The organism is Pseudomonas sp. HY13-MNA-CIBAN-0226, assembly GCF_040310305.1.
Taxonomy (GTDB): domain Bacteria; phylum Pseudomonadota; class Gammaproteobacteria; order Pseudomonadales; family Pseudomonadaceae; genus Aquipseudomonas; species Aquipseudomonas gregormendelii.
Genome location: NZ_JBEOPS010000026.1, coordinates 54,440 through 95,931, shown reverse-complemented (window position 1 = coordinate 95,931; position 41,492 = coordinate 54,440). Strand labels below are relative to the sequence as shown.

The window sequence follows — 41,492 nt, the reverse complement described above, 5'->3', positions numbered from 1 at the left end:
CATTTAGTCTCATGGTCACGCGCTTAATCTTTAAATTGGGGGTTGGCGCGGCCGCAGGCTGCGATCTTTTGATTTTGCTGTCAAAAGATCGCAGCCTGCGGCAGCTCCTACGGGAATTCGTGGTGAGTTGCCGATTTATTCGGCGTTACACAGCGCCAGGCAGTTATCCAGCATGCGGTTGGAGAAGCCCCATTCGTTGTCGTACCAGGCCAGCACCTTCAGCAGCTTGCCGCTGGATTTGGTGTGGTTGGCGTCAAAGATCGACGACAGCGGGTTGTGATTGAAGTCACTGGAGACCAGCGGCAAGGTGTTATAGCCGAGGATCTTCGAATGCTGGCTGGCTTCCTTGAGCAGCGCGTTCACTTCATCAGCCGAGGCTTCGCGTTTCAATTGCACGGTCAGGTCGACCAGCGACACATTGATCACCGGCACCCGTACCGCCATACCCGTCAGTTTGCCCGCCAGTTCCGGCAACACCAGCCCGACCGCTTCAGCCGCCCCGGTTTTGCTCGGGATCATGTTCTGGGTCGCCGAGCGGGCGCGGTACGGGTCGGTGTGGTAGACGTCGGTCAGGTTCTGGTCGTTGGTGTAGGCGTGAATGGTGGTCATCAGGCCACTTTCGATACCGAGCTCGCGGTGCAGCACTTGCGCAACGGGGGCCAGGCAGTTGGTGGTGCACGAAGCGTTGGAAATGATCTGGTGCGACTGGCGCAGAATGTCGTGGTTGACGCCATACACCACGGTGGCGTCGGCGCCTTTGGCCGGGGCCGAGATGATGACTTTGCGCGCACCGGCAGTAATATGCGCGGCGGCCTTGGCCCGGTCGGTGAACAGCCCGGTGCATTCGAACACCACGTCGATTTTTTCCGCAGCCCAGGGCAGTTCTGCCGGATTGCGAATTGCGCTGACGGCAATGCGGTCGCCGTTGACAGTCAGGCTTTCCTGATCGTGCTGCACATCGGCGTCGAACGTGCCGTGAACGGTGTCGTATTTGAGCAGATGAGCGTTGATCGAACTGTCGCCCAGGTCATTGATGGCAACGATCTGCAGGTCCTGGCGATAACCTTGGGTATACAGTGCGCGCAGGACGTTGCGGCCGATACGGCCAAAACCATTTATTGCAATTCGAAGAGTCATTTAACTGGGCCGCCGTCGTTTTGTTGTTGGAATTACAAGATTATTCGCATAAAAATAGAAAACAAGCCTTTTTAGTGGCAATATTTTGTTCAATCTACAACGAGTGACCTGAATCAACTGGTCCGACCGATCAAGAAAACCGTCTGTCATCCCAATCACAGCGGTGCTTGTTCAGCATAGACAATCAGGTCGCCACATCCGTTAGCCTGGAGTTCTAAACATGCATCCCCGCGTCCTTGAGGTCACCGAACGGCTTATCGCCCGCAGCCGCGCAACCCGCGAGGCTTACCTTGCGCTCATTCGCGGTGCTGCCAGCGACGGTCCGATGCGCGGCAAGCTGCAGTGCGCCAACTTCGCCCATGGCGTGGCGGGTTGCGGCACTGAAGACAAGCACAGCCTGCGGATGATGAACTCCGCCAACATCGCAATTGTTTCGTCATATAACGACATGCTCTCGGCGCATCAGCCGTACGAAGTCTTCCCTGAACAGATCAAGAAGGCGCTGCGCGAGATCGGGTCGGTCGGCCAGTTCGCCGGCGGCACCCCGGCCATGTGCGATGGCGTGACCCAGGGCGAGCCCGGCATGGAACTGAGCCTGCCGAGCCGCGAAGTGATCGCGCTATCGACCGCCGTGGCGCTGTCCCACAACATGTTCGACGGCGCATTGATGCTGGGCATCTGCGACAAGATCGTGCCGGGCCTGATGATGGGGGCGCTGCGCTTCGGTCATCTGCCGACCATCTTTGTCCCCGGCGGGCCGATGGTCTCGGGTATTTCCAACAAGCAGAAAGCCGATGTGCGCCAGCGCTATGCCGAAGGCAAGGCCAGCCGCGAAGAGCTGCTGGAATCGGAAATGAAGTCCTACCACAGCCCGGGTACGTGCACCTTCTACGGCACCGCCAACACCAACCAGTTGTTGATGGAAGTGATGGGCCTGCACTTGCCGGGTGCTTCCTTCGTCAACCCGAATACGCCGTTGCGCGAAGCCTTGACCCGCGAAGCGGCACATCAGGTGACCCGCCTGACCAAGCAGAATGGCGACTTCATGCCCATCGGCGAAATCGTCGACGAGCGTTCGCTGGTCAACTCGATCGTGGCGCTGCATGCCACCGGCGGCTCGACCAACCACACCCTGCACATGCCAGCCATCGCGATGGCGGCCGGTATCCAGCTGACCTGGCAGGACATGGCCGACCTCTCCGAGGTGGTGCCAACCCTGAGCCACGTGTACCCCAATGGCAAAGCCGACATCAACCACTTCCAGGCGGCGGGCGGCATGTCGTTCCTGATCCGCGAACTGTTGGCGGCCGGGTTGCTCCATGAAAACGTCAACACCGTGCTGGGTCATGGCCTGAGCCGCTACACCCTGGAGCCTTTCCTGGATAACGGCGAGCTGGTGTGGCGCGAAGGCCCGACCGACAGTCTCGACGAGAGCATCCTGCGTCCGGTGGCCCGGGCGTTTTCCCCCGAAGGCGGCCTGCGCGTGATGGAAGGCAACCTCGGGCGCGGCGTGATGAAAGTCTCGGCAGTGGCGTTGGAGAACCAGATAGTCGAGGCGCCAGCGATGGTGTTCCAGGACCAGCAGGACCTGGCCGATGCGTTCAAGGCCGGTCTGCTGGAGAAGGATTTCGTTGCCGTGATGCGCTTCCAGGGCCCGCGTTCCAACGGCATGCCGGAACTGCACAAGATGACGCCGTTCCTTGGCGTGTTGCAGGACCGTGGCTTCAAAGTGGCGCTGGTGACCGACGGGCGCATGTCCGGCGCCTCGGGGAAAATCCCGGCGGCCATTCACGTCAGCCCTGAAGCTTATGTCGGCGGCGCTTTGGCCCGGGTGCAAGAGGGCGATATCATCCGCGTCGATGGCGTCAAAGGCACCCTGGAGCTTAAGGTGGACGCCGACGAATTTGCAGCGCGCGAACCTGCCAAGGGCCTGTTGGGCAATAACATCGGCAGCGGTCGCGAACTGTTTGGTTTCATGCGCATGGCCTTCAGCTCGGCGGAGCAGGGCGCCAGCGCCTTCACTTCTGCCCTGGAGACGCTTAATTGAAACTGGCTTTGGTCGGTGACATCGGTGGCACCAACGCACGGTTTGCGTTGTGGAAAGACCAGCAACTGGAGGCCATCCAGGTGCTGGCGACGGCCGATCACGCCAGTCCGGAGGAGGCCATTGCCCTCTACCTGAGCGGGCTCGACCTGGCGCCGGGCTCCATCGGCTCGGTGTGCCTGTCGGTGGCTGGCCCGGTGAGCGGCGACGAATTCAAGTTCACCAACAATCACTGGCGACTCAGTCGCAAGGCGTTCTGCCAGATCCTGCAGGTGGATGAGCTGCTGCTGGTCAATGATTTCTCAGCCATGGCGCTGGGCATGACCCGGTTGCAGCCGGACCAGTTTCGGGTGGTGTGCCCAGGCACGCCGGAGCCGTTGCGCCCGGCGGTGGTCATCGGTCCGGGCACCGGCCTGGGAGTCGGCACCTTGCTTGACCTGGGCGCCGGGCGTTTTGCCGCCTTGCCCGGGGAGGGCGGTCACGTTGATCTGCCCCTGAGCAGCCTGCGGGAAACCCAGCTGTGGCAGCATATTTTTAATGAGATCGGGCATGTCAGCGCCGAGACGGCGTTGAGTGGCGGTGGCTTGCCGCGGGTGTACCGGGCAATTTGTGCGGTGGACGGGCACGAAGCGGTGCTCGATACCCCGGAGTCGATCACAGCCGCCGGCCTGGCCGGCGACCCGATTGCGCTGGAAGTGCTGGAGCAATTCTGCTGCTGGCTCGGCCGTGTGGCGGGCAACAACGTGCTCACCACTGGCGCACGGGGCGGCGTGTACATCGTCGGCGGGGTGATTCCGCGCTTTGCCGATTTCTTCATTGAAAGCGGGTTTGCCCGGTGTTTTGCCGACAAGGGGTGCATGAGCGATTACTTCAAGGGCATCCCGGTGTGGCTGGTGACGGCGCCGTATTCCGGGCTGATGGGTGCGGGTGTGGCGCTGGACCAGGCCTGAAACCGCGTCGCCTCCATCGCGGGCAAGCCACGCTCCCACAGGATTACCTGCATCTGAAAATGTGCGCAGGACCTTGTGGGAGCGGGCTTGCCCGCGATGGGGCCCGAACAGGCAATAAATTTCCAAGGTTCATCAGGCATAATCCGCCCCAACTCAAACAACAAGGACGCCGCCCCGTGAGCTCAGTCAACAAGTCGATTTTGTTGGTCGATGACGATCAGGAAATACGCGAGTTGCTGGATACCTACCTGACCCGCGCGGGTTTCCAAGTGCGTACCACACCGGACGGCGCCGGCTTCCGGCAGGCCATGAACGAGGCGCCGAGCGACCTGGTGATCCTCGACGTGATGCTGCCCGACGAAGACGGCTTCAGCCTGTGCCGCTGGATTCGCCAGCATCCGCGGCAGGCCCAGGTGCCCATCATCATGCTCACCGCCAGCTCCGATGAAGCTGACCGCGTCATCGGCCTGGAGCTCGGTGCCGACGACTACCTCGGCAAACCCTTCAGTCCCCGGGAACTGCAGGCGCGGATCAAGGCGCTGCTGCGGCGCGCACAATTTGCTCAGGAACGCTCCGGCGGTGAAGTGCTGGCCTTCGATGACTGGCGCCTGGACATGGTCAGCCACCGGCTGTTCCACACCGACGGCGAGGAAGTCATTCTCTCCGGCGCCGATTTCGCCTTGCTCAAACTGTTTCTCGATCACCCCCAGGAAATCCTCGACCGCGACACCATCGGCAACGCCACCCGTGGCCGCGACCTGATGCCCCTGGATCGTATCGTCGACATGGCGGTCAGCCGCCTGCGCCAACGCCTGCGCGACACGGAAAAACCGCCACGGCTGATCCGCACCGTGCGCGGCAGCGGCTATCAGCTGGCAGCCAATGTGGTTGCCAGCAATGGTCACTGAGTTCCTGCGCAAACTGGCGACCAGGGTGCCGGTGCCGCGTTCGCTGCTGGGGCGGATGTTGCTGCTGACACTGCTGGCGGTGTTGTTTGCGCAGGCGTTGTCGAGCGTGATCTGGGTATCGCAGCTGCGTGCTACCCAGCTCGAAGGCCTGGTCACCAGTGCCCGCAGCCTCGCGCACTCAATGACCGCCAGCGTCAGTTACTTTCGATCCCTGCCCGTCGCCTTCAGGCCGCTGGTCCTTGACCAGTTGCGCAGCATGGGCGGCACCCGTTTTGTCGTGACGCTCAACGACAAACCCCTGGGCATGGAAGTGCTGCCGATCACCCCGCGTAAAGCGGCGGTGCTCAAGGCGGTGGACGAAGTGTTGCGCCAGTCCTTGGGACAGGACGCGGACATCTCCGTGACCTTCGTCAGCCCCGAGGACCTGCGAATTTTCAACGGCGGCCTGAAACTCGACGAGTTGCCACGCTCCTGGGCGCATTACGCGCTGACCCTGGAGCCGGTGAATCCACCGGTGCTGGTCACGCAGATCCAGATGGCGCCCGGCGAATGGTTGTACATCGCCTCGCTCCTGCCCGAGCCCTACACCAGCCTGGAAGAGCAGGGCCTGCCTGCGCAGCAAGTGTGGTTCATCGTGCTCACCAGTGGCTTTTTGCTGTTGTTCATCGGCTTGCTGGTGCACTGGCAAAGCCGGCCGCTCAAGCGCCTGGCGCGAGCCGCGCGAGACATGTCCCTCGGCGCCGAGGTAGAGCCAGTGGCTGAAGGCGGTGGCAGTGAAGTGGTCGAAGTGGGCCGCGCTTTCAACGCCATGCGTGAACGCATCAGTCGCTACCTGACCGAGCGCAGCCAGTTGTTCAGTGCCATTTCCCACGACCTGCGCACGCCGATTACCCGGTTGCGCCTGCGCGTGGAATTGCTCGAGGACGAACAGTTGCAAGCCAAGTTCGGCCGCGATCTGGATGAGCTGGAATTGCTGGTCAAAGGTGCGCTGCAATGCGTGAAAGACACCGACATCCACGAGAACATCGAGGCGGTGGACCTCAATCACGTGCTCGATTGCCTGGTGGAGCCGTACCTGGCGCCCAACGGCAACGGTCGCGTCACCCAGCAGGGCCGGGCGCTGGCGGCCTACCCTGGCAAGCCGCTGGCACTGAAGCGGTGCATTGGCAACCTGATCGACAATGCCTTGAAGTACGGGCAGAACGCGCACTTGCATATCGATGACGATGAAAGCGCGTTCATCCTGCATGTCGATGATGAAGGCCCGGGTGTGCCGGAGCAGCGTTTGGAGCAGGTGTTCGAACCGCACTTCCGGCTGGCAGGGCAGCAGCAGGGGTATGGGTTGGGGTTGGGCATTGCGCGCAATATCGCCCACAGTCATGGCGGCGAAGTCAGCCTGCAGAACCTGCGTGAAGGTGGGTTGCGGGTGACGTTACAGTTGCCGCGTAGTGTTGAGTAGGTACACCGCGTAATCGTTCTTCTCGGGCGAGCCCGCTCCCACAGGATTACCTGCATTCTCAAATTATGTGCATAACCCTGTGGGAGCGGGCTTGCCCGCGAAGGCGTCAGTCGATCCAACCCATACCCAGATCAAATGTCACAAAGTGGTGACATAACCCGCCCCCTTCGTTACAAGCCCGCCACCCCCCGTTGTTTAGACTGCCCTCAGTCATAACAACAAAAAAGGCACACCATGCACACCTTCCAACCCGCCTTCAGCAGCTGGCTGAACGCCCCCGCGCATCAGCAATGGCTGGCCGCCGAAGGCTTGCGCCTGCTGGCGTTCGCTAAAGCCTCCAGACTGCCTGAAGGCTTCGGTAACCTTGATGAAAAGGGCCGCCTCCTGGCCAATGCCCGCGCCGAAACCATGAACACCGCACGCATGACCCACAGCTTTGCCATGGCTCACATCCAGGGCCTGCCGGGCTTTGCCGAGCTGGTAGACCATGGCGTCAAGGCCCTCAGCGGGCCAATGCGCGATGCCGAGCATGGTGGCTGGTTCGCCGTTGCCGATCATCAGGACGGCAACACCGGCAAGGCCGCCTACCTGCACGCCTTCGTCGCTTTGGCTGCCAGCTCCGCTGTCGTCGCGCAACGGCCTGGCGCGCACGCCTTGCTCGCTGACGCGATCAACATTATCGACACGCGTTTCTGGAGTGAAGAGGAGGGCGCCCTGCGCGAATCCTTCAATCGCGACTGGAGTGAAGAGGAGCGCTACCGCGGCGCCAACAGCAACATGCACGCCACCGAAACCTTCCTCGCCCTGGCCGATGTCACCATGGACAAACGCTGGCTGTGCCGCGCCCAGCGCATTGTCGAGCGGGTGATCCATGGTCACGCCGCCGCCAACGACTACCTGGTGGTCGAACACTTTGACCGCGATTGGCAGCCCCTGCGCGAGTACAACCACGACAACCCGGCGGACGGTTTTCGCCCCTACGGCACCACACCCGGCCACGGGTTCGAGTGGGCGCGGCTGTTGCTGCACCTCGAAGCGGCACGGGTCCAGGCTGGGATGCTTACGCCGGGCTGGCTGGTCACCGACGCGCAAAAACTCTTCGAGCACAACTGCCGTCACGGTTGGGAGGTCGATGGTGCACCCGGTCTTGTCTATACCCTCGACTGGGACAATCGCCCGGTGGTGCGGCACCGTCTGCACTGGACCCATTGCGAGGCCAGCGCCGCCGCCAGCGCATTGCTCAAGCGCACCGGCGACAGCCAGTACGAAGCCTGGTACCGGCTGTACTGGGAATTCTGTGACCGTTACTTCATCGATCGCGAAGCCGGCAGCTGGCATCACGAACTGGACCCGCAAAACCGTGGCAGTGCCGATATCTGGCCGGGCAAACCCGACCTGTATCACGCCTGGCAGGCCGTCCTCGTTCCCGGCCTGCCCCTGGCGCCGAGCCTGGCCACCGCTCTGGGGCGGGTGTCCCAGGGCGTTCCTGTGTAACCATGTGGTGACATTCCAGCGTCCCTTCGTTACCTGCGAGGGGCTGACTCCTGTTTAAAATCCATGCAGCGCAAGCACCAGACTTGCATGCATAACAACAAGAAAGGTACTTCCAGATGAATGCGATTTCTCGCCTCGCTACGCTCATTTCTCTTGCCTCCCTGTCTGCGCTCCCTCTCAGTGCTCTTGCCGCCGATGCCAAAGGCTCGGTGGAAGTGGTCCACTGGTGGACGTCGGGTGGTGAAAAAGCAGCGGTCGATGTACTCAAGGCTCAAGTTGAAAAAGACGGCTTCACCTGGAAAGACGGCGCCGTTGCCGGGGGTGGCGGTTCAACGGCCATGACCGTGTTGAAAAGCCGCGCCGTCGCCGGTAACCCGCCTGGCGTTGCCCAGATCAAGGGCCCCGACATCCAGGAATGGGGCAGCACCGGCCTGCTCAGTACCGACACCCTGACCGACGTCGCCAAGGCGGAAAACTGGGACGGCCTGCTGTCGAAGAAGGTCTCCGACACCGTCAAGTACGAAGGTGACTACGTTGCCGTGCCGGTGAACATCCACCGCGTCAACTGGCTGTGGATCAACCCGGAAGTCTTCAAGAAAGCCGGGATCGACAAGGCTCCCACCACCCTCGAAGAATTCTACGCCGCCGGCGACAAGCTCAAGGCCGCCGGCTTCATCGCCCTGGCCCACGGCGGTCAGCCTTGGCAGGACAGCACTGTATTCGAAGACGTGGTGCTCTCGACCATGGGCGCCGAAGGCTACAAGAAAGCCCTGGTAGACCTGGACCAGAAAACCCTGTCTGGCGCTGAAATGACCAAGGCTTTTACCGAACTGAAAAAGCTCACCGGCTACATGGACCAGAACCGCGCCGGTCGTGACTGGAACATCGCTGCCGCCGACGTTATCAACGGCAAGGCCGGCATGCAGATGATGGGCGACTGGGCGAAAAGCGAATGGACGGCGGCGAAGAAAGTCGCCGGCAAGGACTACCAGTGCGTGCCGTTCCCAGGCACCGAAAAAGCCTTCACCTACAACATCGATTCCCTGGCCGTGTTCAAGCTCAAGGCCGATCGCAAAGGCGACATCGCCGCTCAGCAAGACCTGGCCAAGGTCGCCTTGGGGACCGATTTCCAGAAAGTCTTCAGCATGAACAAAGGCTCGATTCCGGTGCGCACCGACATGCTCAACGACATGAGCGCCCTGGGCTTCGATTCCTGCGCCCAGACCGCAGCCAAGGACTTCCTGGCTGACGAGAAGACTGGCGGCCTGCAGCCGAGCATGGCGCACAACATGGCCACCTCCCTGGCCGTGCAGGGTGCGATCTTCGACGTGGTCACCAACTTCATGAACGACAAGGATGCTGACCCGGCCAAGGCCAGCGCCCAACTGGCATCGGCTGTCAAAGCGGCCCAGTAATCCCCGACAGCGAGTGAGCCCCTGGTAGGAGCTGCCGCAGGCTGCGATCTTTTGATCTTGATTGTAAAAAAACAAAATCAAAAGATCGCAGCCTGCGGCAGCTCCTACGAGGGATCGCACTTCGATCCTTTATATTTAAACCTGGATTATCCCGATGAGCTCTGTGGCGGTTTTCAGCAAAGCCTCACCGTTCGATGCGCTGCAACGCTGGTTACCCAAGTTGGTACTCGCGCCGAGCATGCTCATCGTGTTGGTTGGTTTCTACGGTTACATCATCTGGACATTCGTCCTGTCCTTCACCAATTCCAGCTTCATGCCGAGCTACAAATGGGTCGGCCTGCAGCAGTACACCCGGCTGCTGGACAACGACCGCTGGTGGGTCGCGAGCAAGAACCTCGCCCTGTTTGGCGGCATGTTCATCGGCATCAGCCTGGTGCTGGGGGTGTTCCTGGCGGTGCTGCTGGACCAGCGCATTCGCAAGGAAGGCTTCATTCGCACCGTCTACCTGTACCCGATGGCGCTGTCGATGATCGTCACCGGTACCGCCTGGAAATGGCTGCTCAATCCAGGCCTTGGCCTGGACAAGATGCTGCGTGACTGGGGCTGGGAAGGTTTTCGGCTTGACTGGCTGGTGGATCAGGATCGCGTCGTGTATTGCCTGGTGATCGCTGCCGTATGGCAAGCCTCCGGGTTTGTCATGGCGATGTTCCTGGCCGGCCTGCGCGGTGTCGATCAATCGATCATCCGTGCCGCGCAAGTCGACGGCGCGAGCTTGCCGACCATCTACCTGAAGATCGTGTTGCCGAGCCTGCGCCCGGTATTTTTCAGCGCCTTCATGATCCTCGCGCACATCGCGATCAAGAGCTTCGACCTGGTGGCTGCAATGACCGCAGGCGGCCCGGGCTACTCGTCCGACCTGCCAGCGATGTTCATGTATTCCTTCACCTTCAGCCGTGGCCAGATGGGCATTGGTTCGGCCAGCGCCATGATGATGCTCGGCGCGATCCTGGCGATCCTGGTGCCTTACCTGTACTCGGAACTGCGAGGCAAACGCCATGAGTAATCAACTGGGCAAACCGGCGCTCAGCTTCAGCCGCATCGCCATTTACGCCACGCTGTTGCTGGCCGCCGCGGTCTACCTGATCCCGCTGGTGGTGATGCTGCTGACCAGCTTCAAAACCCCCGAGGACATCCGCACCGGCAACCTGCTGAGCTGGCCAACCGTGATCGATGGCATTGGCTGGCTCAAGGCCTGGGACAGTGTCGGCAGTTACTTCTGGAACTCGGTGAAAATCACCGTGCCCGCAGTGCTGATCTCCACCTTCATCGGTGCAATGAATGGCTACGTGCTGTCGATGTGGCGCTTCCGTGGCTCGCAACTGTTCTTCGGCCTGTTGCTGTTCGGCTGCTTCCTGCCGTTCCAGACCGTCCTGCTGCCAGCCTCGTTCACCCTCGGCAAGCTCGGCCTTGCCAACACCACCACCGGCCTGGTGCTGGTGCACGTGGTCTACGGCCTGGCGTTCACCACGCTGTTCTTTCGCAACTACTACGTGAGCATCCCGGATGCGCTGGTCAAGGCGGCACGCCTGGATGGCGCGGGCTTCTTCACGATCTTCTGGAAGATCCTGCTGCCGATGTCGATCCCTATCGTCATGGTCTGCCTGATCTGGCAGTTCACGCAGATCTGGAATGACTTCCTGTTCGGCGTGGTATTCGCCAGCGGCGATGCACAACCGATCACCGTGGCCCTGAACAACCTGGTCAACACCAGCACCGGGGCCAAGGAATACAACGTTGATATGGCTGCCGCGATGATCGCCGGGCTGCCGACACTGCTGGTCTACATATTCGCTGGCAAGTATTTCCTGCGTGGGCTGACGTCCGGCGCGGTCAAGGGGTAGAACATGGCAACTCTCGAATTACGTAACGTCAACAAGACCTACGGTGCCGGCTTGCCGGATACCCTGAAGAACATCGAACTGAAGATCAATGACGGTGAGTTCCTGATCCTGGTCGGTCCGTCGGGCTGCGGTAAGTCCACGCTGATGAACTGCATCGCCGGCCTGGAGAACATCAGCGGCGGCGCGATCCTGGTGGACGACGCCGACATCAGCGGCATGAGCCCCAAGGATCGCGACATCGCCATGGTGTTCCAGTCCTACGCGCTGTACCCGACCATGAGCGTGCGCGACAACATCGCTTTCGGCTTGAAGATTCGCAAAATGCCGGCGGCCGAAATCGACGAAGAAGTTGCGCGCGTGGCTAAGCTGCTGCAAATCGAACATCTGCTCAACCGCAAACCGGGCCAACTCTCTGGCGGCCAGCAACAGCGTGTGGCCATGGGCCGGGCACTGGCGCGGCGGCCGAAGATTTACCTGTTCGATGAGCCGCTGTCCAACCTCGACGCCAAGCTGCGGGTCGAGATGCGCACCGAAATGAAATTGATGCACCAGCGTCTGAAAACTACCACGGTCTACGTGACCCACGACCAGATCGAAGCGATGACCCTGGGCGACAAAGTGGCGGTGATGAAAGACGGGATCATCCAGCAGTTCGGCACGCCGAAAGACATCTACAACAACCCGGCCAACCTGTTCGTGGCGAGCTTCATCGGCTCGCCGCCGATGAACTTCATCCCCCTGCGTTTGCAGCGCAAGGACGGTCGCCTGCTGGCATTGCTCGACAGCGGCCAGGCCCGTTGCGAGTTGCCACTGGGCATGCAGGACGCCGGTCTGGAAGATCGTGAAGTGATTCTGGGCCTGCGTCCGGAGCAGATCGTGCTGGCGGGCAACGAGCCGAACGGGCTGCCGACCATTCGCGCTGAGGTCCAGGTGACCGAACCGACCGGCCCCGACACCCTGGTGTTCGTCAACCTCAACGACACCAAGGTGTGCTGCCGCCTGGCGCCGGACGTCGCGCCGAATGTCGGCGAGACCCTGACCCTGCAATTTGATCCGTCGAAGGTTTTGTTATTCGACGCCAAGACCGGAGAGCGCCTGGGGGTTGCCGGTGTTCCGAAGGCAGAGGCTCACAACGCCAACGTGACCCAGTTCAAAGGCCGCTGATGTCCGAGCGAGCTTGCTCGCGATGGACAAGAACGGTCGCTCAGGCTGGCCGCAAGCGTTAGCCCTGTGGGAGCGAGCTTGCTCGCGATGGGCGTGAACGATAACGCGGGCAGTCTGATTCACCGCGTCGGCCTGAAGTTTTTCGCGAGCAAGCTCGCTCCTGCAGTGGGGATTTGTAAACCGCGTTAGATAAAAACAGTTAATAACAATAAAACGAGGATGTAGGGATGAAGAAGAAGAACAACGCTCAGCTGATCTGCCAATTGTCAGCGATTGCGGCGATGAGCCTGGCTGGCACCGTGCACGCTGCTGAAGCGTTCAGCCCCGAGTCGAAGTGGATGACGGGCGACTGGGGTGGTGAGCGGACCAAGCTGATCGAGGCGGGCTACGATTTCACCCTGGAGTACGTGGGCGAAGTCGGCTCCAACCTCAAGGGCGGCTACAACGATGACACCACTGCGCGCTACAGCGACCAGTTTGCCTTGGGGGCGCAACTGGACCTGGAAAAGATCTTCGGCTGGAAAGACGCCGAGTTCAAACTGGCGATCACCGAGCGTAGCGGCAAGAACATCTCCAATGATCGCATCGGCGATCCACGGGCTGGCACCTTCAGTTCTTCCCAGGAAGTCTGGGGCCGGGGCCAGACCTGGCGCCTGACGCAATTGTGGGTCAAGCAGAAGTATTTCGATGGCGCCCTGGACGTCAAGGCCGGTTACTTCGGCGAAGGCGAAGACTTCAACAGCTTCCCGTGCGACTTCCAGAACCTGGCGTTCTGCGGCTCGCAAGTGGGTAACTGGGTGGGCGGCATCTGGTACAACTGGCCGGTCAGCCAGGCGGCCATCCGCGTGAAGTACAACATCAACGACGAGCTCTACGCGCAGATCGGCGCGTACAACCAGAACCCGTCGCAACTGGAAACCGGCAACGGCTTCAAGCTCAGCGGCAGCGGCACCAAGGGCACCATCATTCCAGTCGAGCTGGTGTGGTCGCCAAACGTCAACAGCCTGCCGGGCGAGTACCGCGTCGGTTACTACAAAAGCACCGCCAAGGCCGACGACGTTCGTGAAGACGCCAACGGCAACGACGCGGCCGTCAGCGGTGATGCGTACCGCAGCCACAGCAGCAAGTCGGGCTACTGGTTCGTCGCCCAGCAACAGCTGACCGACCACAATGGCGACAAGAGCCGTGGCCTGAGCATCGCGGCCAACGCCACCTTCCACGACAAGGACACCAACGTCGTGGACAACTATCAGAACCTGATGCTGGTCTACAAAGGCCCGTTCAACGCGCGCCCCAAAGACGATGTGGGCATCGGTATCGCCCGTATCCACGTCAACGAAGACGCGCAGAAAAACCGCAAGCTGATCAATGGCGTCAACGGCATCGACGACTACGACAACCCGGCCTTCCTGCCTATCCAGGACACCGAGTACAACGCTGAAATCAACTACGGTTTCCACGTCACCAACTGGCTGACCGTGCGTCCCAACCTGCAGTACGTGAAGCACCCCGGTGGTGTGGATCAGGTGGACGACGCGATCGTGGCCGGCCTGAAAATTCAGTCGGTGTTCTAACGCTGTTGCGATAAGCTTCTCTCCATGTGCGCATTTTTGCGGACGGCCAAGGCTGTCCGCTTTTTTTTGGGGCGGGCACTTCCCGGTAACAGATGATTTTCAGGACTGCGGCACATGCATGAGCATCCGCTACAACGCTTCTTCAAATCCTTGCGCGAGCGTCCTGTGTTCGCGTGGGAGCGCTATCAACTGCGCGACGTGCTGGTGATCGATCATCCGCTCTGCCAGGCGGTGTTCAGTCGCCAGGGTGCGCAGTTGCTGCACTTCCAGCCCAAAGGCCAGAAACCCTGGCTGTGGTGCGCAGCGAAGTGGCCGCATGTCGGCGCGATTCGAGGCGGGGTGCCGGTGTGCTGGCCGTGGTATGGCCGCCATCCGAGCGAAAACGCCTGGCCGTCCCATGGCTGGGCGCGTCTGCTCGACTGGAAGTTACTCGACAGCAGCACGGACGACGACGGCGTGCGCCTGCACTGGCAACTGCAACTGTGCGACTGGCAAGTGGACCTGCATGCGCACCTTGGCGAGCGCCTGGACCTACGCCTGGCGACTGAGCATCAGGACAGCCTGCCGTGTCAGTTGAGTCAGGCTTTGCACGCCTACTGGCGTATTGGCGACGTGGGCGAGGTAGCGCTGTCTGGGCTCGATGGGGTGCAAGGTTACGACCAGTTGAAGCGCCAGGCATGCCAGCAGGAAGGAGAGCTGCGGGTGGATGGCGGCTGCCAGCGAGTGTTCCAGCACGAGGGCGAATTACAGCTCAAGGACCCTGTCTGGCAGCGGCAGTTGTGCATCGATACCGGGGATGACGCAAACACCGTGGTCTGGCACCCGGGGACGCGGCCGTTGCTGGGAGTGAGCTGGAACGAGATGTCTGAATTTGTCTGTGTCGAGGCGGCGAGTGGTGGTGGGCGGGGACTGGCGCCGGGGGAGCGGGCGAATTTGAGTTTGCAGGCGCGGGTGGGGGCTTAGCTCGGAATGGGTGGTATTGCGGCTGGCCTCATCGCGGGCAAGCCCGCTCCCACAGGGATCTGCGAAGCACACGAATCCATGCTCACTGAAGATCTCTGTGGGAGCGGGCTTGCCCGCGATGAGGCCCGACCAGGCAACACCGATGTTGGGCTTAGTTAAACTCATCCCCCACCGGATACCGGCTCGCATTCAGGCTCTCTTTGATCTTGCGCAAATGCGGTTGGAAATCCACGCCCCGGCGCAGGGTCATGCCGGTTGCCAGTACATCCAGCACGGTCAGTTGAATGATCCGCGAGGTCATCGGCATGTAGATGTCGGTGTCTTCCGGCAGTGGAATATTCAGGCTCAGGGTGCTGGCCTTGGCCAGGGGCGAGCCCTCAGCGGTCAAGCCCAGCACCGAGGCGCCGTTTTCCCGGGCAATGCGCGCCACTTCCACCAGCTCGCGGGTGCGGCCGGTGTAGGAAATGATCACGAACAGTTCACCGGTATGTGCCACCGACGCAATCATGCGCTGCATCAGCACGTCGGCATGGGCGGTGACGGCCAGGTTGAAACGGAAGAACTTGTGCTGCGCATCCAGCGCGACCGGGGCTGAAGCGCCGAGGCCGAAGAAGTGGATCTGCCGGGCCTGGATCAACAGGTCGACAGCGCGGCTGATCAGGTTCGGGTCCAGGGCCTGCAGGGCGCTGTCCAGGGACGCGATGGCGCTGCCGAAAATCTTCTGGGTATAGGCTTCCGGATTATCGTCCGCCTCGACCGCACGGCTGACGTACGCGGCTCCGCTGGCCAGGCTCTGGGCCAGTTGCAGCTTGAGTTCCGGGTAGCCGCTGACACCGAACGAACGGCAGAAACGGTTGACCGTCGGCTCACTGACCTTCGAGGCCTGGGCGAGGGCGGCGATGCTGAAGCGGGTGGCCTGCTGTGGGTTGAGCAGGATCACCTCGGCGACTTTGCGTTCGGCCTTGTTCAGGTCTTCAAGGCGATTCTGGATCTGTTCCAGTAAATTTCGCACGCGGTCCATATATGTTCCTTGATTCACCTGTAAAAAGCCGCTCGGCTATGCGAATTGAGCCTTTGGTGAGGCCCGGGACGGTGGCCTATCCTACTGATGGCTCCGACTGACCACCACTCGCAATCCATATTTTGCGAAAATGTTGTGGTTATTACTACATTTTCTCTTGAGCGATGCCTTGAAAAAAGGTATTTGTAGCTTAACTTGATAAAAGAACCAACATCATGCCTTCGATTACGGTTGAACCGTGCACCTTTGCCTTGTTCGGCGCCCTTGGCGACCTGGCCCTGCGCAAGCTGTTTCCTGCTCTCTACCAGCTTGACGGTGCAGGCCTGCTGCACGAGGACACGCGCATCATCGCGCTGGCCCGTGAGCCGGGCAGCCAACAGGAGCACCTGGCGTTTATCGCCACGGAGCTGCGCCGCTACGTGGGCGCCAAGGAGCTGGACGAAGCCGTGGTCGAGCGTTTCCTCGCCCGCTTGAGTTACCTGCATGTCGATTTCCTCAAGGCCGATGATTACGTCGCCCTGGCGGAGCAAGCCGGTAGCGCCCAGCGAGTCATCGCCTATTTCGCCACCCCGGCCGCCGTCTACGGCGCCATCTGCGAAAACCTGGCGAAAGTCGGCCTGGCTGAAAATACCCGCGTGGTGCTGGAAAAACCGATCGGCTCGGACCTGGAATCCTCGCGCACGGTCAACGACGCGGTGGCCGAGTTTTTCCCGGAAAACCGCACCTATCGCATCGACCACTACCTGGGCAAGGAAACCGTCCAGAACCTGATCGCCCTGCGATTTGCCAACAGCCTGTTCGAAACCCAGTGGAACCAGAACTACATCTCCCACGTGGAAATTACCGTGGCCGAGAAAGTCGGGATCGAAGGCCGCTGGGGCTACTTCGACAAGGCCGGCCAGCTGCGCGACATGATCCAGAATCACCTGCTGCAGCTGCTGTGCCTGATCGCCATGGACCCGCCAGCCGACCTGTCCGCCGACAGTATTCGCGACGAGAAGGTCAAGGTGCTCAAGGCGCTGGCGCCGATCAGCCCGGAAGGCCTGACCACCCAAGTGGTGCGCGGCCAGTACATCGCCGGCTACAGCGAAGGCAAACCGGTGCCGGGCTATCTTGAAGAGCCGAATTCGAATACCCAGAGCGACACCGAAACCTTTGTCGCCCTACGCGCCGACATTCGCAACTGGCGCTGGGCCGGTGTGCCGTTTTACCTGCGTACCGGCAAGCGCATGCCGCAGAAGCTGTCGCAGATCGTCATCCATTTCAAGGAGCCGTCGCACTACATCTTCGCGCCGGAGCAGCGCCTGCAAATCAGCAACAAGCTGATTATCCGCCTGCAGCCGGACGAAGGCATTTCCTTGCGCGTGATGACCAAGGAGCAAGGCCTGGACAAGGGCATGCAGCTGCGCAGCGGTCCGTTGCAGCTGAATTTTTCCGATACCTGGCGTAGCGCACGCATTCCCGATGCCTACGAACGGTTGTTGCTGGAAGTAATGCGCGGCAATCAGAACCTGTTTGTCCGTAAAGATGAAATCGAAGCCGCGTGGAAGTGGTGTGACCAGTTGATCGCCGGGTGGAAAAAATCCGGTGATGCGCCCAAGCCGTACGCGGCCGGGTCCTGGGGCCCCATGAGCTCCATTGCACTGATCACGCGGGACGGGAGGTCGTGGTATGGCGATATCTGATTTGAAACTGCCTCAGGGCGTCAGCGCCCATGAGTACAAGAGCCCGGTGCTGTTGGCCGATGCCTTGGCACTGAATGTGGCCAAGCAGCTGAGTGACGCTATCGATGCTCGCGGCACCGCGACGCTGGTGGTGTCCGGTGGCCGTAGCCCGGTGGCCTTTTTCCAGAACCTGGCCAGGCAAAAGCTCGACTGGTCCAAGGTGGTTGTCACCCTGGCCGACGAGCGCTGGGTGCCGGTCGAGCATGCCGACAGCAATGCCGGGCTGCTCAAGCGCTACCTGCTGCAAGGCCCGGCGGCCAAGGCGCAATTCCTGAGCCTGTACAGCGCCACGGCGAACCTGGAGCTGGCCGCCGAGCAAGCCGATCGTCTGTTGGCAGAGTTGCCGCCGATCGACGTGCTGATACTCGGCATGGGCGATGACGGTCATACCGCGTCGCTGTTTCCCAACAGCCCGAACCTGGCTGAAGCGTTGGCAGCCGATGGCACTCGACGCTGCTACCCGATGCTGGCACCGACCGTGCCGCATCAGCGCCTGACCATGAGTCGTGCGCTGCTGGCCTCGGCCGAGACCACTGTTCTATCGATTTCCGGTCAGTCCAAGCTGACCACCCTGAGTGCCGCATTGGCCGGTGACGATGTCGGCGCCATGCCGATTCGCGCGTTTCTGCAACCTACGTTAGAGATTTACTGGTGCCCATGAGCCAAGGATCAGCCGCTATGAAAAACACTCCCCCGACCGTTTCCATGGCGGACAAAGTTGCCCTGATCGACAGCCTCTGCGCCAAGGCGCGGATTCTGCCGGTCATCACCATCGCTCGCGAGCAGGATGTCCTGCCCCTGGCCGATGCCCTTGCCGCCGGTGGCCTGACTGCCCTGGAAGTGACCTTGCGTTCGCAGTTCGGCCTCAAGGCTATCCAGATTCTGCGCGAGCAGCGCCCGGAACTGATGACCGGTGCCGGTACCGTGCTGGATCGCAGCATGCTGGCCGCGGCTGAGGCGGCCGGTTCGCAGTTCATCGTCACGCCAGGCATAACTCGTGACCTGCTGGAAGCCAGTGTCGACAGCCCGATTCCACTGTTGCCGGGGATCAGCAATGCTTCCGGGATCATGGAGGGTTATGGCCTGGGCTATCGCCGTTTCAAGCTGTTCCCGGCGGAAGTCAGCGGTGGCGTCGCGGCGATCAAAGCCCTGGGCGGTCCGTTCGGCGAAGTTAAATTCTGCCCGACTGGCGGCGTTAGCCCGGCCAACATCAAAAGCTACATGGCGTTGAAAAACGTGATGTGCGTGGGCGGCAGCTGGATGCTTGATCCGGAGTGGATCAGGAACGGCGACTGGGCCCGCATCCAGGAATGCACTGCCGAGGCGTTGGCGCTGCTGGACTGATTGGTTTTACTGACACGTCGTTGTGTGTTCTACGGCCTTAACGGTGCGCTTGGTCGGTGCACCGTTTTTTTTGTCTGAAGAAAGCCCCACCGTGTACGCCATAACCCTGTAGGAGCGAGCTTGCTCGCGATGGCCGTTAACGATAACGCTGGAAACCTGACACCCCTTGGCGGTCTCAGGTTTTTCGCGAGCAAGCTCGCTCCTACAGGGGGGCGGTGGTGAATCAGCGCAACTGGTCCAGCGCCTTGATCAGCGCCGCGATATCCGCCGCTGTGGTCGTCAGCCCTGGTGTAATGCGGATACAGGGTCCGCTCGCCGCGCCGCTGCGTACAACGGTAAACAGGTTGAACTCATTCAACAGCCGGTCGACCATCACCTGTTGATCCGCATGCCGGGTAAACCGCATCGAGGTTATCGCGCAATACAACCGTGGGTCGTCCGGGGTCATCACCTCGATACCCGGCCAATCCCGCACCGCCCGGACCCACTCATTGCGCAGATAATTAAGCCGCGCGCCTTTGGCTGCGGAGCCGCCCATGGCCAGGTGTTCCTCGAACACCAGCGGCAGCGTCAGCAGCGCCGAGATATTGGGGGTGCTGTAGGGCGTGCGGGCGCGAATGTCGTTGAGCGGGAAATGCTGCTCGCCCATGTCCGGGTCAATATCCGCCAGGCGCTCCGGGGCGATGTACATGAAACCCAGTGTCAGCGGCGCACCGATCCACTTGTGCAGGTTGTAACCGGCGAAAACAATGCCCAGCTCTGCGAGATTGAACTTCATCTGCCCCAGCGCATGGGCGCCGTCGAGGATCACATCGATGCCGTGTTCCCTCGCAGCCGCCGCAATGGCCTGCACCGGCATCACCAGCCCGGTGCGATGGGTGACGTGGGTCAATGCCATCAGCTTGAGCCGTGGGTAACGCTCGAAAGCCTCACGGTAACTGGCCAGCAGCGAGTCGAAAGAGGCGGGGTGCTGGTGATCAATCTCTATCACCTCCACACCGCGATAACGCGCCAGCCAGCGCATGGCACCTTTTACCGTGTCGTATTCGAGGTCGCAGATCAGCACCTGATCGCCCGGCTGCAGGCGGTTGTAATTGCGGATCAGCGATTGCAGGGCGTCTGTGGCGTTACGGGTCAGGGCAACGGCTTGCGCCCGCACGCCAATCAGCTCCGCCAGCTGCGCGCGAATCTCCAGGCTTTCGACCTGTTCGAAGCGCTGGCGCACATGAACCGAGTTGCTGCGGTTGATCAGCTCGATGTTGCGCTGGTATTCCTCGACCACCGTGCGCGACATTCGGCCGAAATAACCGTTTTCAAGATTGATCGGGCCAGGTTCCTTCGAGTATCGATCGGCAAACGTCAGCCAGAACAGCTCATCACGGGCGCGGCGGGTGTTATCGGGCATGGCTTACTCAGTCTTCAATGACGCGGGGCAGGTTTGCCGTGTTTGGCGCGCAGCGGTTCAAGCAGCTCCGACAGGCCGTTGTGGTCGATCTCCTGCATCAGGGCCAGCAGGCCGCCCAGTTCGCCGTGGGGAAAACCTTCCCGGGCAAACCAGTTGAGGTACTGGCCGGGAAGGTCGGCAATGATGCGTCCTTTGTATTTTCCAAAGGGCATTTGGCGAGTAATCAGCAGTTCGAGCTTTTGCGGGTTCATCATTTGATCGTCTTGAGTCAGTCACATTTGAAAATACAGGCATTCTGCATGCAGGCCAAATGACAGATCATGCAAAAAAAGCGGATGCAGATTTCGCGATAAAACATAACTCATTGAAATATAACGAATTTATTTTCAGTGAAAAGCTGGCATGCAGGGTGCAATAGCTATTGCATCTTTCATCAACCCGCAAGGAATTGAAAAATGACCGACATGAATAAAGAAGCCATCTCTGTACTCAACGACCTGATCGAAGTCAGCAAAGACGGTCAGGAAGGGTTCAAGACCTGCGCCGAAGACATCAAGCACCCAGAACTCAAAACCCTGTTCGTGACCCGTTCCGCTGATTGCGCAACTGCCGCGGCAGAACTGCAGGCAGCCGTGCGTTCCATGGGTGGCGATCCGGAAACTTCCACCAGCGTCAGCGGCGATCTGCATCGCCGTTGGGTTGACGTGAAGGCCATGTTCACCGGCAAGGATGAAGAAGCCGTGTTGAACGAAGCCGAGCGCGGTGAAGACCATGCGCTGAAGGCTTATAAAGAAGCCATCGAAAAAATCAACAAGCACAATCTGGTAGGCATTCGTGACCTGGTTGAGCGTCAGTACCACGGCGTACAACGCAACCACGACCAGGTCAAAGCCCTGCGTAACCAGGCTCGTGCTCGCTCGTAAGCGTTCGTAGCAGCCAAAAAAACGCCGGTTGATCCGGCGTTTTTTTCGTCAAAAGATCGCAGCCTGCGATCTTTTGCTTTTCAACCGATGCTGATCGCCGGCAATGTCGTCAACGTCACGGTCTGCTGCTTGCGCGGCGCCAGAATCTCCGCTTCGCCATCCACTACCAGCTCATCACGCTGATTGAAAACGCGAGTCGCAATGCGCACGCGAAACTTCGGCAGTTTTTCGAGGATTTCAAGGCGCACGGTCAACGTGTCGCCAATCTTTACCGGCTTCTGGAAGCTCATCTGCTGGCCGATGTAGATAGTCCCGGGCCCGGGCAGTTCGCAGGCCACGGCTGCGCTGATCAAGGCGCCGCTGAACATGCCATGGGCGATACGCTCCTTGAACATGGTGCCTGCAGCATATTCGGCGTCCAGGTGCACCGGGTTGTGATCGCCGGACATCGCGGCGAACAACTGGATGTCGCGCTCTTCGACCGTTTTGCTGTAGCTGGCGGTCTGGCCGACTTCGAGGGCTTCATAAGGGGTGTTGGTAACCTGGGTCATCTGTTTCAATTCCTGTCACGAATAAATAAATCGCAAAAAAACTATTCCGACCGGGTGGGTCGGCGGTGGCTCAGCGCCTGCTCGATCCAGTTCAACAGATCGTTGATAACCTGATCGCGGTTGATCTCGTTGAAGAGTTCATGCCGGGCCTGGGGGTAAATAATCAGATGCAGATTCTGGCTGCCGGCCTTGCGCAGGGCATTGGCCAGACCTTTGAGACGCTTGCCTTCACTCACCGGATCACATTCGCCGCCAATCACCAGCAACGGCAGGCCCGGATCAATCTGCGCGAGATTGGACGCTTTGCTGATTTGCTGCAAGCCGCCCAGCAAATCGACCCACAGCTGATTGGTGCAGCGCATGCCGCAAAGCGGGTCGTTGATGTACTTGTCGACTTCGGCCGGGTCGCGGCTCAGCCAGTCAAAAGGCGTACGTACCGGCTTGAAATGCTTGTTGAACGAGCCGAACGACAACCACTCGATCAGCGCACTGCGGCCCTTGGGACCTTGGCGCAGCCGTTCGGCGCGGGCGATCTGCCGGGCGGCGCGATAAAGCGCCACGGGCTGGAAGTTCGAGCCGCTCAGCACCGCGCCGTGCAGGCTGGCGCTGTGGTGCAGCAGATAGGCCTGGGCGAGGTAGCTGCCCATGCTGTGGCCGATCAGCAGGATCGGCACCCCGGGATGCTGCTGACCGACGTGCTGATTGAGGCTCGCCAGGTCGCCGACGACCTTGCACCAGCCATCGTCGTCGGCGAAATGCCCCAAGGTGCCATTTTCGGCGGTTTTGCCATGTCCTCGCAGGTCGGGGGCATAGACACCGTAGCCCTGCTCGCAGAGTTTTTGCGCCAGGCCTTGGTAGCGGGCGCTGTGCTCCGCCATGCCGTGGGCCAGCAGCACGATGGCTTTCAGGGGAGGGGTGGGTAGCCACTGATTGACGAACAGGCGACTGCGGTCACTCGCGGTCAGCCAGAAAGTGTCGTGGATCATGGCGATTCCTTTGCGCTGGGTCGATGCATTGTATAGCGCATTCCGGGTGCGGCCGTGCGAACTGCCTTACACCACGGCAGGAAGATTCACACGATCAATGACGGTATCGGTCATGTTTGCCTGATTCGCCATAACTGCTAGTGTCCGTGAAGCTCCGCTTTTCGCGTCAGGTCTGACGAAACTGACAGAACAGCGGCCCGGATAGGTTCAGGTAAAGAGGACAAGAACAATGCAACCTGATTTCTGGAATGACAAACGCCCGGCCGGCGTACCCCTGAACATCGACCTTGGGGCCTACAAGTCGGTCATTGAGGTGTTCGAGCGTTCCTGCAAGAAATTCGCCGACCGCCCGGCCTTCAGCAACATGGGCGTGACCCTGACCTACGCCGAACTGGAACGCTACAGCGCCGCGTTTGCCGGTTACCTGCAAGCCCATACCGACCTGGTGCCAGGCGATCGCATCGCGGTACAGATGCCGAATGTCCTGCATTACCCGATCGCCGTGTTTGGCGCCTTGCGTGCCGGCCTGATTGTGGTCAATACCAACCCGTTGTACACCGCGCGGGAAATGCGCCATCAATTCAAGGATTCCGGTGCCCGGGCGCTGGTGTACCTGAACATGTTCGGGCAAAAGGTCCAGGAAGTGCTGCCGGACACCGACATCCAGTACTTGATCGAAGCCAAAATGGGCGACCTGATGCCGGCCGCGAAGGGCTGGCTGATCAATACCGTGGTCGACAAAGTGAAGAAAATGGTTCCGGCCTATTCACTGCCCCAGGCCATCTCCTTCAAGAGCGCGCTGCGCATGGGCAAGGGGCAGGGGATCAAACCGTTGAACGCCGGTCTCGACGATGTCGCAGTGCTGCAGTACACCGGCGGCACCACTGGCCTGGCCAAGGGCGCGATGCTGACCCACGGCAACCTGGTGGCGAACATGCAACAGGCGCGGGCCTGCCTTGGTCAGTTCGGTACCGACGGCCAGCCGCTGCTGCGAGAAGGGCAGGAGGTGATGATTGCGCCGCTGCCGCTGTATCACATCTATGCCTTCACGGCGAACTGCATGTGCATGATGGTCACCGGCAACCATAACGTGCTGATCACTAATCCACGGGACATCAAGGGCTTTATCAAGGAACTGAAGAGCTGGCGTTTTTCCGCGTTGCTGGGTTTAAACACTTTGTTTGTCGCATTGATGGATCATCCGGATTTCAAGTCCCTGGACTTCTCCAGCCTCAAGCTGACCAATTCCGGTGGCACTGCGCTGGTCAAGGCCACTGCCGAACGCTGGGAAAAACTCACCGGATGCCGCATCACCGAAGGCTACGGCCTGACCGAAACGTCACCGGTGGCGTGCACCAACCCCTACGGTGACAAGTCGCGCATCGGTACGGTGGGCCTGCCAGTACCGGGTACCACGCTGAAAATCATCAACGATGACGGTGTCGAGCAAGCCTTGGGCGAACGCGGCGAGCTGTGCATCAAGGGCCCGCAGATCATGAAAGGCTACTGGCAGAAGCCTGAGGCGACGGCCGAAGTACTGGATGCCGAGGGCTGGTTCAAGTCCGGCGATATTGCAGTGATCGACCCGGATGGTTTTGTGCGCATCGTCGATCGCAAGAAGGACATGATCATCGTCTCGGGTTTCAACGTGTACCCGAACGAGATCGAGGACGTGATGATGGCTCATCCGAAAGTCGCTAACTGCGCGGTGATCGGTGTACCTGACGAGCGCTCGGGGGAGGCGGTGAAATTGTTTGTAGTGGCGCGCGAATCCGGGGTCAGCCTTGAAGAGCTGAAGGCCTACTGCAAGGAAAACTTCACGGCTTACAAAGTACCCAAGCATATTGTGTTGCGCGAATCGTTGCCGATGACGCCGGTGGGCAAGATATTGCGGCGGGAGCTGCGCGATATTGCTTAGTGATCAGTAGAGTTGGATGACGCCAAAAGATCGCAGCCTTCGGCAGCTCCTACATGAGAATGCGTTCCTCTGTAGGAGCTGCCGAAGGCTGCGATCTTTTGCTTCCAGGCGACCAATAGAATTTTTGCTCTAAAACTGACTATAAGCTATTCAAGAGTCACCAGTGTGACTGTAGAGCCCGCTTTTGGCTCTGGTCGACCCTTGGCAAAGCTGCTACTCTCGGCGCGCTTTGGGACTTCCCGGCCTTTTAAAACGCCGTTTTGGCCCCTGACCAAACACCAATAATAATCGCATCAAATGCGGTGCTGAATTCGCGTTGCTGAGGAGTGGGCTTCCATGATCGAAGACTTTTGGAAGGATAAGTACCCTGCCGGGATTGCTGCCGACATCAATCCGGACGAGTACCCGAATATTCAGGCAGTGCTGAAGCAGTCCTGCCAACGCTTCGCCAACAAGCCGGCGTTCAGCAACCTGGGCAAGACACTCACCTACGGTGAACTGTACGAACTGTCGGGCGCCTTTGCCGCTTATCTGCAACAGCATACCGACTTGCAGCCAGGCGATCGAATCGCCGTGCAATTGCCCAACGTGTTGCAGTACCCGGTGGCCGTCTTCGGTGCGATTCGCGCCGGGCTGATCGTGGTCAACACCAACCCGCTGTACACCGCGCGGGAAATGGAACATCAATTCAACGACTCCGGTGCCAAGGCCCTGGTCTGCCTGGCCAACATGGCCCATTTGGCGCAGACCGTGGTGCCCAAGACTGGGGTCAGGCACGTCATCGTTACCGAAGTCGCCGACCTGCTGCCGCCGCTCAAGCGCCTGCTGATCAACAGCGTCATCAAGTACGTGAAGAAAATGGTCCCGGCCTATCACTTGCCCAAGGCGATCAAGTTCAACGACGTATTGAGCAAGGGCCACGGCCAGCCAGTCACCGAAGCCTGCCCGGCCAGCAGCGATGTGGCCGTGTTGCAATACACCGGTGGCACCACCGGCGTGGCCAAAGGCGCGATGCTGACCCATCGCAACCTGGTGGCGAACATGTTGCAGTGCAAGGCGCTGATGGGTTCCAACCTGAATGAAGGTTGCGAGATCCTGATCACGCCGCTGCCGCTGTACCATATCTATGCCTTTACCTTTCATTGCATGGCGATGATGTTGATCGGCAACCACAACATCCTCATCAGCAACCCGCGCGACCTGCCGGCGATGGTCAAGGAGTTGTCGAAGTGGAAGTTCAGCGGTTTTGTCGGCCTTAATACGCTCTTCGTTGCGCTGTGCAACAACGAAGGTTTCCGCAAGCTGGACTTCTCTGCGCTGAAAGTCACCCTGTCGGGCGGCATGGCCCTGCAACTGGCGGCCGCCGAGCGCTGGAAGGCGGTCACCGGTTGCTCCATCTGTGAAGGGTACGGCATGACCGAAACCAGTCCGGTGGCCACGGTGAATCCGATCCAGCACATCCAGATCGGCACCATCGGCATTCCGGTACCGTCGACCCTGTGCAAGATCATCGATGATGCCGGCGTGGAACAGCCACTGGGTGAAATCGGTGAACTGTGCGTGAAAGGGCCGCAGGTGATGAAGGGTTACTGGCAGCATCAGGACGCCACCGATGAAATCCTCGACAGCGAAGGCTGGCTGAAGACCGGTGACATCGCCCTGATCCAGCCGGATGGCTACATGCGTATTGTCGATCGCAAAAAAGACATGATCCTGGTGTCCGGCTTCAACGTGTATCCCAACGAGCTGGAAGACGTGCTGGCGACCCTGCCGGGCGTGTTGCAGTGCGCAGCGATTGGCGTGCCGGACGAGAAGTCGGGTGAAGCGATCAAGATCTTCATCGTCGTCAAGCCGGGCGTGACCCTGACCAAGGAAACGGTGATGGAGCACATGCGTGCCAATGTTACCGGCTACAAGGTGCCACGTTCCGTGGAGTTCCGCGATGCGCTGCCGACCACCAACGTCGGCAAGATCCTGCGGCGCGAATTGCGTGACGAGGAGTTGAAGAAGCTGGGCCTGAAAAAGGCCTGAATGGCAACTGGCGTCGCCTGCCGATCCGGAGACGCTGGCTGAGCATTGAACCGTCGAAAAATCCGCGACCCGAAACGGGCTGCGGATTTTTTTTGCGCGCTATTCCTCAATGGGTCGCACTGCCGCACGCATGCATCAGCCCATTGTGCGTTTTCTGAAAGTCTTGGGTATTGGGGCGTGATTTGATTGCGGGCTCCTGGCCAATGCCATCTTTCATGGAGTGATGCTTATGCCGCTGCCCCCCTTATCCCTTTCGCCCACCAGGAACTGTTCTCGCTCTCGCGAGAGCCAAGGATCCGACGGGGGATCAAGTGTTGTTGCCAAGACGCTGAAGCGCACCGGCAACTCACCCCTCCTCCCTATCAAACGTTTCTTGGCTGAGAATGAAGCGTCAACATTAAAATTTGGTTCTGAAGAAGTGCTTGATTTCCCGGCGCTAAAAAAACATTTAGGTCCCGTTTACATTGGCGATTACTCGCCTTTCGAGGAACCTGTTCCGGCAAACAGGCACCGTTTCTGGCACCCATTTACGGATTTTTCCTGGGCGTGGTGGCCTGGTTCGGCGTTCTGCGACATCAGTTTTACAGGATCTATGTTTGCCAACGTAAACCTGACAAACCTGCAGGCGAAGAATGTCGATTTATCCGGTTCGAATTTCTCGAACGCCAACTTATCCGGGGCGCGACTCAAATCTAGCGACCTCTCGCGCTGTGATTTTTTTGGAACCGACCTGAGCTACCTTATTTGTGTGGAAGTGGGCTTCGGCGAAGCCACCCTGTCCGGGACGATACTCGAATCTGTCAATTTATCGGGCTGCGATTTTAGCAAGGCCAACCTAAACACCCTCCACTGTGATGGCGGGAACTTTAGTCGCACCAACTTTTCCGGGGCGAAACTCAAATCTGTCAGTTTCTCGGGCTGCGATTTTAGTGGGGCCAACCTAACCAACCTTGACCTTGATGAAGTGGACTTCAGTGGCGCGAATCTCTCCAACGCGCAGATATCCTTGAGTCAAAGGTTTATCGAGAAAACTCTGCTAGGGCCCATCACCAGCGACAGCGAACGTCAGCGTATGGCCTATTGTCCCGAGACGGGCATCAGGAATTTATTGGCGACTATCCACAGCATCAATCCCACTTATCAGAATCTGAAAAACTCCTTAATGCGATCGGTGATCGAGCAAGTGAACCGCTTGGAAGACGACGCGCTGCAGCGCCACCTGCCGACGCTGGTGAAGATGTTGTTCAATAATCGTGGCTATGACGAGGTACCTGAAATCGCATCGTTCAATATTCGATTGCTGCCATTGTGGCTGCAAAGAAAAGAACATGAGCGATATTTCCACGGCGAAATCGATCGGGACCTGGTGCAGCGCCTGATCGACCGCCATCCATCCAAGATGGACTTGGTGAAACGCTACGGGAAAACCCTCGGCTTCCGTCCGGACAAGACTTCGTCGGGCGCGCAAACGGCCAGTCCTTCTACCCCGGCGATTACAGGCGGAACTGCGCAAAATTGACGTTGGTGCCCGCCGGACGCATGTCTTGCAGGTACGAGTCTTTGTCGGCACTCAGTTCCAGGCTCAAGGCCGCCTTGCGTTTGCCCTCGTTGCGCACCACCAGGCCTTCGAGCTTCTCACGCAGGAACACCGTGGGCACTTTCAGGTGCAGCAGTTCGTCGGTGTCCGGTGTGTGCATCAACAGGTGCACCCACTCGTACTGACCAATGGCGAGGCGCGCGACCGGAATATCGAACCACCAGATGTTGCGGTTGCGGTTCAATTCGGTGAAATGGCAGTTGTTGACGCCAAGCACAGCACCGCCGAGTTCCTGGTTTCTGCGGGCAATGGCCTGCTTTTTATCGAGTTTCATAACATTCCTACGGGGTTGGATCTTCAGCGCCATGGCCTGAATACGTTGCGCATTCTCGGGTGTTGGCGGGCAAACATAAAGCCCAACCTGCCGGGATCGATGAAAATCTTCTGCGCAAAATAAATGAAACTCCCGGCAAATCCCTCCGGTCAATCTTTCTGTAAGCACTTTTTTTCGTTCAATTGTTCACAGGAGAGACACCATGAGCAGCACTGGCGATAAAGTAAAAGGCGTCGCTAACGAAGCAGTCGGTAACGTCAAACAAGGCGTAGGCAAGGCGACCGGCAACGACAAAATGCGTGCCGAAGGCGTAGTGCAGGAAAAGAAAGGCGAAGCTCAGCAAGCAGTGGGCAAAGCCAAAGACGCGGTAAAGAAAGGCGTCGACAAGGCCTGATCTGGCCTGTGAGGCTATTATGAACGGCCATCTGCGGATGGCCGTTTTTCTTTCAGCTGGAACTTGAACACAGAATTTGTTTCAAAGTGGCCGAACAAGGCTATTTTGATGCAGGCTACATTGATAGCAACGGCCCCTGAGTCGCCCCGACTTGAACCCGATTTTTGCGGCGAAAGGAGACGCTAATGATTTTCCCGGACATGAAAGGTCTGCCCATCCACCGCGTGATGGTGCGCACGGTCACCGAATTCATCGATGACGAGATGTCGACCTATGCGTCGGCGCTGGCCTATCAGATGTTGTTCTCGCTATTCCCCTTCATTCTGTTCCTGATCGCCCTGATCGGTTTTTTGCACCTGCCGGACTTCTTCTCCTGGTTGCGCCTGCAGTCGGAGCTGGTGTTGCCGCCCCAGGCCGTGGAGCAGGTGAACCCGGTGATCGACCAGCTGCAGCAATCCAAGGGCGGTTTGCTCTCGGTAGGTATCGTGATCGCGCTGTGGACCGCATCTGCCGGCGTACGCCTGTTGATGAGTGCGATGAACGCTGCCTATGACGTGGTCGAAGGACGTCCGGCGTGGAAACGTCTCCCGCTGTCGATTTTCTACACCATCGGCATTGCCGGCATGCTGCTGATCGCGGCGGCGCTGATGGTGCTCGGGCCGCAGGTGATGGGCTGGATCGCCGCGCAGGTGGGCATGGAATATTTCATCGTGACCCTGTGGACCATCGCCCGCTGGCCTGTGGTCGTGATCCTGCTGATGGTGGCGGTGGCGCTGATCTATTACGTGATGCCTGACGTCAAACAGGAGTTCCGTTTCATCACCCCAGGCTCGGTACTGGCGGTGGTGGTGTGGATCCTCGCGTCCGTGGGTTTTGGCTTGTACGTGAAGGAGTTCGCCAACTACAACGCCATGTATGGCAGTATCGGCGCGATCATCGTGTTGCTCCTGTATTTCTACATTTCTGCTGCCGTGTTGTTGCTGGGGGCGGAGATGAATGCGGTGATCGAACACATGTCCAGCGAAGGCAAGGACCCGGGCGAGAAAGTCCCCGGTGAGCTCGCCGAAGAGCCTAAACAACATGTTTCCGGACTGGGTCGGGATCACTCGATCAAGCCATCCACTGACGAAGTCATCAAATGATCCGTGAAATCCTGAAAATGGGCGATGAGCGACTGCTGCGCATCGCCCCGCCGGTGCCTGTCGAAATGTACGACTCGCCGGAGTTGTGGCAGTTGATCGACGATATGTTCCAGACCATGGAGAGCGTTGGTGGGGTCGGCCTGGCCGCTCCGCAAATCGGCGTTGACCTGCAACTGGTGATCTTCGGGTTCGAGCACAGTGAACGTTACCCGGATGCCGAGGCCGTGCCGCAGACCATCTTGATCAACCCGCTGATCACGCCGCTGAGCCCGGTGATGGAGGAGGGGTTCGAAGGCTGCCTGTCGGTCCCGGGCCTGCGCGGTGCGGTAAATCGGTATCGGGAAATCCGCTACGAAGGTTTTGATCCCAAAGGCCAACCCATTGTGCGTTTTGCGTCGGACTTCCATGCCCGGGTGGTGCAGCATGAGTGCGATCACCTGATCGGACGACTGTACCCGTCGCGCATCACCGATTTCAGCAAGTTCGGCTTTACTGAAGTGATGTTCCCGGACCTCGACCCGAACGCTGACGACTGACCAGAATTACCCTCAATGCAATAGGAGCCTGCCACAGGGGCGGGTTACAGGCCTGCCCCCATCGCAATCATCGGCTTGCTGCGCGCATAACGACTCAACCGTTCAGCCATCGCATACGGCAGCACCGGGTCGAAGCTGAACCCGCGACGCTCATAGAAGCCGCGCAAGTCCGGATGACAGAACAACCACACCGGCCCCTGCAGCCCCTTGATGGCCTCGGCAATCAACGCGCCCGCGATCCCCTGTTCACGACAACCTGGGTCAACAAACAGTCCGGTCAACCAATGCCCGTCCGCCACCGGCCGCAAACACAATGCACCGATGATTTCTTCACGCCTTGCGATCCATAGCTGGGCGTCGCGCACGGCTTTCATCGACGATTGATGGCTGCGATAAAACTTGTTCATCAGCAGCCACAATGGCTCGGCGAGCAGGGTGTACTGGGTGTCGGGCATGGGTTCGGTCTGTCGGTGAGCAAAGCCTTTGATTATAAAAGAACGCGCGCGCGGCGATAGGTGTATACCTGATCTCACATCCCGTATGAGTGGAGTACGTATCATGGCCAAAGGCATGGATTCAAAGAAAGCAGCGAAGAAAAAACCGGCGAAAACCGCTGATGAAAAGCGCGCGGACAAGAAGGCCAAGAAGGTGGACGTGTTCGGCCATTGATCCCGCAAAAAGGGAGCCCGGTCCTCGGGCTCCTGCTGCACGGCTGTGCAGCGTCAGCATCGCGTCCCCCGCGATGTTCGTAAGGTTCGCCCACTGAAAAAAGTTCAATTTTTGCTGCGTAATGGTCGACTAGTGGCCTTGCGTACGGTTATTGCGTGTCTATGCTGACTCGTAACAAGGAGTGGTATGCGAAAGGGAGTTACTCATGAAACTGTCAGGTTTGGCTCGATTCCGGGCTATCAAGAGAAGGATGTCTTGATAAGAGCGTCGCACCATGGACCCTCCGATTGAACATCATTTATCACCTGAGCGAACCCTCCATGTTATGGGGGGGCGTATGCCATGTTCCATGGAGCATTGTGGTGGATACGTAGAAAGGCCGAACTTTCTTCAATCAAAAGACCGTGCTTAGGGTGATACGACATGTTTAACCTACATCACAAGGCTGACCTGCTGGAAATCGAGCGCTTCAGTGGCGCGTTGACCGAAGCCAACGGCAAGCTGGCCGCGGTCAGCCGGTCGATGGCAATCATCGAGTTCACCCCTGATGGCACCGTCATCGATGCCAACGAGAATTTCTGCAGCACCATGGGTTACAGCGCCGAGGAAGTACGCGGCAAGCACCACCGGATTTTTTGTGAGGAGGCGTTTTACCGCAGCGAGGAATACGCGAAGTTGTGGCGGGACCTGGCGCGGGGCGAACCGCTCAGTGGTACGTTTCAGCGCCTGGACAGGAACGGCCGGGAGGTCTGGCTGGAGGCCAGCTACATGCCGGTATACGGGGCTGATCGGCAGGTGCAAAGCGTGATGAAAGTCGCGGCGGACATCACCGCCCGGATCAATCGGGAGCACGAGAACGACAGCCTGCTCGCCGCTATCGGGCGCTCCATGGCCGTCATCGAATTCAAGCCGGACGGTACCGTTATCACGGCCAACGATAACTTCCTCAAAACCATGCATTACTCGCTGAACGAAGTCGTGGGCCAGCACCACAGCCTTTTTTGCCATCGAGCTGAGAGCGAGTCGCAGGCCTACAAAGCGTTCTGGGCCTCGCTTAATCGCGGTGAATATCACTCGCACCGTTTCGAGCGCAAAGACAAGCACGGTCATACGGTGTTCCTGGAAGCGTCCTATAACCCGCTGTTCGATGCCAAGGGGCGCCTGTACAAAGTCGTCAAGTTCGCCAGTGACATCACGACTCAGGTCACCACCCTGCAGACCGCTGCCGAATCGGCTCACAGCACTTCGGTACAAAACGACGCCTGCGCCCAGAAAGGCTCCCAGGTGGTGCAGCAGACCGTGCAGATCATCCAGGACATTTCCCGCGACCTGAATGAGGCGGCACTGAGCATTGATGCCGTGAGCAAGCAGTCCGAAATTATCGGCACCATTGTCCAGACCATTCGCGGCATTGCGGATCAGACCAATCTGCTGGCACTCAACGCCGCCATCGAAGCGGCCCGGGCGGGGGAGCACGGCCGTGGTTTTGCGGTGGTGGCCGACGAAGTCCGCAGCCTGGCAGCGAGGACCAGCCAGGCGACGCTGGAGATTGTCGAAGTGGTACGCAAGAACCATGACCTGTCGCTGAACGCGGTGACGAGCATGCAGTCGAGCCTGAGCCGCACCGGGCTTGGGGTTGAACTGGCGAACGAAGCGGGGGAGGTGATCCTGGAAATCCAGCAGGGCTCGCGGCATGTGGTGGATGCGATCAGTCAGTTCAACTCGACGTTACAGTTGAACTGATCGCCGCGATTGCACTCACCCAACTTCACGGCAAGCCATTGCAGCCATGCCTGAGAAACCCCGGACGTTGCGCCAGCCGTTGAAAATACTCATCGACGGCGGGCAGGTCGGGGCGATCCATGGGGGTCATCAGCCAGCGGTTGATCGACAGGCCGATGACGATGTCGGCCACGGTAAAGTGCGGCCCGGCGACATAGGCACCGGTGGCCTTGAGCTGTTGCTCGAGTATGGCCATTTTCTGGTTCCAGCCGCGCACCCCGGTGGCGATCAGGTGCGGGTCAATGAACTCCGGATCCCGACGCACCAGCCCGGTGAACGCATAACTCCAGGAACGATTGAGTTCGGTGGCCTGCCAGTCCATCCATTGCTCGACGCGGGCCCGGGCTGCCGGTTCGCCAGGCAGCAGTTCGGTGTGATGGTGCTTGCCGGCGAGGTAGCGACAGATGGTGTTGGATTCCCACAACACACCGGCCTCGTCGATGATCACCGGCACCTGGGCGTTGGGGTTGAGCTTGATGAATTCGGGGCTGTGGGTTGATGCGAAGCCGCTGCCCCAGTCCTCACGTTCGTAGGAAACGCCCAGTTCGTCGCAGGTCCACAGGACTTTTCTGACGTTGATCGAGGACGCTTTACCAAGAATCTTCAGTGCATGTTCCATCGAGCTACTCCTTTAGCGTTCAGCCGCTTCAGGAATCTGACAGGGTAATGTCCGACTGGCAATCAGGCCGGGTCCGGTAGTGCAGAAGCGGGCAAACCGAAGGTGCGATCAAACAACCAGTTGAACGCGAACGTGTAGCAGGGGATGAAGATGATCAGCGCCAAGTCCAGCAGGAAGGCTTGTACCAGGCTGATGTTCATCCACCAGGCGATCAACGGGATCAGAAACACTATCAAGGTTAGTTGAAATCCCACTGCATGGGCGATGCGCCGTTTCACGGTGCGGGTACGCGACACCTGACGGCTTTCCCAGCGCTCGAACAGCGAGGTGTAGATGAAATTCCAGGTCACGGCGATGGTGGTAATGATCACCGCCAGGGGGCCGGTGCTGCCGGGCGATGTGCCCGACAACAGCGCCAGGCCAAGTGCCGAGAATGTCATGCCGATGATTTCATACAGCGACACATAGACCAGCTTTCGTTTGAGACCTTGCATGGATACAACCTCTTGCGACGAATAAAACGCCAGGTTTGTTGAAACGACTGGCGGAGGCGGCGCAAGATAGCTTCAATTAGGATGACAGAAAAAGTCAGAAGCTTTCAGTTTTATTGACAGGTTAAACATGAGTTTCAACAGCGATAGCATCGAACTGTTTCTTGCCGTGATTGAGCGCGGGTCGTTTTCTGCTGCCGCTCGATCCTTGGGCCGGGTGCCATCGGCGGTCAGCATGGGGATCGCCAACCTGGAGGCTGAACTCGGTTACCTGTTGTTCGATCGCAGCCATCGCGAACCGGTGCCAACCGCCATGGCCGCTGCGCTGGTGCCCCATGCACGGTTGATCGCCGAGCAGCTCAAGCAGTTGCAGGTGCACGCCATCGAGCTGTCGTTGGGGCTGGAAAGCAAGTTGTCGATTGCAGTGGTGGCCGACCTCGACAAGCACGCGGTGCTGGCCGCGATCAAGATCATCGCCCGGCGTTTTCCGTTACTGGACATTGAACTGCTCACCGCTGCGCAAGATGACGTGTTGGCGATGCTGCACAGCGGCAGGGTCAGTGTGTGCCTGGCGTTCGCCGGGCTGAGCATGAACGTGCTCGAACGCTTCCAGTTTGTCGGTTCGGAACGGATGATTGCCACACTCTCGGCGGATTATCCGCTGGTACCGGGGCAGGATCTGTTTCTGGAAGACCTGGTGCACCTGCGCCAGATCATCGTCGCCAGCCGTGATCTGCCGATCAGTGACACCCGGCCGCTGTTGGGCGAGTCCCATTGGCGCACCGATACCCTGGCGATGGCGCTGGACATGGTTGAAGCCGGGTTGGGTTGGGGTAATTTTCCGCAGTCGGTGGTGCAGCCATTACTCGACGCGGGCCGGCTCCAGCGCCTGAATTTCCGCAATATCGAGAATGGCCTGGTGCTGCCAGTGCATGCGGTGTGGCTCAAGAGCCAGCCGCTGCAGAAGGGCGCGTTGGCGTTTGTGGAGCTGATGGCCAACCAATGACACCGGCCTCCTTCCGCAGGAGCTGCGATCTTTTGACCTTGATCCTGGTAATCAACGGCAGAATCAAAAGATCGCAGCCTCGTTGCACTCGACAGCTCCTACAGTGGGGGGCGCGTTTCTTCAGAACCGTCGCAAGTTACGTACTCTCGCGCACCTTCAACTCAAACCCCATGTCCAGCACTGGCCTGGCCACGGTATTGCCGGCCAGCAAGGTCAGCATCAACTCCGCCGAACGCCGGCCGATGGCCTCGCGCGGCGTACTGATGCTGCTCAGGCGCGGCACCATGTGCGCTGAGGCCGGCAGGTCGTTGAAGCCCAGGATTGCCACCTGTTCCGGGACCTTGATCCCGAACCGCATGGCTTCGAGCAACGCACCCTGGGCCAGGTCGTCGTTGCCAAAGAAGATGGCATCGACGTCGGGATGACTGGCCAGCAACTGCATGAACAACTCGCCGCCCAGGCCAACGGAGGAAGGGCGCGGCGTCAGGATCTCCAGATCGGGATCGTACAGCCCGGCCTGTTGCAGCGCCCTGCGAAAACCTTCGCCGCGCAACAGGGTGCGCTGGTCCAGCTGGGCGCCGATGTAGGCCAGGCGCTTGCGGCCGCGGGAGAGCAAATGTTGCGCCGCTGTTTCACCGGCGGCCAGCTGCGAAAAGCCCACGCAGTTGACGCCCGCAGCGCTGTCGAGCTCCATCATGTACACACACGGGATGTTGCTGGCCTCGATCATGCGTCGCGAGCTTTCAGTGCGGTCAAAACCGGTCAGCAGCAAGCCCCGTGGCTGATAGGCCATGTAATTGCGCAGCAGGTTTTCTTCTTCGTCACGCGAGTAGTGGAAGTTGCCGATCAGCACCTCGAAGCCTTTGGGGCGTAAAACCTGATGAATGGCTTCCAGGGTCTCGATGAACAGGAGGTTGGACAGCGACGGCACCAGCACCACCACGGAATGGCCCTGTGCAGAGGCGAGGGCACGGGCGGCGGGGTTGACCACGTAGTTGAGTTCCAGCGCCGCCTTCTGCACCTTCTCCACCAGGTCGGCGGCCACGCTGCTGACCCCGCGCAGGGCACGGGATGCGGTAATCGGACTGACACCGGCCAGGCGCGCCACTTCGTTGAGGGTAGGGCGGCCAGTGGTGCGCGTATTCTTATCGTTTTTAGGGGAGATCATCGGACGGCTTGCCAAACAAAATTCGAGGCACTAAGGTAGCGCTGTCCCGAAGCAGCTGCAAATGCGTAAGCGAGTTTTGCCTGAACCTCGCTTCTCGGCGTTGGGTACGAAATGTTGCAACCCACAAAAATGACAAGAAGGCGTCGGCAACTTCTGCTTTTGAACCAGTGTCAAAGCTGGCAAAGGTAGCGCTGTCTGCGTGCTGAGGTGTTACATGAATCATCCCATCACCGCCCTGGTCATCATGGGCGTTGCCGGTTGCGGCAAAACCTGCGTCAGCGAAGCGCTGTGCCAGCTCAGCGGCGCAACGGCCATCGAAGGCGACACTTTCCATCCTGCTGCCAACATCGAAAAGATGAGCGCGGGCATCCCCCTCAATGATCAGGACCGTGCCGGCTGGCTCGACAGCCTGTGCGATGAACTGCGCCGGGTCGACGCCCAGGGCCAACGCCCGGTATTGACCTGCTCGGCCCTCAAGCACAGCTATCGCGAAGTATTGCGCAGTGCGCTGCCAGGCCTGGGTTTTGTGTTTCTCGAATTGACCCCTGAAGTGGCCGCCGAGCGTGTGTCGCACCGCCCGGGGCATTTCATGCCGTCGACCCTGATCGACAGCCAGTTCGCCACGCTCGAGTCGCCCAAGGGCGAACCGCTGACCCTGGCGCTGGATGCATCCAGCCATAGCGTCGACGAGTTGGCCGTTCAAGCACACCGCTGGTGGCTGGAACATGGCCTGAAACCCGGCGTATGAGTTTTGTGCGAAAAGACAGCGCTGTCCTGATGGCTTGCGAATTACCCGCTTTAATAACAACAACAACCAGGAGACACCCCTAATGTTTGGCATGTCCCACGAGACGTTCCTGCTGCTTGATGCAGTGGTCACGGTGATCGGGCTTATCGTCCTGATCACCAAGTTCAAATTCCACCCGTTCATCGCTCTGATCATTGCCGCAGCATTCCTCGGCCTGACCTCGGGCATGCCGATCGGCACCATCATCAAGGCATTCCAGGACGGCTTCGGCGGGGTGCTGGGTTTTGTCGGGATCATCCTGGCGCTGGGCACCATGCTCGGCAAAATGATGGCCGAATCCGGCGGGGCGGACCAGATCGCCCAGACCCTGATTCGCGCATTCGGCAAGGACAAGGTGCAGTGGGCGATGATGTTCGCCGCCTTCCTGGTCGGCATCCCGCTGTTCTTTGAAATCGGCTTCGTGCTGCTGATCCCGCTGGTGTTCATCGTCGCGCGGCGCACCGGTGTATCGATCATCAAGATCGGTATCCCGCTGCTGGCCGGCCTGTCAGCCGTGCACGGCCTGGTGCCACCGCACCCCGGCCCGTTGCTGGCGATCGGTGTGTTCGGTGCCGACATCGGCAAAACCATCCTGTACGGGCTGATCGTGGCGCTGCCAACTGCCATCATTGCCGGGCCGATCTACGGCACCTTTATTGCCAAGTACATTCCCGGTCATCCCAATCAGGAGCTGGTGGATCAGCTGGCGCGCGAGCCGGACGCCAAAGAACTGCCAAGTTTCAGCATTACCCTGATCACCGTGCTGCTGCCGGTGGTCCTGATGCTGCTCAAGACCTTCGCCGATGTCGTGCTGCCTGAAGGTAACTTCTTCCGCTCGTTCATGGACCTGATCGGTCACCCGATCTCGGCGCTGCTGCTGGCGTTGCTGCTGTCGCTGTACACCTTCGGCCACCGCCAAGGCATCGGTTCCAACCAGATTCTCAAATTGCTCGATGCCAGCCTCGCGCCGACGGCCGCGATCATTCTGATCATTGGTGCAGGTGGTGGCTTCAAGCAGATGCTGGTGACCAGCGGCGTGGGTGACGTGATCGGCCACATGGCGGTCAACGCGCAGATCTCGCCGATCCTGCTGGCCTGGCTGGTGGCTGCGGTGATCCGTATCGCGACAGGCTCGGCCACCGTGGCGACCATCACCGGTGCAGGCATCGTGGTGCCGGTGGTGGGCATGATCCCGGGCGTGAACCGTGAGCTGCTGGTGCTGGCCACCGGCGCCGGTTCGCTGATCCTGTCCCACGTCAACGACGCCGGTTTCTGGCTGGTGAAGCAGTACTTCAACATGACTGTGGCAGAAACCTTCAAGACCTGGACCGCGATGGAGACCATCCTGTCCGTGGTGGCGTTGGGCTTTATCCTACTGTTGTCGATGTTCGTGTAAGCGCTGTTTGAAGCACAAAAAAACCGCAGCAATGCGGTTTTTTTGTGGGCAGGGGGTGGGGGCGGGGGGCGGGTCAGGCGTCAGCCGCTGGTTTTGCTGGCCAGCCCATCGGCGCGGAACATCCCGCGAATGCCGCGCACGGCCTGGCGGATCCGGTCCAGGTTTTCGATCAGGGCGAAGCGCACGTGATCATCGCCGTATTCACCGAACCCCACGCCCGGCGAGACGCAGACCTTCGCCTCGGCCAGCAACTTCTTGGCGAACTCCAGCGAACCCAGGTGCGCATACGCCTCTGGAATCTTGGCCCAGACGTACATCGCCGCTTTCGGATTTTCCACCATCCAGCCCAATTCATGCAGGCCTTTGACCAGCACGTTACGGCGCTGCCGGTATTGCTCGGCGATGTCCTTGACGCACTGCTGATCCCCCTCAAGCGCGGCGATGGCCGCTACTTGCAGCGGGGTGAAGGTCCCGTAGTCGTGGTAGCTCTTGATCCGCGCCAGGGCGTTGACCAGCTCCGGATTACCGACCATGAAACCGATGCGCCAGCCGGCCATGTTGTAGCTTTTGGACAGGGTGAAAAACTCCACCGCAATGTCCTTGGCGCCCGGCACCTGCATGATCGAGGGGGCTTTCCAGCCGTCGTAGACGATGTCGGCGTAAGCCAGGTCGTGTACCACCAGCACGTCGTACTGTTTGGCGAGGGCGATCACCCGCTCGAAGAAATCCAGTTCCACGCACTGGGCGGTGGGGTTGGATGGAAAACCCAGGATCATCATCTTCGGCTTTGGAATCGAGCCGCGAATGGCCCGCTCCAGTTCGGCGAAAAAATCCACACCCGGAATCAGCGGCACCGAGCGCACCTGGGCGCCGGCAATCACGGCACCGTAGATGTGAATCGGGTAGCTGGGGTTCGGCACCAGCACGGTGTCGCCCTGATCCAGCGTGGCCAGCATCAGGTGCGCCAGGCCTTCCTTGGAGCCGATGGTGACAATGGCTTCGGTTTCCGGGTCGATGTCGACCTGATAGCGATCCTTGTACCAATTGGAAATCGCCCGGCGCAGGCGTGGAATGCCCTTGGACGTGGAATAACCGTGGGTGTCTTCGCGTTGGGCAACGGTGACCAGTTTCTCGACAATGTGCGGCGGTGTCGGCCCGTCGGGGTTGCCCATGCTCAAGTCGATAATGTCTTCGCCACGACGCCGGGCGGCCATTTTCAGCTCGGCGGTGATGTTGAAAACATAGGGGGGGAGTCGATCTATGCGCGCAAAGCGGCGCGGCGAACCTTGTTCGGCCATTGTTGCCTCGGATAACGTAAGCGCCCGGAACCGTCCGAGCGACGTTGGCCACTGCGGTGGCCTGTGGCGGAATGTAAGGGCAGCTGTGGCAAACTGTCCAGCGGCTTTGTAAACAAAATTTTCCGAAGGAAACCGTTCGATGGAATTCACCAGTGGCTTCTTGCTGAGCCTTTCGCTGTGCCTGGACATTGGCGTGGCCAACATCGCGATGATCACCCTGGCGATGCAGCGCGGCTATTTTCAGGGGTTTGCCCTGGGCTTGGGAACCTGCGTCGGCGACCTGATCTACGCCGTGCTGGCACTGGCTGGCATGACCGTTTTGCTGCAGTACGAGACCGTGCGCTGGGTGTTGTGGATCGGCGGCTCGGCGCTGCTGATGTACTTTGCGGCGAAGATGATCTATTCGGCCATTCACCACGAAGCAGTGCTCGCGCAAACGGCCGAGGTGGGGCAGAACTCCCATCGCAAGGAGTTCTTGCGCGGGATCTTCCTGGCCATGTCGTCGCCCAGTGCCATCCTCTGGTTTGCCGCAGTAGGCGGCACCCTGATCGCGCGTTCGGGTGCCGGTGGCCCGCTTGGGTCGGCGTTGTTCCTGGGGGGCTTCTTCTGCGCCGGGCTACTGTGGAGTGGTGGCCTGTGCTTCGCGGCGAGCCATGGTGGCAAACTGTTGGGCGATAAGTTGCTGCGTTACTCCTACATGGCATCTGCAGCGATCTTCTGCTATTTCGCGGTGTATGTGATTCTATCGGGCTACAACGAGTTTATCGGCGGCGGCGCGGTCGAGCAGTTGCACGCGCTGTAATTTGGCGAATCGGGTTTGGCTTCTATACTCCCAGCCGAACCCACTTTTTACCTTCCAGGAGTCGAGTCATGGACGAGCAAAAAACCGTGGAAATAACTGAACCTCGCTTCGAGCATGGGCACTTCCTGTTGATCGCAGGGCTTGGCGGGCGATTCACCCAGGACACTACGGCTGGCATCCCCGATCTCTGGGAAAAATTCATCCCCGAGATTGGCAATATTCCGGGTCAGAAGGGCGAAGTGACCTACGGCATCTGCTGCAATCCCGATGGCAAGGGCGGCTTCGAGTACATTGCCGGCGTCGAGATCAGCAAGCTCGATGATTTGCCCGAGAAATACCGCTGGGTCGAGGTTCAGCCCCAGCAATACGCAGTATTCGAGCACAAAGGTTCGCTGGACAGATTGCCCCAGACGTTCCAGTACATCTGGAAAACCTGGTTGCCGGGTTCCGGGCGCGAGGCGGCGGATGCGCCGGAATTCGAGCGCTACAGTGCCGACTTCAACCCGACACTGAACACCGGTTCGCTGGAAATCTGGCTGCCACTCAAGCCGCAATAATCTATGATCTGCAGCCCTTTCATCGCCGAAATCGAGTTGTCATGACCCCTGTTATCCGCCTC

The 41,492-nt window shown here is 59.6% G+C and carries 40 protein-coding genes and 1 pseudogene (1 of these 41 cut by a window edge); 29 read left to right on the top strand and 12 right to left on the bottom strand.

All coding sequences use genetic code 11. The annotated features are described in order from the left end of the window. Nucleotides 1-135: 135 nt before the first annotated feature. Nucleotides 136-1,137, bottom strand: coding sequence for a type I glyceraldehyde-3-phosphate dehydrogenase (gene gap / locus AAEZ05_RS25025; RefSeq protein WP_045057896.1), 1,002 nt, complete (start codon nt 1,135-1,137; stop codon nt 136-138). Nucleotides 1,138-1,357: 220 nt separating this feature from the next. Between gap and edd the strand changes: the two genes are divergently transcribed. The 11 genes from edd to AAEZ05_RS24970 all read left to right on the top strand — a co-directional run bounded on the left by edd (nt 1,358) and on the right by AAEZ05_RS24970 (nt 15,009). Further along, the gene (gene edd, locus AAEZ05_RS25020) at nt 1,358-3,184 is read left to right on the top strand and encodes a phosphogluconate dehydratase (protein WP_045057897.1); all 1,827 of its coding nucleotides are present in this window, start codon (nt 1,358-1,360) and stop codon (nt 3,182-3,184) included. Next, complete coding sequence (locus AAEZ05_RS25015; RefSeq protein ID WP_350649352.1) at nt 3,181-4,131, top strand: glucokinase; 951 nt, start codon at nt 3,181-3,183, stop codon at nt 4,129-4,131. The genes edd and AAEZ05_RS25015 overlap by 4 nt, the downstream gene beginning before the upstream one ends. Nucleotides 4,132-4,307: 176 nt before the next feature. Continuing rightward, on the top strand, nt 4,308-5,039 hold the full coding sequence (locus AAEZ05_RS25010; protein WP_045057899.1) for a response regulator: 732 nt from the start codon (nt 4,308-4,310) through the stop codon (nt 5,037-5,039). Further along, nucleotides 5,029-6,498: an ATP-binding protein gene (locus AAEZ05_RS25005; protein ID WP_350649350.1), complete on the top strand. Its 1,470-nt coding sequence runs from the start codon at nt 5,029-5,031 to the stop codon at nt 6,496-6,498. Before AAEZ05_RS25010 ends, AAEZ05_RS25005 begins: the two co-directional genes overlap by 11 nt. Nucleotides 6,499-6,732: 234 nt before the next feature. Next, nucleotides 6,733-7,992 carry a D-mannose isomerase gene (locus AAEZ05_RS25000; RefSeq protein WP_350649348.1) on the top strand — a complete coding sequence of 420 codons (1,260 nt, stop codon included), beginning with the start codon at nt 6,733-6,735 and terminating at the stop codon, nt 7,990-7,992. A gap of 116 nt (nt 7,993-8,108) precedes the next feature. Further along, nucleotides 8,109-9,407: an ABC transporter substrate-binding protein gene (locus tag AAEZ05_RS24995; RefSeq protein ID WP_045059713.1), complete on the top strand. Its 1,299-nt coding sequence runs from the start codon at nt 8,109-8,111 to the stop codon at nt 9,405-9,407. A 154-nt stretch (nt 9,408-9,561) separates the two neighbouring features. Beyond that, a complete protein-coding gene (locus tag AAEZ05_RS24990) occupies nt 9,562-10,470 on the top strand; it encodes a carbohydrate ABC transporter permease (protein ID WP_045059712.1) in 909 nt (302 codons plus the stop codon). Next, a complete protein-coding gene (locus tag AAEZ05_RS24985; RefSeq protein ID WP_045059711.1) occupies nt 10,463-11,308 on the top strand; it encodes a carbohydrate ABC transporter permease in 846 nt (281 codons plus the stop codon). The genes AAEZ05_RS24990 and AAEZ05_RS24985 overlap by 8 nt, the downstream gene beginning before the upstream one ends. Before the next feature lie 3 nt (nt 11,309-11,311). Beyond that, entirely contained in the window at nt 11,312-12,472 is a 1,161-nt protein-coding gene (locus AAEZ05_RS24980) for an ABC transporter ATP-binding protein (protein ID WP_045059710.1), read from the top strand. 227 nt (nt 12,473-12,699) lie between these two features. Next, nucleotides 12,700-14,046, top strand: coding sequence for a carbohydrate porin (locus AAEZ05_RS24975; RefSeq protein WP_122840174.1), 1,347 nt, complete (start codon nt 12,700-12,702; stop codon nt 14,044-14,046). Between the two features lie 114 nt (nt 14,047-14,160). Continuing rightward, nucleotides 14,161-15,009, top strand: coding sequence for a D-hexose-6-phosphate mutarotase (locus tag AAEZ05_RS24970; RefSeq protein ID WP_350599982.1), 849 nt, complete (start codon nt 14,161-14,163; stop codon nt 15,007-15,009). A 151-nt stretch (nt 15,010-15,160) separates the two neighbouring features. On the opposite strand, the gene AAEZ05_RS24965 is transcribed toward AAEZ05_RS24970, so the two are convergent. Further along, nucleotides 15,161-16,021 (bottom strand): MurR/RpiR family transcriptional regulator, encoded by an 861-nt coding sequence (locus AAEZ05_RS24965; RefSeq protein WP_177328568.1) that lies wholly within the window; start codon nt 16,019-16,021, stop codon nt 15,161-15,163. 224 nt (nt 16,022-16,245) lie between these two features. On the opposite strand from AAEZ05_RS24965, the gene zwf reads away from it, so the two are divergent. The 3 genes from zwf to AAEZ05_RS24950 are packed head-to-tail and all read left to right on the top strand — an operon-like array spanning nt 16,246 to nt 19,098. Next, nucleotides 16,246-17,715, top strand: coding sequence for a glucose-6-phosphate dehydrogenase (gene zwf, locus AAEZ05_RS24960; RefSeq protein ID WP_045060432.1), 1,470 nt, complete (start codon nt 16,246-16,248; stop codon nt 17,713-17,715). Continuing rightward, on the top strand, nt 17,702-18,415 hold the full coding sequence (gene pgl / locus AAEZ05_RS24955; protein WP_122840176.1) for a 6-phosphogluconolactonase: 714 nt from the start codon (nt 17,702-17,704) through the stop codon (nt 18,413-18,415). The genes zwf and pgl overlap by 14 nt, the downstream gene beginning before the upstream one ends. Before the next feature lie 17 nt (nt 18,416-18,432). Beyond that, a complete protein-coding gene (locus AAEZ05_RS24950) occupies nt 18,433-19,098 on the top strand; it encodes a bifunctional 4-hydroxy-2-oxoglutarate aldolase/2-dehydro-3-deoxy-phosphogluconate aldolase (RefSeq protein WP_205892680.1) in 666 nt (221 codons plus the stop codon). Between the two features lie 223 nt (nt 19,099-19,321). On the opposite strand, the gene AAEZ05_RS24945 is transcribed toward AAEZ05_RS24950, so the two are convergent. Together AAEZ05_RS24945 and AAEZ05_RS24940 are read right to left on the bottom strand one after the other, a co-directional pair. Continuing rightward, nucleotides 19,322-20,503: an aminotransferase class V-fold PLP-dependent enzyme gene (locus tag AAEZ05_RS24945; protein ID WP_350649346.1), complete on the bottom strand. Its 1,182-nt coding sequence runs from the start codon at nt 20,501-20,503 to the stop codon at nt 19,322-19,324. A 14-nt stretch (nt 20,504-20,517) separates the two neighbouring features. Then, complete coding sequence (locus tag AAEZ05_RS24940; RefSeq protein WP_045061551.1) at nt 20,518-20,754, bottom strand: DUF3820 family protein; 237 nt, start codon at nt 20,752-20,754, stop codon at nt 20,518-20,520. Nucleotides 20,755-20,958: 204 nt separating this feature from the next. Here AAEZ05_RS24940 and AAEZ05_RS24935 point away from each other — a divergent pair, with 204 nt between their 5' ends. After that, on the top strand, nt 20,959-21,426 hold the full coding sequence (locus AAEZ05_RS24935; protein WP_045061535.1) for a PA2169 family four-helix-bundle protein: 468 nt from the start codon (nt 20,959-20,961) through the stop codon (nt 21,424-21,426). Between the two features lie 80 nt (nt 21,427-21,506). Here the strand turns inward: AAEZ05_RS24935 and AAEZ05_RS24930 are convergent, their stop codons facing one another. Next, complete coding sequence (locus tag AAEZ05_RS24930) at nt 21,507-21,977, bottom strand: MaoC family dehydratase (RefSeq protein ID WP_045061536.1); 471 nt, start codon at nt 21,975-21,977, stop codon at nt 21,507-21,509. A 41-nt stretch (nt 21,978-22,018) separates the two neighbouring features. Further along, complete coding sequence (locus tag AAEZ05_RS24925) at nt 22,019-22,963, bottom strand: alpha/beta hydrolase (RefSeq protein ID WP_045061537.1); 945 nt, start codon at nt 22,961-22,963, stop codon at nt 22,019-22,021. A gap of 229 nt (nt 22,964-23,192) precedes the next feature. Here AAEZ05_RS24925 and fadD2 point away from each other — a divergent pair, with 229 nt between their 5' ends. The 3 genes from fadD2 (at nt 23,193) to AAEZ05_RS24910 (ending at nt 28,431) form a co-directional block, all read left to right on the top strand. Continuing rightward, nucleotides 23,193-24,881 (top strand): long-chain-fatty-acid--CoA ligase FadD2, encoded by a 1,689-nt coding sequence (gene fadD2, locus AAEZ05_RS24920; protein WP_045061538.1) that lies wholly within the window; start codon nt 23,193-23,195, stop codon nt 24,879-24,881. A gap of 336 nt (nt 24,882-25,217) precedes the next feature. Next, a complete protein-coding gene (gene fadD1 / locus AAEZ05_RS24915; protein WP_205892677.1) occupies nt 25,218-26,912 on the top strand; it encodes a long-chain fatty acid--CoA ligase in 1,695 nt (564 codons plus the stop codon). Between the two features lie 229 nt (nt 26,913-27,141). Next, on the top strand, nt 27,142-28,431 hold the full coding sequence (locus AAEZ05_RS24910; RefSeq protein ID WP_160298067.1) for a pentapeptide repeat-containing protein: 1,290 nt from the start codon (nt 27,142-27,144) through the stop codon (nt 28,429-28,431). On the opposite strand, the gene AAEZ05_RS24905 is transcribed toward AAEZ05_RS24910, so the two are convergent. Continuing rightward, nucleotides 28,406-28,783, bottom strand: coding sequence for a hypothetical protein (locus AAEZ05_RS24905; RefSeq protein WP_033056806.1), 378 nt, complete (start codon nt 28,781-28,783; stop codon nt 28,406-28,408). The genes AAEZ05_RS24910 and AAEZ05_RS24905 overlap by 26 nt on opposite strands. 202 nt (nt 28,784-28,985) lie before the next feature. Here AAEZ05_RS24905 and AAEZ05_RS24900 point away from each other — a divergent pair, with 202 nt between their 5' ends. The 3 genes from AAEZ05_RS24900 (at nt 28,986) to def (ending at nt 30,855) form a co-directional block, all read left to right on the top strand. After that, entirely contained in the window at nt 28,986-29,177 is a 192-nt protein-coding gene (locus AAEZ05_RS24900) for a CsbD family protein (RefSeq protein ID WP_045061540.1), read from the top strand. Between the two features lie 185 nt (nt 29,178-29,362). After that, nucleotides 29,363-30,319 (top strand): YihY/virulence factor BrkB family protein, encoded by a 957-nt coding sequence (locus AAEZ05_RS24895; RefSeq protein ID WP_045061541.1) that lies wholly within the window; start codon nt 29,363-29,365, stop codon nt 30,317-30,319. Further along, nucleotides 30,316-30,855: a peptide deformylase gene (gene def / locus AAEZ05_RS24890; protein WP_045061542.1), complete on the top strand. Its 540-nt coding sequence runs from the start codon at nt 30,316-30,318 to the stop codon at nt 30,853-30,855. The genes AAEZ05_RS24895 and def overlap by 4 nt, the downstream gene beginning before the upstream one ends. Before the next feature lie 44 nt (nt 30,856-30,899). Here def and AAEZ05_RS24885 read toward each other — a convergent pair whose 3' ends face one another. Then, nucleotides 30,900-31,310, bottom strand: coding sequence for a GNAT family N-acetyltransferase (locus AAEZ05_RS24885; protein ID WP_350649342.1), 411 nt, complete (start codon nt 31,308-31,310; stop codon nt 30,900-30,902). A 637-nt stretch (nt 31,311-31,947) separates the two neighbouring features. Here AAEZ05_RS24885 and AAEZ05_RS30880 point away from each other — a divergent pair. After that, nucleotides 31,948-32,724: pseudogene (locus tag AAEZ05_RS30880) on the top strand (PAS domain-containing protein); the annotation flags it as partial. 84 nt (nt 32,725-32,808) lie between these two features. Then, nucleotides 32,809-33,267, top strand: a complete 459-nt coding sequence (locus AAEZ05_RS30875; protein WP_502947793.1) for a methyl-accepting chemotaxis protein — start codon at nt 32,809-32,811, stop codon at nt 33,265-33,267. A 25-nt stretch (nt 33,268-33,292) separates the two neighbouring features. Here AAEZ05_RS30875 and AAEZ05_RS24875 read toward each other — a convergent pair whose 3' ends face one another. After that, nucleotides 33,293-33,925, bottom strand: a complete 633-nt coding sequence (locus tag AAEZ05_RS24875; protein WP_350599994.1) for a glutathione S-transferase family protein — start codon at nt 33,923-33,925, stop codon at nt 33,293-33,295. A gap of 62 nt (nt 33,926-33,987) precedes the next feature. Further along, a complete protein-coding gene (locus AAEZ05_RS24870) occupies nt 33,988-34,419 on the bottom strand; it encodes a PACE efflux transporter (RefSeq protein ID WP_045061546.1) in 432 nt (143 codons plus the stop codon). A 127-nt stretch (nt 34,420-34,546) separates the two neighbouring features. Between AAEZ05_RS24870 and AAEZ05_RS24865 the strand changes: the two genes are divergently transcribed. Then, a complete protein-coding gene (locus AAEZ05_RS24865; RefSeq protein WP_350649337.1) occupies nt 34,547-35,422 on the top strand; it encodes a LysR family transcriptional regulator in 876 nt (291 codons plus the stop codon). Nucleotides 35,423-35,558: 136 nt separating this feature from the next. Here AAEZ05_RS24865 and gntR read toward each other — a convergent pair whose 3' ends face one another. Next, nucleotides 35,559-36,590, bottom strand: coding sequence for an HTH-type transcriptional regulator GntR (gene gntR, locus AAEZ05_RS24860; protein ID WP_350649335.1), 1,032 nt, complete (start codon nt 36,588-36,590; stop codon nt 35,559-35,561). 214 nt (nt 36,591-36,804) lie between these two features. Between gntR and AAEZ05_RS24855 the strand changes: the two genes are divergently transcribed. Then, nucleotides 36,805-37,338, top strand: coding sequence for a gluconokinase (locus tag AAEZ05_RS24855; protein ID WP_045061549.1), 534 nt, complete (start codon nt 36,805-36,807; stop codon nt 37,336-37,338). Nucleotides 37,339-37,420: 82 nt separating this feature from the next. After that, the gene (locus tag AAEZ05_RS24850) at nt 37,421-38,773 is read left to right on the top strand and encodes a GntP family permease (RefSeq protein WP_350649333.1); all 1,353 of its coding nucleotides are present in this window, start codon (nt 37,421-37,423) and stop codon (nt 38,771-38,773) included. Nucleotides 38,774-38,853: 80 nt separating this feature from the next. On the opposite strand, the gene alaC is transcribed toward AAEZ05_RS24850, so the two are convergent. Then, entirely contained in the window at nt 38,854-40,071 is a 1,218-nt protein-coding gene (alaC, locus tag AAEZ05_RS24845) for an alanine transaminase (RefSeq protein ID WP_045060723.1), read from the bottom strand. A 139-nt stretch (nt 40,072-40,210) separates the two neighbouring features. On the opposite strand from alaC, the gene AAEZ05_RS24840 reads away from it, so the two are divergent. From AAEZ05_RS24840 to AAEZ05_RS24830, 3 genes are all read left to right on the top strand, one after another. After that, nucleotides 40,211-40,873 (top strand): LysE family translocator, encoded by a 663-nt coding sequence (locus tag AAEZ05_RS24840; RefSeq protein ID WP_205892672.1) that lies wholly within the window; start codon nt 40,211-40,213, stop codon nt 40,871-40,873. Nucleotides 40,874-40,941: 68 nt separating this feature from the next. Next, nucleotides 40,942-41,430, top strand: coding sequence for a GyrI-like domain-containing protein (locus AAEZ05_RS24835; RefSeq protein ID WP_205892671.1), 489 nt, complete (start codon nt 40,942-40,944; stop codon nt 41,428-41,430). 41 nt (nt 41,431-41,471) lie between these two features. Next, a protein-coding gene (locus AAEZ05_RS24830) for a GNAT family N-acetyltransferase (protein WP_205892670.1) crosses the window boundary here: on the top strand, nt 41,472-41,492 show its 5' end (the start). 468 nt of this gene lie beyond the right edge of the window; 21 of the gene's 489 nt are visible here — the first part of the coding sequence; its start codon is at nt 41,472-41,474; its stop codon lies off the right edge, out of view.

What these genes read in the sequence shown, in the direction of transcription:
- AAEZ05_RS24875 (WP_350599994.1), bottom strand. Translation starts at nt 33,925, where the DNA reads ATGGAACATGCACTGAAGATTCTTGGTAAAGCGTCCTCGATCAACGTC.
- AAEZ05_RS25000 (WP_350649348.1), top strand. Translation starts at nt 6,733, where the DNA reads ATGCACACCTTCCAACCCGCCTTCAGCAGCTGGCTGAACGCCCCCGCG.
- AAEZ05_RS24870 (WP_045061546.1), bottom strand. Translation starts at nt 34,419, where the DNA reads ATGCAAGGTCTCAAACGAAAGCTGGTCTATGTGTCGCTGTATGAAATC.
- AAEZ05_RS24840 (WP_205892672.1), top strand. Translation starts at nt 40,211, where the DNA reads ATGGAATTCACCAGTGGCTTCTTGCTGAGCCTTTCGCTGTGCCTGGAC.
- AAEZ05_RS24975 (WP_122840174.1), top strand. Translation starts at nt 12,700, where the DNA reads ATGAAGAAGAAGAACAACGCTCAGCTGATCTGCCAATTGTCAGCGATT.
- AAEZ05_RS24835 (WP_205892671.1), top strand. Translation starts at nt 40,942, where the DNA reads ATGGACGAGCAAAAAACCGTGGAAATAACTGAACCTCGCTTCGAGCAT.
- AAEZ05_RS24995 (WP_045059713.1), top strand. Translation starts at nt 8,109, where the DNA reads ATGAATGCGATTTCTCGCCTCGCTACGCTCATTTCTCTTGCCTCCCTG.
- AAEZ05_RS24945 (WP_350649346.1), bottom strand. Translation starts at nt 20,503, where the DNA reads ATGCCCGATAACACCCGCCGCGCCCGTGATGAGCTGTTCTGGCTGACG.
- AAEZ05_RS25005 (WP_350649350.1), top strand. Translation starts at nt 5,029, where the DNA reads ATGGTCACTGAGTTCCTGCGCAAACTGGCGACCAGGGTGCCGGTGCCG.
- AAEZ05_RS24900 (WP_045061540.1), top strand. Translation starts at nt 28,986, where the DNA reads ATGAGCAGCACTGGCGATAAAGTAAAAGGCGTCGCTAACGAAGCAGTC.
- AAEZ05_RS24980 (WP_045059710.1), top strand. Translation starts at nt 11,312, where the DNA reads ATGGCAACTCTCGAATTACGTAACGTCAACAAGACCTACGGTGCCGGC.
- AAEZ05_RS24850 (WP_350649333.1), top strand. Translation starts at nt 37,421, where the DNA reads ATGTTTGGCATGTCCCACGAGACGTTCCTGCTGCTTGATGCAGTGGTC.
- AAEZ05_RS24865 (WP_350649337.1), top strand. Translation starts at nt 34,547, where the DNA reads ATGAGTTTCAACAGCGATAGCATCGAACTGTTTCTTGCCGTGATTGAG.
- zwf (WP_045060432.1), top strand. Translation starts at nt 16,246, where the DNA reads ATGCCTTCGATTACGGTTGAACCGTGCACCTTTGCCTTGTTCGGCGCC.
- AAEZ05_RS24925 (WP_045061537.1), bottom strand. Translation starts at nt 22,963, where the DNA reads ATGATCCACGACACTTTCTGGCTGACCGCGAGTGACCGCAGTCGCCTG.
- AAEZ05_RS24885 (WP_350649342.1), bottom strand. Translation starts at nt 31,310, where the DNA reads ATGCCCGACACCCAGTACACCCTGCTCGCCGAGCCATTGTGGCTGCTG.
- AAEZ05_RS24895 (WP_045061541.1), top strand. Translation starts at nt 29,363, where the DNA reads ATGATTTTCCCGGACATGAAAGGTCTGCCCATCCACCGCGTGATGGTG.
- def (WP_045061542.1), top strand. Translation starts at nt 30,316, where the DNA reads ATGATCCGTGAAATCCTGAAAATGGGCGATGAGCGACTGCTGCGCATC.
- AAEZ05_RS24935 (WP_045061535.1), top strand. Translation starts at nt 20,959, where the DNA reads ATGACCGACATGAATAAAGAAGCCATCTCTGTACTCAACGACCTGATC.
- pgl (WP_122840176.1), top strand. Translation starts at nt 17,702, where the DNA reads ATGGCGATATCTGATTTGAAACTGCCTCAGGGCGTCAGCGCCCATGAG.
- AAEZ05_RS24930 (WP_045061536.1), bottom strand. Translation starts at nt 21,977, where the DNA reads ATGACCCAGGTTACCAACACCCCTTATGAAGCCCTCGAAGTCGGCCAG.
- gap (WP_045057896.1), bottom strand. Translation starts at nt 1,137, where the DNA reads ATGACTCTTCGAATTGCAATAAATGGTTTTGGCCGTATCGGCCGCAAC.
- gntR (WP_350649335.1), bottom strand. Translation starts at nt 36,590, where the DNA reads ATGATCTCCCCTAAAAACGATAAGAATACGCGCACCACTGGCCGCCCT.
- AAEZ05_RS24990 (WP_045059712.1), top strand. Translation starts at nt 9,562, where the DNA reads ATGAGCTCTGTGGCGGTTTTCAGCAAAGCCTCACCGTTCGATGCGCTG.
- AAEZ05_RS24910 (WP_160298067.1), top strand. Translation starts at nt 27,142, where the DNA reads ATGCCGCTGCCCCCCTTATCCCTTTCGCCCACCAGGAACTGTTCTCGC.
- edd (WP_045057897.1), top strand. Translation starts at nt 1,358, where the DNA reads ATGCATCCCCGCGTCCTTGAGGTCACCGAACGGCTTATCGCCCGCAGC.
- AAEZ05_RS24940 (WP_045061551.1), bottom strand. Translation starts at nt 20,754, where the DNA reads ATGAACCCGCAAAAGCTCGAACTGCTGATTACTCGCCAAATGCCCTTT.
- alaC (WP_045060723.1), bottom strand. Translation starts at nt 40,071, where the DNA reads ATGGCCGAACAAGGTTCGCCGCGCCGCTTTGCGCGCATAGATCGACTC.
- AAEZ05_RS24855 (WP_045061549.1), top strand. Translation starts at nt 36,805, where the DNA reads ATGAATCATCCCATCACCGCCCTGGTCATCATGGGCGTTGCCGGTTGC.
- AAEZ05_RS24985 (WP_045059711.1), top strand. Translation starts at nt 10,463, where the DNA reads ATGAGTAATCAACTGGGCAAACCGGCGCTCAGCTTCAGCCGCATCGCC.
- fadD1 (WP_205892677.1), top strand. Translation starts at nt 25,218, where the DNA reads ATGATCGAAGACTTTTGGAAGGATAAGTACCCTGCCGGGATTGCTGCC.
- AAEZ05_RS24970 (WP_350599982.1), top strand. Translation starts at nt 14,161, where the DNA reads ATGCATGAGCATCCGCTACAACGCTTCTTCAAATCCTTGCGCGAGCGT.
- AAEZ05_RS24905 (WP_033056806.1), bottom strand. Translation starts at nt 28,783, where the DNA reads ATGAAACTCGATAAAAAGCAGGCCATTGCCCGCAGAAACCAGGAACTC.
- AAEZ05_RS24950 (WP_205892680.1), top strand. Translation starts at nt 18,433, where the DNA reads ATGAAAAACACTCCCCCGACCGTTTCCATGGCGGACAAAGTTGCCCTG.
- fadD2 (WP_045061538.1), top strand. Translation starts at nt 23,193, where the DNA reads ATGCAACCTGATTTCTGGAATGACAAACGCCCGGCCGGCGTACCCCTG.